The organism is Paraburkholderia sp. SIMBA_030, assembly GCF_046535245.1.
In the GTDB taxonomy this organism is placed as follows: Bacteria; Pseudomonadota; Gammaproteobacteria; order Burkholderiales; family Burkholderiaceae; genus Paraburkholderia.
On the sequence record NZ_JAWRXB010000015.1, the window covers coordinates 115,344 to 170,718 of the forward strand.

Annotated in this window: 56 protein-coding genes and 3 pseudogenes; 31 read left to right on the forward strand and 28 right to left on the reverse strand. The window is 61.8% G+C overall.

Annotated features, from left to right (window positions below; translation table 11 throughout):
* Nucleotides 1-113: 113 nt before the first annotated feature.
* From SB772_RS25150 to SB772_RS25170, 5 genes are all read right to left on the reverse strand, one after another.
* Entirely contained in the window at nt 114-686 is a 573-nt protein-coding gene (locus SB772_RS25150) for a carboxymuconolactone decarboxylase family protein (protein WP_410835903.1), read from the reverse strand.
* A 411-nt stretch (nt 687-1,097) separates the two neighbouring features.
* On the reverse strand, nt 1,098-2,054 hold the full coding sequence (locus tag SB772_RS25155) for an AEC family transporter (RefSeq protein WP_410835904.1): 957 nt from the start codon (nt 2,052-2,054) through the stop codon (nt 1,098-1,100).
* A 26-nt stretch (nt 2,055-2,080) separates the two neighbouring features.
* On the reverse strand, nt 2,081-2,995 hold the full coding sequence (locus SB772_RS25160; RefSeq protein WP_410835905.1) for an alpha/beta fold hydrolase: 915 nt from the start codon (nt 2,993-2,995) through the stop codon (nt 2,081-2,083).
* A gap of 2 nt (nt 2,996-2,997) precedes the next feature.
* Complete coding sequence (locus tag SB772_RS25165; RefSeq protein ID WP_410835906.1) at nt 2,998-3,327, reverse strand: DUF4148 domain-containing protein; 330 nt, start codon at nt 3,325-3,327, stop codon at nt 2,998-3,000.
* Between the two features lie 255 nt (nt 3,328-3,582).
* Nucleotides 3,583-4,539, reverse strand: coding sequence for a LysR family transcriptional regulator (locus SB772_RS25170; protein WP_410835907.1), 957 nt, complete (start codon nt 4,537-4,539; stop codon nt 3,583-3,585).
* Nucleotides 4,540-4,766: 227 nt separating this feature from the next.
* Here SB772_RS25170 and SB772_RS25175 point away from each other — a divergent pair, with 227 nt between their 5' ends.
* From SB772_RS25175 to SB772_RS25195, 5 genes are all read left to right on the forward strand, one after another.
* Entirely contained in the window at nt 4,767-5,333 is a 567-nt protein-coding gene (locus tag SB772_RS25175; protein ID WP_410835908.1) for a carboxymuconolactone decarboxylase family protein, read from the forward strand.
* Nucleotides 5,334-5,376: 43 nt separating this feature from the next.
* A complete protein-coding gene (locus tag SB772_RS25180) occupies nt 5,377-5,919 on the forward strand; it encodes a 2,4'-dihydroxyacetophenone dioxygenase family protein (protein WP_410835909.1) in 543 nt (180 codons plus the stop codon).
* Between the two features lie 124 nt (nt 5,920-6,043).
* Nucleotides 6,044-6,859 carry an alpha/beta fold hydrolase gene (locus SB772_RS25185; protein WP_410835910.1) on the forward strand — a complete coding sequence of 272 codons (816 nt, stop codon included), beginning with the start codon at nt 6,044-6,046 and terminating at the stop codon, nt 6,857-6,859.
* Nucleotides 6,860-7,112: 253 nt separating this feature from the next.
* Nucleotides 7,113-7,889: an enoyl-CoA hydratase/isomerase family protein gene (locus tag SB772_RS25190; protein ID WP_410835911.1), complete on the forward strand. Its 777-nt coding sequence runs from the start codon at nt 7,113-7,115 to the stop codon at nt 7,887-7,889.
* Between the two features lie 882 nt (nt 7,890-8,771).
* Nucleotides 8,772-9,884 (forward strand): substrate-binding protein, encoded by a 1,113-nt coding sequence (locus tag SB772_RS25195; RefSeq protein ID WP_410835912.1) that lies wholly within the window; start codon nt 8,772-8,774, stop codon nt 9,882-9,884.
* Nucleotides 9,885-10,412: 528 nt separating this feature from the next.
* On the opposite strand, the gene SB772_RS25200 is transcribed toward SB772_RS25195, so the two are convergent.
* The 3 genes from SB772_RS25200 to SB772_RS25210 form a co-directional block, all read right to left on the reverse strand.
* Nucleotides 10,413-11,162 (reverse strand): SDR family NAD(P)-dependent oxidoreductase, encoded by a 750-nt coding sequence (locus SB772_RS25200; RefSeq protein ID WP_410835913.1) that lies wholly within the window; start codon nt 11,160-11,162, stop codon nt 10,413-10,415.
* 98 nt (nt 11,163-11,260) lie between these two features.
* Nucleotides 11,261-12,010, reverse strand: a complete 750-nt coding sequence (locus tag SB772_RS25205; protein WP_410835914.1) for an SDR family NAD(P)-dependent oxidoreductase — start codon at nt 12,008-12,010, stop codon at nt 11,261-11,263.
* Between the two features lie 371 nt (nt 12,011-12,381).
* The gene (locus SB772_RS25210) at nt 12,382-13,308 is read right to left on the reverse strand and encodes a LysR family transcriptional regulator (RefSeq protein WP_410835915.1); all 927 of its coding nucleotides are present in this window, start codon (nt 13,306-13,308) and stop codon (nt 12,382-12,384) included.
* 99 nt (nt 13,309-13,407) lie between these two features.
* Between SB772_RS25210 and SB772_RS25215 the strand changes: the two genes are divergently transcribed.
* The 3 genes from SB772_RS25215 to SB772_RS25225 all read left to right on the forward strand — a co-directional run bounded on the left by SB772_RS25215 (nt 13,408) and on the right by SB772_RS25225 (nt 16,407).
* Nucleotides 13,408-14,094, forward strand: coding sequence for a peroxiredoxin-like family protein (locus tag SB772_RS25215; RefSeq protein ID WP_410835916.1), 687 nt, complete (start codon nt 13,408-13,410; stop codon nt 14,092-14,094).
* An 862-nt stretch (nt 14,095-14,956) separates the two neighbouring features.
* Nucleotides 14,957-15,259 (forward strand): ArsR/SmtB family transcription factor, encoded by a 303-nt coding sequence (locus SB772_RS25220; protein ID WP_410835917.1) that lies wholly within the window; start codon nt 14,957-14,959, stop codon nt 15,257-15,259.
* Nucleotides 15,260-15,345: 86 nt separating this feature from the next.
* A complete protein-coding gene (locus tag SB772_RS25225; protein ID WP_410835918.1) occupies nt 15,346-16,407 on the forward strand; it encodes an alkene reductase in 1,062 nt (353 codons plus the stop codon).
* 192 nt (nt 16,408-16,599) lie between these two features.
* Here the strand turns inward: SB772_RS25225 and SB772_RS25230 are convergent, their stop codons facing one another.
* Nucleotides 16,600-17,127 carry a GNAT family N-acetyltransferase gene (locus SB772_RS25230; RefSeq protein WP_410835919.1) on the reverse strand — a complete coding sequence of 176 codons (528 nt, stop codon included), beginning with the start codon at nt 17,125-17,127 and terminating at the stop codon, nt 16,600-16,602.
* A gap of 126 nt (nt 17,128-17,253) precedes the next feature.
* Here SB772_RS25230 and SB772_RS25235 point away from each other — a divergent pair, with 126 nt between their 5' ends.
* Together SB772_RS25235 and SB772_RS25240 are read left to right on the forward strand one after the other, a co-directional pair.
* On the forward strand, nt 17,254-17,922 hold the full coding sequence (locus SB772_RS25235; protein WP_410835920.1) for a VTT domain-containing protein: 669 nt from the start codon (nt 17,254-17,256) through the stop codon (nt 17,920-17,922).
* Nucleotides 17,919-18,347 (forward strand): annotated as a pseudogene (locus SB772_RS25240) (LysE family translocator); the annotation flags it as partial. The gene SB772_RS25235 and the pseudogene SB772_RS25240, both read left to right, overlap by 4 nt.
* A 320-nt stretch (nt 18,348-18,667) precedes the next feature.
* Here the strand turns inward: SB772_RS25240 and SB772_RS25245 are convergent.
* Together SB772_RS25245 and SB772_RS25250 are read right to left on the reverse strand one after the other, a co-directional pair.
* Nucleotides 18,668-19,009 carry a type II toxin-antitoxin system RelE/ParE family toxin gene (locus SB772_RS25245; RefSeq protein WP_410835921.1) on the reverse strand — a complete coding sequence of 114 codons (342 nt, stop codon included), beginning with the start codon at nt 19,007-19,009 and terminating at the stop codon, nt 18,668-18,670.
* Nucleotides 19,009-19,293, reverse strand: a complete 285-nt coding sequence (locus SB772_RS25250) for a type II toxin-antitoxin system Phd/YefM family antitoxin (protein WP_408528561.1) — start codon at nt 19,291-19,293, stop codon at nt 19,009-19,011. The genes SB772_RS25245 and SB772_RS25250 overlap by 1 nt, the downstream gene beginning before the upstream one ends.
* Before the next feature lie 94 nt (nt 19,294-19,387).
* On the opposite strand from SB772_RS25250, the gene SB772_RS25255 reads away from it, so the two are divergent.
* A complete protein-coding gene (locus tag SB772_RS25255; RefSeq protein WP_410835922.1) occupies nt 19,388-19,843 on the forward strand; it encodes a hypothetical protein in 456 nt (151 codons plus the stop codon).
* 127 nt (nt 19,844-19,970) lie between these two features.
* On the opposite strand, the gene SB772_RS25260 is transcribed toward SB772_RS25255, so the two are convergent.
* The 4 genes from SB772_RS25260 to SB772_RS25275 all read right to left on the reverse strand — a co-directional run bounded on the left by SB772_RS25260 (nt 19,971) and on the right by SB772_RS25275 (nt 25,018).
* Nucleotides 19,971-20,180, reverse strand: coding sequence for a hypothetical protein (locus SB772_RS25260; RefSeq protein WP_410835923.1), 210 nt, complete (start codon nt 20,178-20,180; stop codon nt 19,971-19,973).
* Nucleotides 20,181-20,604: 424 nt separating this feature from the next.
* Nucleotides 20,605-21,237: a response regulator gene (locus tag SB772_RS25265; protein ID WP_410835924.1), complete on the reverse strand. Its 633-nt coding sequence runs from the start codon at nt 21,235-21,237 to the stop codon at nt 20,605-20,607.
* Entirely contained in the window at nt 21,234-22,865 is a 1,632-nt protein-coding gene (locus tag SB772_RS25270) for a response regulator (RefSeq protein WP_410835925.1), read from the reverse strand. Before SB772_RS25270 ends, SB772_RS25265 begins: the two co-directional genes overlap by 4 nt.
* Complete coding sequence (locus SB772_RS25275; protein WP_410835926.1) at nt 22,862-25,018, reverse strand: ATP-binding protein; 2,157 nt, start codon at nt 25,016-25,018, stop codon at nt 22,862-22,864. The genes SB772_RS25270 and SB772_RS25275 overlap by 4 nt, the downstream gene beginning before the upstream one ends.
* A 28-nt stretch (nt 25,019-25,046) precedes the next feature.
* Here SB772_RS25275 and SB772_RS25280 point away from each other — a divergent pair, with 28 nt between their 5' ends.
* Nucleotides 25,047-26,042, forward strand: coding sequence for a hypothetical protein (locus SB772_RS25280; protein WP_410835927.1), 996 nt, complete (start codon nt 25,047-25,049; stop codon nt 26,040-26,042).
* Here the strand turns inward: SB772_RS25280 and SB772_RS25285 are convergent.
* Nucleotides 26,039-26,347 (reverse strand): hypothetical protein, encoded by a 309-nt coding sequence (locus tag SB772_RS25285; RefSeq protein WP_410835928.1) that lies wholly within the window; start codon nt 26,345-26,347, stop codon nt 26,039-26,041. The two genes, SB772_RS25280 and SB772_RS25285, sit on opposite strands and share 4 nt — an antisense overlap.
* A gap of 313 nt (nt 26,348-26,660) precedes the next feature.
* Here SB772_RS25285 and SB772_RS25290 point away from each other — a divergent pair, with 313 nt between their 5' ends.
* The 4 genes from SB772_RS25290 to SB772_RS25305 are packed head-to-tail and all read left to right on the forward strand — an operon-like array spanning nt 26,661 to nt 29,916.
* The gene (locus SB772_RS25290; RefSeq protein ID WP_410835929.1) at nt 26,661-27,506 is read left to right on the forward strand and encodes a transporter substrate-binding domain-containing protein; all 846 of its coding nucleotides are present in this window, start codon (nt 26,661-26,663) and stop codon (nt 27,504-27,506) included.
* Nucleotides 27,503-28,264, forward strand: a complete 762-nt coding sequence (locus SB772_RS25295; protein ID WP_410835930.1) for an amino acid ABC transporter permease — start codon at nt 27,503-27,505, stop codon at nt 28,262-28,264. Before SB772_RS25290 ends, SB772_RS25295 begins: the two co-directional genes overlap by 4 nt.
* Nucleotides 28,254-29,057, forward strand: coding sequence for an amino acid ABC transporter permease (locus tag SB772_RS25300; RefSeq protein ID WP_410835931.1), 804 nt, complete (start codon nt 28,254-28,256; stop codon nt 29,055-29,057). Before SB772_RS25295 ends, SB772_RS25300 begins: the two co-directional genes overlap by 11 nt.
* The gene (locus tag SB772_RS25305; protein ID WP_410835932.1) at nt 29,044-29,916 is read left to right on the forward strand and encodes an amino acid ABC transporter ATP-binding protein; all 873 of its coding nucleotides are present in this window, start codon (nt 29,044-29,046) and stop codon (nt 29,914-29,916) included. The genes SB772_RS25300 and SB772_RS25305 overlap by 14 nt, the downstream gene beginning before the upstream one ends.
* A gap of 90 nt (nt 29,917-30,006) precedes the next feature.
* On the opposite strand, the gene SB772_RS25310 is transcribed toward SB772_RS25305, so the two are convergent.
* Nucleotides 30,007-31,338, reverse strand: a complete 1,332-nt coding sequence (locus tag SB772_RS25310) for an LLM class flavin-dependent oxidoreductase (protein WP_410835933.1) — start codon at nt 31,336-31,338, stop codon at nt 30,007-30,009.
* Complete coding sequence (locus tag SB772_RS25315) at nt 31,335-32,651, reverse strand: MmgE/PrpD family protein (RefSeq protein WP_410835934.1); 1,317 nt, start codon at nt 32,649-32,651, stop codon at nt 31,335-31,337. The genes SB772_RS25310 and SB772_RS25315 overlap by 4 nt, the downstream gene beginning before the upstream one ends.
* A gap of 380 nt (nt 32,652-33,031) precedes the next feature.
* Between SB772_RS25315 and SB772_RS25320 the strand changes: the two genes are divergently transcribed.
* The 3 genes from SB772_RS25320 (at nt 33,032) to SB772_RS25330 (ending at nt 37,500) form a co-directional block, all read left to right on the forward strand.
* Entirely contained in the window at nt 33,032-33,424 is a 393-nt protein-coding gene (locus SB772_RS25320) for a DUF2946 domain-containing protein (RefSeq protein ID WP_410835935.1), read from the forward strand.
* Between the two features lie 194 nt (nt 33,425-33,618).
* The gene (locus SB772_RS25325; RefSeq protein WP_410835987.1) at nt 33,619-35,886 is read left to right on the forward strand and encodes a TonB-dependent receptor; all 2,268 of its coding nucleotides are present in this window, start codon (nt 33,619-33,621) and stop codon (nt 35,884-35,886) included.
* Nucleotides 35,887-36,009: 123 nt separating this feature from the next.
* Nucleotides 36,010-37,500 (forward strand): PepSY-associated TM helix domain-containing protein, encoded by a 1,491-nt coding sequence (locus SB772_RS25330; protein WP_410835936.1) that lies wholly within the window; start codon nt 36,010-36,012, stop codon nt 37,498-37,500.
* Between the two features lie 317 nt (nt 37,501-37,817).
* On the opposite strand, the gene SB772_RS25335 is transcribed toward SB772_RS25330, so the two are convergent.
* The 5 genes and pseudogenes from SB772_RS25335 to SB772_RS25355 all read right to left on the reverse strand — a co-directional run.
* Entirely contained in the window at nt 37,818-38,015 is a 198-nt protein-coding gene (locus SB772_RS25335; RefSeq protein WP_410835988.1) for a ribbon-helix-helix protein, CopG family, read from the reverse strand.
* A gap of 147 nt (nt 38,016-38,162) precedes the next feature.
* Nucleotides 38,163-38,390, reverse strand: coding sequence for a hypothetical protein (locus tag SB772_RS25340; RefSeq protein WP_410835937.1), 228 nt, complete (start codon nt 38,388-38,390; stop codon nt 38,163-38,165).
* 91 nt (nt 38,391-38,481) lie between these two features.
* On the reverse strand, nt 38,482-38,685 hold the full coding sequence (locus SB772_RS25345) for a hypothetical protein (RefSeq protein WP_410835938.1): 204 nt from the start codon (nt 38,683-38,685) through the stop codon (nt 38,482-38,484).
* A 70-nt stretch (nt 38,686-38,755) separates the two neighbouring features.
* A complete protein-coding gene (locus tag SB772_RS25350) occupies nt 38,756-39,229 on the reverse strand; it encodes a hypothetical protein (protein ID WP_410835989.1) in 474 nt (157 codons plus the stop codon).
* 167 nt (nt 39,230-39,396) lie between these two features.
* Nucleotides 39,397-39,576, reverse strand: a pseudogene (locus SB772_RS25355) (DUF1275 domain-containing protein); the annotation flags it as partial.
* Between the two features lie 356 nt (nt 39,577-39,932).
* On the opposite strand from SB772_RS25355, the gene hyfB reads away from it, so the two are divergent.
* From hyfB to SB772_RS25410, 11 genes are all read left to right on the forward strand, one after another.
* On the forward strand, nt 39,933-41,942 hold the full coding sequence (gene hyfB, locus SB772_RS25360) for a hydrogenase 4 subunit B (protein ID WP_410835939.1): 2,010 nt from the start codon (nt 39,933-39,935) through the stop codon (nt 41,940-41,942).
* Complete coding sequence (locus SB772_RS25365; protein ID WP_410835940.1) at nt 41,939-42,889, forward strand: respiratory chain complex I subunit 1 family protein; 951 nt, start codon at nt 41,939-41,941, stop codon at nt 42,887-42,889. Before hyfB ends, SB772_RS25365 begins: the two co-directional genes overlap by 4 nt.
* Nucleotides 42,890-43,549, forward strand: a complete 660-nt coding sequence (locus SB772_RS25370) for a formate hydrogenlyase (RefSeq protein WP_410835941.1) — start codon at nt 42,890-42,892, stop codon at nt 43,547-43,549. It abuts the gene before it with no gap.
* The gene (locus SB772_RS25375) at nt 43,542-45,002 is read left to right on the forward strand and encodes a hydrogenase 4 subunit F (protein WP_410835942.1); all 1,461 of its coding nucleotides are present in this window, start codon (nt 43,542-43,544) and stop codon (nt 45,000-45,002) included. Before SB772_RS25370 ends, SB772_RS25375 begins: the two co-directional genes overlap by 8 nt.
* A 3-nt stretch (nt 45,003-45,005) precedes the next feature.
* Nucleotides 45,006-46,562: an NADH-quinone oxidoreductase subunit C gene (locus tag SB772_RS25380; RefSeq protein WP_410835943.1), complete on the forward strand. Its 1,557-nt coding sequence runs from the start codon at nt 45,006-45,008 to the stop codon at nt 46,560-46,562.
* Nucleotides 46,562-47,098, forward strand: a complete 537-nt coding sequence (locus SB772_RS25385) for an NADH-quinone oxidoreductase subunit B family protein (protein ID WP_410835944.1) — start codon at nt 46,562-46,564, stop codon at nt 47,096-47,098. The genes SB772_RS25380 and SB772_RS25385 overlap by 1 nt, the downstream gene beginning before the upstream one ends.
* A 94-nt stretch (nt 47,099-47,192) precedes the next feature.
* Complete coding sequence (locus SB772_RS25390; protein ID WP_410835945.1) at nt 47,193-47,525, forward strand: hypothetical protein; 333 nt, start codon at nt 47,193-47,195, stop codon at nt 47,523-47,525.
* A 66-nt stretch (nt 47,526-47,591) separates the two neighbouring features.
* Entirely contained in the window at nt 47,592-48,041 is a 450-nt protein-coding gene (locus SB772_RS25395) for a zinc-finger-containing protein (RefSeq protein ID WP_410835946.1), read from the forward strand.
* A 76-nt stretch (nt 48,042-48,117) separates the two neighbouring features.
* Nucleotides 48,118-48,570: a MarR family winged helix-turn-helix transcriptional regulator gene (locus SB772_RS25400; RefSeq protein ID WP_410835947.1), complete on the forward strand. Its 453-nt coding sequence runs from the start codon at nt 48,118-48,120 to the stop codon at nt 48,568-48,570.
* Between the two features lie 13 nt (nt 48,571-48,583).
* Nucleotides 48,584-49,147 (forward strand): isochorismatase family protein, encoded by a 564-nt coding sequence (locus SB772_RS25405; RefSeq protein WP_410835948.1) that lies wholly within the window; start codon nt 48,584-48,586, stop codon nt 49,145-49,147.
* A gap of 52 nt (nt 49,148-49,199) precedes the next feature.
* Nucleotides 49,200-50,495: an MFS transporter gene (locus SB772_RS25410; protein ID WP_410835949.1), complete on the forward strand. Its 1,296-nt coding sequence runs from the start codon at nt 49,200-49,202 to the stop codon at nt 50,493-50,495.
* Here the strand turns inward: SB772_RS25410 and SB772_RS25415 are convergent.
* The 4 genes and pseudogenes from SB772_RS25415 to SB772_RS25430 form a co-directional block, all read right to left on the reverse strand.
* Nucleotides 50,473-51,996, reverse strand: coding sequence for a CoA-acylating methylmalonate-semialdehyde dehydrogenase (locus tag SB772_RS25415; protein WP_410835950.1), 1,524 nt, complete (start codon nt 51,994-51,996; stop codon nt 50,473-50,475). The two genes, SB772_RS25410 and SB772_RS25415, sit on opposite strands and share 23 nt — an antisense overlap.
* A 249-nt stretch (nt 51,997-52,245) precedes the next feature.
* Nucleotides 52,246-53,325 carry a hypothetical protein gene (locus SB772_RS25420; protein ID WP_410835990.1) on the reverse strand — a complete coding sequence of 360 codons (1,080 nt, stop codon included), beginning with the start codon at nt 53,323-53,325 and terminating at the stop codon, nt 52,246-52,248.
* A gap of 338 nt (nt 53,326-53,663) precedes the next feature.
* Nucleotides 53,664-54,485, reverse strand: a complete 822-nt coding sequence (locus SB772_RS25425; protein WP_410835951.1) for an MFS transporter — start codon at nt 54,483-54,485, stop codon at nt 53,664-53,666.
* 103 nt (nt 54,486-54,588) lie between these two features.
* Nucleotides 54,589-54,720, reverse strand: a pseudogene (locus tag SB772_RS25430) (MFS transporter); the annotation flags it as partial.
* Here SB772_RS25430 and SB772_RS25435 point away from each other — a divergent pair.
* Nucleotides 54,692-54,958 (forward strand): hypothetical protein, encoded by a 267-nt coding sequence (locus SB772_RS25435; RefSeq protein WP_410835995.1) that lies wholly within the window; start codon nt 54,692-54,694, stop codon nt 54,956-54,958. The pseudogene SB772_RS25430 and the gene SB772_RS25435 overlap by 29 nt on opposite strands.
* A 1-nt stretch (nt 54,959) precedes the next feature.
* On the opposite strand, the gene hpaR is transcribed toward SB772_RS25435, so the two are convergent.
* Nucleotides 54,960-55,367 carry a homoprotocatechuate degradation operon regulator HpaR gene (hpaR, locus tag SB772_RS25440; protein ID WP_410835991.1) on the reverse strand — a complete coding sequence of 136 codons (408 nt, stop codon included), beginning with the start codon at nt 55,365-55,367 and terminating at the stop codon, nt 54,960-54,962.
* Between the last annotated feature and the right edge of the window lie 8 nt (nt 55,368-55,375).

Consider the following 55,375-nt stretch of genomic DNA (forward strand, 5'->3'; position numbering starts at 1 on the left):
GTCAAGGAAGCGACTCGCATTCGCAAGAGCGGTTCGCGTGGGAGAGACGCTCCCGGCTGATGTGGTGCGGGGAACGTCCAACATCGACCATTCCCCGGTTTCGTTCATGCAGATCAGGCCGCCGCGCCCGCGTCGACCGGTTTCGTCCATTCGTTGCCTTTCATGAACGGATCGTATTGGGTATGAACAATGTGATTCGTGTAGTTGCTCATGACCTTCGTTGCCACGCCGAGGATAACTTCGAGCACGTTTTGCCGCGTGTATCCGGCGGCAAGGAGCGCGTCGACATCGGCGTCGGACGCGAACCCGCGTTCGCGAACGACGGTCGTCGCGAAACGGTGCAGCGCTTCAAGCTTCGCGTCAGGCAAAGGATTGCCTTCGCGTAGCGCCGCGATGACGCCGGCGTCCATCTTGATCATCTTCGCGAGAGCAGAATGGCCGGCCATGCAGTAATGACAGTTGTTCTCGAAGTTCGATGTCAGATAGACGACCTGCTGCTCGTGCGGCGTCAGCGTGCTTTTCGAAAAGAGGTCCCACAGTGCCGAGTAGCCTGCAAGCAACTCCGGAGACTCGGCCATGTGCGACTGCAGATTCGGCACGAAGCCGAAGATCTTTTTTGCGTCTTCCAGGCCCGGTTTTGAGGCGGCCGAGGCTGTTTCGATCGTGTACGAGTTGAAGGTGCTCATCGTCTGCTGAATGAAGTGATGATGAGCAGATGCTACGCGAGGCACCAATGCCGCAGAAGACAGCGTCGCGGCATAACGTTCATTCCTGGCATGCATAGGTCGAACGCGCCCGGTGGCGTCCGATTCGTCCAAGGGTCCGATCTCCGGAGCACGGGGTGTTCCGCATGCGCGAGAGCGTCGCTGGCGGGCACCGGTAGAATTCGGACCGGAAGCAAAGCTTCGTTGCGAAAAGGCAAGGACATGGGCAAACTCTCCGCACTCAGGGCATTCGTGGAAGGCTCGGGCAATAGATTTCATTCCCCGGCGGAATATCTACGCGTTCGCCGAAGGGCGATTTTTCATGGGGAGCGTCATCGTTCGCGTTATCGCGTCACACAGACTTGCTTTTTCAAGCGCGACGACTGCGCCGCGCTACAGGTGTCCCAGCAAGACGATGGTGCCGCTCAGCGTCACGGCGGATAGCAGGCTTGAAGCGACAAGCGTCGTTCCCGCAGACGCATCGCTGACACCGTACGACAAGCCGAAAAGAATGCCGAAAGAACCGCACGGAATCGCCGCGAGCAGGATCGCCTGTCCGGCGATAGCTTTCGGCACGCCTAGCAGGCTGACGAGCACCAACGCAATCAGCGGTTGCACAACGTTACTCAACAAAACGCCGAAACCCGCCTGCGCGTCGAGCCTGAACGGCTGCGCCGCAAGCACAAGCCCGGTCGAGAACAACGCCAGACCAGCCGTCGTGCTACCAATGATATTGAGCGATTGGGATAGTAAATCCGGCAACGTCCACCCGCAGACCGACGCGAGCACACCTGCAATCGGAGCAAGTACGACCGGTTTGAAGAACGTGTTGCGCAATGCCTTGGCGAACAATTCATCGGTTCCCCGAGACTCGTCCGACGAAGCGGGCGCCGCAGGACACGCACGTTCGAGCAGAATGAGCGCGGCGGGCGACATGACGACCGCCGCCGCCGTTACGGCGATTGCAACCGTGAGGTCGCTTTCGGGGCCATACACCGCACGCAGTAACGGCAGGCCCACCGACGCGAAATTCGGCATGCCGATCGTGACGGCCCTCACGGCGGCGTGGGCAAGATCCGATTTGAACACCAGGCGCGAAACCAGCAACGAGGCGAAATAGGGCACCAGCATCACGCCGACCAGCACTGCGATCAGCACGGCATGTTGCGCAAGACTCGCCCGTTGCATCTTCGCGGTGTAAAGAAAAAGCGCGAATGGCAGCGCATAGTCGACGAGCATCGCATTGATCGACGACAGCGGCAGCGCGCCCTTTTTGATTCTCCCGGCGAAATATCCCGCTCCCATCGAGAACAGGAATGGGATCAACGCACTTGCGATTTCGGAAGTCATGATGGTTTCCCTGTGTGCAGGCCTGACTAAGCGTCGCGAACACGCCATGGCTGGCCGTGCTCGCGACGGATTGGCTTCAGCCTTTCCAGTCCTTGAGAAAGTCGAAGCTGATTGACGATTTCCGGCTGTTCTTCATGCGGCAAATGGCCGGCACGCGGAATGGCGTGCGTGACGACGTCGCGCGCCATGCCTTTCCACACGCCCGGCATGTCGAACATCTTGCCTACCGCATAGAACTCCGCGCCCCACAGGGCGAGCGTCGGGGCTTGGATCAGCACATCGGCGTCTACTTTGTCGTGAGCGACATCGACCGCGTTGGCACGGTAGTCCGCCATTGCACCCCGCACGGCACCCGGTGCTTCATATGCGCGAACGTAGGTCTCGAAAGCTTCGCCCGAGATCGTGTGCGGGTTGTAGGACCAGTCGGAGAACAAGTGTCGCAGCCATGCACGCTCGTTGCCCGCGATAAGCGTCTCCGGCAGATCGGGAACCTGATGGAACAGGAAGAACCAATATGCGCGCGCGATCTGTGCGTTGATTGACTGGGCGACGATGCGCGTCGGCACGTTGTCCATGACGACGAGGCGATCGACCGCCTCCGGATGGTCCTTCGCAAAGCGCGTCGCGACCCGCGCACCGCGATCGTGGCTCACGAGCGCAATACGCTCGATCGACAGTTCGCGCAAGAGGGCGCGCAGATCGTTCGCCATCGTGCGCTTATCGTAGCCGTCCGCGGGCTTTTCCGTTTCGCCATAGCCCCGCAGGTCCGGTGCGATCACGCGGTAATGTTGCGCGAGCACGGGGATCTGATGCCGCCATGCGTAATGCGTTTCCGGAAAGCCGTGCAGCAGGACGACAGGGGCGCCTTCGCCCGCCTCGACAAAGTGCTGGCGAATGCCGTTCGCTGTGATCGTGTGATGGGTGACTTCCAAATTGCTCATGATCAGCTCCCGAAATAGATCGAGTGAAAACCGGGGACCTCTTGTGGAGGTGCGGTGCGGCCGCCGGATGAAGACGAGCCGGACGTCGCCGGGCCAGAGCCGCTGTTGGCTGCACCACTCGCCTGCGACGCGTTGCGCGCTGCGACACGCTGTTCCGCCGCGAGCAGTTCAGACGGATACGTGGCGTCGGACGTCGTGCCGCGATATCCCGCCTGTTGCAGTTCGAGTTGCTCTGCCCGTACCTGCGCGCGCGTGACGCCGGATTGAGCGAAGACTGCGACAGGAAGAGCCGTCGTGGCCGTGAGCAGTGAAGCAATAAGGATGCGTTTCATGATCGATTCTCCAATAAGGGATCCGGTCAGCGCGTTCAATGGGGTGAACGTCTACCGGTTGGGAATCAGTCTATCGAGCGGCAGCCGCGCAATTAAGCCGGTGGCGCAGATAAAGATTTTTGATGGCGCTGCACGGAATCCGCATGCGCGCCTTTTTGAGTGGCGGCCGCGGGCAGTGTCAGGCGCCAGGGCCTCGGCAGCCGCAAACCGGGGTCGAGAAAGCCATCCGCGTTGCGTGGCCCGTGCGTGGAGGCTTCAGGTCTGCAGCGAATCCGCGCGGGCCAGCGCCTCGATGCGCTCGATTGCATTATTCAAGGACGACGAGAGCGTCGAGCGCAGGTGCTCGAGCAGCGTGCGGACCTTGGCATCGAGATAGCGGCGCGAGGGGTAGACCGCGAACACGGTGAACGGCCTGAGGCGATAGTGCGGGAGCACGCGCACGAGCTTTCCGTCGACAAGGTCGTCGACGGCGGTGTACGTCGCAAGTGTGCCAATGCCAGCCCCCTGCAGCAGGGCTGCCCGCATCACATCGGGGACATTGACTTGAAGCGGCGACTTCGGAATCTTCCAGATCTGAGCGTCCGCTTCGCTTTCGATATGCCATTCGTCGGGCGGCGACACGGGCGATTCGAGCATCAGCAACGTGTGGGCGCTTAGTTCGTCGCGCGTGCGTGGCGTGCCGTGCCGTTTCAAATAGTCCGGCGAGGCCACCATGACTGCGTACGCCGCGCCGAGCGGCTGCGCAACATACACGGAATCGGGAAGCTCCGTAGCGGAGATCAGCGAAAGGTCATACCCCTCCTCGACCAGATTGGGCATGCTTTGTTCGATCTTCAGTTCGATGAAGACATCGGGGTAGGCGTTCCGATAACTGGTCAGCGCCGCGGCCACCATGCTCTGCGCAAGGCCTGGCGCGCAATGCATCCGCAATCTGCCTGCTGGCGATACGCCTGCACTGCGAGCCTCGTCGGTTGCCGAGTCGATCGCTGCGAGAATCGCTTTGGCGCGCTCGTAGAAGCGTCCACCGGGTTCGGTGACAGAGAGGTGTCGCGTCGTGCGATGCAGCACGACGGTCTGCAACTGTTGCTCCAGCGCCGTGACTGCACGCGAAACCTGCGCAGCCGTCACGTTGTTCTCTTTCGCGACGGCGGTGAAGGAACCGGTTTCGACCACGCGGACGAATATCCGCATACTGCTGACGATATCTGCCATTCTGTTCCCGGACGGTGTGAGCACCCATTTTTCTCCGGAGCGCTGGCTCGGAGCCAACCTTTCTCAATGTGCTGCCGCATCCTGGCGCAGTCTGACATCAAGCGTGGCGGGGGCGTTAAACGTTTTATGCCTGCCTGGAATGGATGTTATGTGTATCGAGGGTCTTCTGCCAGCGTGACGTCGCGCGCATCATCTGGATACCACGAATTTCCCGTTTGGAGCAGATCATGAGCACGTTCCCGTCGTACACGATTGAGACCGCACCGGCCGCTTCGAAACCCGCCCTGGAAGACGCGAAAAAGACCTTTGGCTTTGTGCCGAATCTCCAGTCTCACATGGCCGAATCGCCTGAGCTCCTTGCCGGCTACTCCGCCCTCTGGGACCTCTTTGCCAAGAGTACGCTTACCCCGCATGAGCAGCAGGTCGTCTACCTGACCTCGAACTTCGAAAACAATTGCCATTACTGTATGGCCGGCCATTCGGCACTTGCCCGGATGATCAAGATGGATCCCGCTGTCATCGCCGCGCTACGCGATGGAGAGCCTCTGCCTGATCCGAAGCTTGAAGCCCTGCATCGCTTCACGACGATTGTCGTGCGCGAACGCGGCTTTGCTTCTGAGCCGGATGTCGAGGCATTTCTCGCCGCCGGCTTCACACGCCAGAACGTGCTTGAAGTGATACTCGGAGTTGCCACGAAGGTCATGAGCAACTATACGAACCACATCGTACATACGCAGTACGACCCGTTCATGAAGGGCAACGAGTGGACGAAGCCGGTAAAGTCCGCCGCCTGACCCGTGCGCTCGGCGCGCCGATATCTTCTGGAGGTCTCGTAACATGACCAGCACAACTGCAAGAAAGCCTGATGAGCGTGCTATCCCTTATCAGTTGCCTCAACCCCCTGACATGTCACCCGACATCGTGCATTTGGGCATACTCGACAAATGGCTGGAGGACGATAACCTTTGGGTGCCGATGACGCCGACTGTTTCGTTCAAGCCGCTGCTTCTCAGCGCCAGCCAAGGCTACTACGTCAATCTTCTCAGAGTGCGTCAGTCCGGCGTGCTCTCGCGCCACCGCCATACCGGGCCTGTACACGCGATCGTTCTGAGAGGCAGATGGTATTACCTCGAGCACGACTGGGTTGCGCAGCAGGGTGGCTACGCACACGAGCCAGCAGGCGAGACGCACACCTTGTACGTGCCCGAGGACGTAACAGAGATGATCACGTGGTTCCACGTCACGGGCGGGTACACCTACGTCGATCCTCAAGGCACAGCAGTGGGATACGAAGATGTGTTCACGAAAATCGAAGCGGCTCGCAGGCATTACGAAGAGATCCGCCTCGGCGCCGACTACGTAAAGCAGTTCATTCGCTAAGCGTATTCGTTATGTGCGAGTTTTCGGATGCCGCGAAAGCACGAACGAAGATGTGCCCCATGCGCGGCGGAGGCCGTGCACCTCGATCGCCCGACACTACGGGCTGCAACGGAGGATTTTCACCATGGAACGAAGAACTGTTGACGTGGCTGGCGTACCGGTCAGCTACCTGAGCGCCGGTGACCCGGCAGGATCCGTCCTGTTGTTGCTGCACGGCACCTATTGGAGCCGGGTATGGCAGCCCGTGCTAGACGACCTGGCCGCCGCCGGATTGCGCCCCATCGCGGTGGATTTCCCTGGCTCCGGCCGCTCGGGTGGCGAGCTGACCATTGCGGATGCCTCGATTCCCGCTTTGGCGGATTGGCTGCCGCGCTTCCTGGATGCGCTCGGTATCGTGGGACCGGTGGGCGTCGCAGGGCACGACATTGGCGGGGGCATTGCGCAGCAGGTGCTGGTCGACGGGAAGATAGAGGTCAGCAAGCTTGCGCTCGTGAATGCAGTGATGTTCGATTCGTGGCCGGTGCCCGGCGTTGCCCGGTTCCGCGATCCGGCGGTGGCCGCTGCGACGACGACGGAGGATATCCTTGCTGCCCGTCGCAAGTCAGTCCTCACGGCACTGGCGAGGCCAACAACGGAAAGCGAAGTAGCCGAGTATCTCGAACCCTGGACGGACCCGCGCGTTGCACGGTCGTGGCTCGCCTTGGCCGGTGCGGCGGACAATCGCTACACGATGGAGCTGTTACCGCGCCTTCGCGCGTCGCAGACACCAAAGCTGCTCGTCTGGGGCGAAGACGACGGCTTCCAGCGCGTCGAGCACGCGGAGCGCTTCGCCAAAGAGATCCCGAACACGCAGCTTGTCCGGATTCCGAAGGCGGGCCACATCCCCATGGAAAATGATGCAGTTGCAGTGGCTCGCGCGTTGGCAGGGTTCTTCGTCTGACGCAGAGCAGCAGGCAGGAGCGGTTGTCGCTCGTCAGTTCTTTCCCAGCTCGCGGACAGGACTCATGCAAGGTTCGGCGAGGTACTTGCCAGCCCGGCGTCCGCTCAATTGCATGCGTGTTTCGAAAGCGGGCCCGCGATCCCTCGTGTTACTGCAAGGGGCGCGGTGAGAAGCCCTTCCACAGTATCTAGTGAAGTCGGCCCGCTGCAGACTGGCAGAGCTAATTCAGTCCGTTCGGACATAGGAGAGCATCATGCAAGCGAATCAGGATAACTATTTCACTGCCTACCGCAACCTGAAGTTGACGCGGGATGAGGACGGCGTGCTGGTCGTGCAATTCCATAGCGATGGAGGTCCGCTCACTTTCACGGCAGAGGCCCACACGGAGGTTGTCGATGCGTTCTACCGGATTTCACAGGATCGGGCGAACAAGATCGTCATCCTCACAGGTGCAGGCGGTGACTTCATGACCGGGGTTGACTGGGCGTCTTTCAAAGACGTCTCCGATCCCGACGTTTGGAGCCAGATCCATGACGAAGGCGTTCAGGTCCTGGAGAACATTGCCAATATACGCGTGCCAGTCATCGCGGCCATCGAGGGGCGTGCCCATATTCACTCGGAGTATATTCTGCTGGCCAACGTTATTGTGGCGGCAGAGGGCGCAACCTTTCACGACATGGGCCATTATGCTGCGGGTGTCGTGCCTGGCGACGGTATCTTCACCACCTGGAGCTATCGCGCGGGCGCGGGACGGGCGGAAACTTTCCTGCTCAACGCGCAGCCGATTACGTCGGCGGTCGCCCGCGAGTGGGGAGTGGTTGCCGAGGTCGTGCCAGACGGCAAGGCGCTTGGCCGCGCACAGGAATTGGCGAGGCAGTATTTGAAAGCGCCCGAAGTAGCACGTCGCAACACGCGCATCCACTTTATTTGGCCCCTGAAGCAACGCATCCTGCAGGAAGTCGGCTACGGATTGTCGCTCGAAGGTGCCTCCGCAGCCGCCCTTGTGAAATCAATGCAGGCGAAGAACTGACCGCTACGAGTCGCTCCTCTCAGACGCTCGTCGCTGCCCTACGTGAAGGCAAGCCACTCGCGGATCCAAAGCTTGAAGCGTTGCGTCGCTTCACGGCTCACGTAGTACGGGAACGTGGTTTCGTTGCTGAAGCGGACATTAACGCCTTTCTGGCGGCGGGTTACTTTCGCCGAAACGTGCTAGAAGTGTTGCTCGGTGTAGCGGCGAAGATCTTGGGCAATTACACAAACCATATTGTCCGTACGGAATATGATGATTTCATGCGGGGGTACGAATGGCGCAAGCCGTCTGCCTTCGACGCGAACGCCATTCCTGCGAGGAACGACTGATAGTCACGGGCTCCGTCTTCCGGGATCTCTGGCTTGGTCGCAGCATCCGAACACCACCCAACCAACAAGATGGCCGAATCGCCTGAGCTTTTGGCGAGGTACCCGGCACTCTGATAAGACATAGGGTAACCGGTGCGTGGTGGTGAATTTGAGGCAACGCAGCGAAATTTGCGGCGTTCCCGGGTGGATCGCCTGCGCGTCATGAAGCATGATACGGCGGTGTTTGAGCAGCGCGTGGGGCTAGACCCGAAGGGAAATAGCGGACCTCAGGTGAAATTTACGCGTGTTGACGGTTCGCGTGGATTGAACCCCGTCCGCTGGAGAGGAAGCCAACCCTGAATTGACCTATGCTGGTTGGGTGCGAGAGCGAGTACGTATGGTTACAGAACGCCGTCACTGCCGACATCCCAAGGAACTGAAGCTCAGGCTGGTATGGGTGAGCATGCTTCCCAAAGACGAGAGATATGTCAGGCCACGCCAACACATGTGCGAGTACACCGTTCGAAAGCCAGCGCTCATTCACCAATAGCCAGTTCCGAGAGGAGAGAACGCCATGAACGAATCATCCATCAAGGTGGGAGTAGTCACGGACGAGACGGGTGCACTCTCGTTCATGGGTATCGCCAATGCAAATGTGGCCAAGATGGTAATTAATGACATCAATGCAAAGGGTGGCTTGTTGGGGCGGCAGATAGATCTGTACCTTGAGGACAGCGCAACTACAGATAGCGTAGCGGAAGCCAAAGCTGCCAAGCTCGTCCTGCAAGATCAAGTCGATGTGATCTTCGGTGGCATTTATAGCTCCACGAGGCAGGCTATCAAGCGGTCCGCTGTAGTGAATGGCAAGAAGCTTTACATTTACCCAGAGCAATACGAGGGACAGGAATGTGACCCGCTCATCTTCTGTACCGGCCCGGTGCCAGCGCAGCAGGTTGAATCTTTCATGCCATGGTTGATGCAAGAAACGGGTGCGAAGAAATTCTACTTGCCGTCAGCTGACTATATTTGGCCACACACGATGAATAAGAAGGTTCGTCAAGTTGTCACGGCCAACGGTGGCGCGATAGTCGGGGAGGAGTACTTCCCCCTCGATCATACTGATTACAGCAAGACTATTGACAAGATCACGTCCAGCGGTGCGCAGGTGGTATTCAATACGATCGTGCCTCCTGGGCTCACGCCATTCCTCGAGCAGCTTTACGACTCTGGCTTTACGAAGCGAGGTGGATACATAGTCTGCACGTATTTCGACGAGAACTTCCTGAACCTGGTGCCAGCCGCACACGTGGAGGGTCTGTACAGTTGCCTCGATTACTACCAAAACGTCAGCGATTCCTTCAGTAGGACATTGATCGATCAGTACGACAAGCTCTATCCAGGCAATGCCAGGTTCACTGCTGGCAGTGCGTGTTCAGGCATGTACCGAGGCCTGAGGCTCTGGGAGGCTGCTGTGAATGAGGCAGGCTCGCTAAGGCAGGAAGATGTCCTTAAGGCACTAGACCACGCAAAGATCGCTGAGGGCCCGGGCGGTCCAGCTGAAATGGTTCCCGGCCAGCATCACGTTCGAATGAATATGTACATTGCCCAGGCAAAAAATGGTAGTTTCAGGATCGTCAAGAGCCTTGGTGTCATTGATCCGAAGGAGTGCATGCAAGGCATAGATTAGGCAATTCAAAAGGATTACTGAGAATTGATCCGGTGACTGGAAGGCGTGGCGTCCATTTTGGGAAATGATTCACGCGGCGACCGCAGGATCAGACCGGGCAAAACGCCCGCGCCACCGGTATAGGGCGCGAGGAACTTTAGCGCGACGGGAACGTTCGCTGTCTAAGTGCACCGGACGTTTGGATGTCCGTCTGAGCACCTAGGCGAATGGCAGGAGATGGCCATGGCCGGTGCACCCGCTGAGCCACGACGCCGCAAAGCTGCAACTGGTGCAGGACGAAAGGTTTCCACCGGCGGCTTACGGACAAGCGCGCCGAACGCGTACAGTCGGCCATGTCCGGTCTTTCGATCGAGCTCCCGGACGGACATTCGAGCGCCGGCTCCGCCCAGACATCGGACCCTCACTCGAAGGCCATGCTCGTCAAGTAATCGATCATCAAGAGACGTTCGTCGAAACCCTCTTTCGGACATTCGAACGTCAACTTCGTCGCAGGTAGCGGCCGTTCGAGCATTGCGGCAGCCGCCAACCTCAAATCGCGCTCATGCCGCCATCGACCGGGAGGTCTACGCCTGCGATGAAACTTGCTTCGTCAGACGCAAGGAACAAGGCGGCGGATGCGATCTCCTCAGGGCGGCCGAGTCGCCCGAACGGGACCGCCGCGGCGAACTGGGCGCGGGCCTGGTCAGCCCCCTCCTTGGTCGGCGCCTGCTGGTCGAAGATCGGCGTGTCGATCGGGCCCGGGCAGATCGCATTGACCCGGATGCGGCGGTCCTTCAGCTCGGCCGTCCACGTGCGAACGAAGGAGCGTACTGCCGCCTTGGTAGCGCTGTAGGCGGTGAAGCCGGGGATGCCCTTGTTCTCCGCGATCGATGTGATCACGATGATCGCCCCGCGGTCATTCAGAAGCGGCAGTGCCTTCTTGACAGTGAAGACCAGACCCCGGGTGTTGATCGCGAAGGCTTTGTCGAAACTTTCCTCCGTCGTTTCGGCGAGCGGCTGAGGATCGACGACGCCTGCCCCGGCGAAGAGGACATCGATCGTGCCCTTCTCGCTGGCGACCTTGGCGTAGAGCCGGTCGAGATCGGCGAGGTTGGACACGTCACCCTGCACTGCGGCGACGTTGCGTCCGATCAGGGATACCGCCTTGTCGAGTTCCGTCTGGCGGCGGCCGGTGATGTAGACGAACGCACCTTCATCGACGAAGCGCTTGGCGGTGGCGAGACCTATACCGCTACTACCGCCCGTGACGACAGCAACTTTTCCTTTGAGCTTCTGCATAGGAATCCTCATTCAAAATAGACCATGACGCACACGGGCCATCAATTGGACGGCGTCAGACGATTGCTGTGGAACTGGAGGTGATCGCCTGGACGGGCTCAGACGGAGCACATGCCGCCATCGACCAGCAGCTCGCTGCCGGCGACGAAGCTGCTGTCGTCGGACGCCAGGAACAGCATCGCGGCTGCGATCTCTTCCGGCCGCGCCATCCGGCCGAGCGGGATATTGGCAGCGTGCTTCGCGCGCACTGCCTCAGCCTCCTCCGGCGATTTCGTCTCAGCGTCGATCAGCGGCGTGTCGCACGGACCCGGCGTGATAGTGTTGACCCGGATCCCCCGGTCCTTCAACTCCATCGTCCACGTACGCGCGTACGAGCGCAATGCCGTCTTAGACGCTGCATAGGCGCTTCGGCCCGGGAAACCGCGCAGCGACGCGATCGTGCTCGTCAGGATGATCGACGCACCGTTATTCAGCAGCGGGAGCGCCTTTTGCACGGTGAACAGCACGCCCCGCGCATTGACCTCGAAGTTGTGGTTGAAGCTGTCGATCGTGACGTCGCCGAGCTTCACGCTGTTGACAGCCCCAACGTTTGCGACAACGATATCCAGCTTCCGGCCGTCCGCCGCGATCTTTCCATATAGCCGGTCCAGATCGCCGAGGTTGCGCACGTCTCCGCACACCGTCGCGGCGTTCGAGCCGAGCATGGCTGCGGTCTTTTCAAGTTCTTCCTTGCGGCGCGCAAAAATATAGACAAAGGCACCTTCGGCAACAAACCGTTGCGCAGTCGCGAGGCCAATGCCGCTGGTACCGCCTGTCACAACCGCCACCTTGTTTTTCAATCTCGACACTGTCTGCTCCTCAAGTTGAAATACATGCCGGAGCTGATTGCTCCCATCGGCCAAATTAAACAACCGGCGGACGCGCAGAGATAGTGCTGCGGGGAGAATAGCCGTTATTCCGCAATGGAATGGCTGTTTTTTGGTTAGGAACGCCGGTTCGAGGCCGCTTTACGTACCTGAGGAAAAGCGCCTGCCCGGTTACTTCGCGCTGCCGGTGCTTGCAGGCGGTTGTCGCCGCGATCGACTTGAAGGCGGAGCGTCGGCAACGCAGGCTCGCGGCACAGAAATGGACGTGGGTGACACAGCGGCGGGTAGGCACAAGACCCGGATTGAGGAAGCGCTTGCGCGCTTCGAACGGTTTCCAATGCCCTTAGAGCATGTCATCGAGCGGGTGCATCGGTCGCCCTGGTAGCCGCCTCTTCGTTACCGAAGAAACGGGGCTCCATAAACGAAATAAACGTTCTTGCTTTTGCGCTCGCCCGCCGCCCCGTCGGGGACACTGCCCACAGGTCAATGGGCGGCAACGACCAGTCCTCAAGCACCGCACGCACTTGGCCCGATTTCAGTTCCGGCGTGAACATCCATTCAGAGGAAATGGTCAGTCCGAGGCCGGACAGTACCGCTTCACGAACGCCTTCTGCGGCGGTCGCCCTGACCCTGCCGCGCACGATTACTGAGGTCTCAGCCGAGCCTTGGCGGAAGACCCAGGTGTCGCCACCTCCGCGCTGGTCGTAGATGACGGCCTGATGCCCGACCAGATCCATCGGCGTAGCCGGCACACCGGCCCTGCCGAAATATTCAGGAGTTCCAATAACGAGACGGCGACTCTGCGCGATACGCCTCGCAGTGAGGGAGGAGTCTGCCAGTGCGCCCATACGCAGCGCCACGTCGATGCCTGTCTCGATGAGGTCTATGTTGCGGTCGTCGAGAAAGAGGTCGATATCGAGGGACGGATGTGCCTCGAGAAACGCAGGCAAAATCGGCATGACGTGCAGTCGGGCAAACGTGACGGCCGCACTCACGCGCAGACGCCCTGAAAGCGCCGCGCCGGCGCCTCTCGCCGCGAGCACGGCCTCTTCGGCCGACTCGATGGCGCGCTTTGCGTGTTCGTAAAAGTTCTGGCCCGATTCCGTCGGCGCCAGACCGTGCGTCGTACGCAGCAGTAGGTGCACGCCGAGAAACTCCTCGAGCTGGGCGATAGCCTTTGAGACAGCCGGCTGGCCGACCCGTAGCTGACGGGCGGCTCCCGAGAACGATCCCGAATCGACGACAAGAACGAAGGCCTCCATGGCCGACAGGCGGTTCATCGTTATTCTCTCCTGGAATGACCGTTATCACCGCGCCATATCTACCACATCCCGTGGGAAAGGGACAAAGTATCGTCCGGAACCGTCAACAGAATTAACATGACCCTGAACGCTCAATTGAAGGCATTCCAACGGGCATTCGCGGAAAACGCTGACTGCAGCGTCATACGCGCAATCAGCCGGGCAGACGCGGCCTTGCGCTCGTCCGGCATACTGGACCGCTGCAAGAAGGCTGGCGATCGCATGCCCGATTTCACGCTGCCGGACGCAAATGGACGCCCCATTACGCTTTCTCGTCTGCTCTTGCGTGGACCGGTCGTGGTCAGTTTTTACCGCGGCGACTGGTGTGACTACTGCGCGCTGGAGCTATCGGCGCTTGCCGGGATTCACCAGGATATCTGCAAGTTGGGCGCCTCGCTTGTCGCGATTTCATCTCAGTCCCCGGACACCCGGATGCGGACCGATCTGCTGGATCTCCCTTTTTCTATGCTTTGGGACGCCAAGGCGAAGGTGGCCCGTCGCTGTGGCATTACCTATACGGTACCTGCCGCCTTGCGTCCGATCTACAGCGATGCCGGCCTTCGGCCTCACGGACACGGAGAAGAAGGATGGCGTATGCCTCTCCCCGCGACCTATATCGCCGACTGGACGGGCAGGATTGTCCTGTCCTGGCTGAACACCGATTACACCAGCCGCCTCGAGCCGGGCGACATCGTCACGACGCTGTCGCACCTGCGGCGACAGGCAGCACGCTTTCACCAGCAGGCGGCCGGTCAGGAATGCTGATTTGAATGACAGAGATGGGTTGAAAGTACGCATCCGCTTGCGGTGGGTTCTGACATTCGCGGCAGCCGAGGCGCGAATGTCGGGAACGCAACCTGTAACCGCCTCATAAACGCCGATACCCGAATGTCGGCAAAGGCCGATGACCTGCCAAGCGACTCGAAGGAATGAATGACCGGGGCACTCTGAAAGCTGCCGATTAGATGGCGCCTCGTCCAGCATCCGGAGTGGGTCGGGAGTGTGAGTTCGCCGATTTAGGAAGCTGCCGTCCGGCTGCTTGATGCCGCCACCGTCAGCAATCAAACACATTGCCGACGTAGTACCCAAGCCGCCTTAATGGCGGCAATGGCCGAGTTTCAGCCGCTTGGAAATGCAGATATATGCGCCCCGCAAACCCACTCCCGACAATGGAAGTCGTCATAAGCCGCTCCACGACCTCCATCCCGCTCACAACACGCCGCCGACAATCCGAAAGCGAACTGAAATACTTTGTCGGTGCCGCGCCAACAGAGGGAAGTACGTCCTTCCATTTAGTTTTCCGAACTATATATTCTGGACCCCAGCAACCATTTCCGCCGTCCCGCCAGAACTTAAGCGCTGCACGCGGTCACAACATGCATAACAAAATCAATCACTTATACCGGTTTTTCACAATGTAAAAGTAGAAATACAGTCCTTTTTGAATATCTCAGCGGGTTTCTGGGAAGTACGGCCTTTTTGTCTCTCGACACCGATCGACCCCATAGCCGGTAATGTCTTCATGCATATCGTTAAATTCCGATATACAATTCGTCCTGTAGCGATGCAGATGCGTGAGCCGACCGGCGCCACATCCGCTTGTTGTTCATGATTTGAAAGCACCCAGATGACGCTCGACATCGACGCGATCCACAAAGCGCTTGCCAACCCCGTGCGCCGGGAGATTCTCGGCTGGCTGCGGGAGCCGTACGCGCATTTCGCCGACCAGGAACTGCCGCTCGATCACGGCGTGTGCGCCGGCAAGATCGACGCGCGCTGCGGCCTGTCGCAGTCGACCGTGTCGGCGCACCTCGCCGCTTTACAGCGCGCGGGCCTCGTCACGTCGAAGCGAGTCGGTCAATGGGTGTTTTTCAAACGCAACGAGCCCGTCATTCAGGCGTTTCTCGAGCATATGAACACCGAGCTCTGACCAGCCCATCCGCGTCGCCGCGCTTCTTTCTTCACGTTGTCTTTTTAACGCTCGGGCCACGCGCCCGCCAGCAAAGGTGAACTCATATGCCGACTCTTTTTGACCCGCTCCAGATTGGCGACATCACGTTGCCGAACCGCATCATCATGGCGCCGCTCACGCGTCAACGCGCCGGCGAAGTCCGCGTACCGAACGAATTGATGGCGAAGTACTACGCCGAGCGCGCAACGGCCGGGCTGATCATCAGCGAAGCCACCTCGGTGACGCCGCAGGGCGTGGGCTACGCCGAAACGCCCGGCATCTGGTCGCAGGAACAGGTCGAAGGCTGGAAAATCGTCACGAACGCCGTGCACGCCGCCGGCGGCAAGATCTTCCTGCAACTGTGGCACGTCGGCCGTATTTCGGACCCGTTGTTCCTGAATGGCGAACTGCCGGTCGCGCCGAGCGCGATCCCCGCCCAGGGCCACGTGAGCCTCGTGCGTCCGGAGCGCGCCTATGTGACGCCGCGCGCGCTGGAACTCGATGAAATCGCCGACGTGGTCGAAGCGTTCCGTAAGGGCGCCGAGAACGCGAAGCAAGCCGGTTTCGACGGCGTCGAAATCCACGGCGCGAACGGTTATCTGCTCGACCAGTTTCTGCAGGACAGCACCAACACGCGCACCGACGCCTATGGCGGCCCGATCGAAAACCGCGCCCGCCTGCTGCTCGACATCACCGACGCATGTATCGACGTGTGGGGCGCCAACCGTGTCGGCGTGCACCTCGCACCGCGCCGCGACGTGCATACGATGGGCGATTCCGATCCGGCCGGCACCTTCGGCTACGTGGCTCGCGAACTCGGCAAGCGCAAGATCGCGTTCATCGCCGCACGCGAAGCGCTCGGCGAAGACCGCCTCGGCCCGCAACTGAAGAAGGCGTTCGGCGGCCCGTACATCGCCAACGAAAAGTTCACCAGGGAAACCGCGCAGCAAGTGCTCGACGCAGGTGAAGCAGACGCGGTGGCGTGGGGTCAACTGTTCATCGCGAATCCGGATCTGGTGCGCCGCTTCGCCACGAATGCGCCGTTGAACAAGCCGGATCCGGCAACGTACTATGCGCGCGGCGAAACCGGCTACGTCGATTATCCGGCGCTGGAAACGGTGGAGTAACAGCGGTAGCGTAAAGCGGTCGAATAAGCTGCGGCGTCAGCGGAAGCATAGGCCGCTGTCGCTGTATTAACGCGGCTGGTTAGCAAAAGTACGCTGCAAAAACGCGCGGCGGGCGTGACCGGAGTGAAATCCGGTGACGCCCGCCGCATTTTTTTATGTGCTACCCAATGCAAATTCCGCGCGCCCCCTGCTTCATGCAAGATCGCGCCGCATGAACACGCGTTTCGATTCGTCGAGTCCGCGAGCGATATGCGCGTCGCGCCGCTCGATCAACGCCGCGTCGAGTTCGGCTTCTTCGATATCGCGAAAGCCGAGCCGCCGATAGTACGGCGCGTTCCACGGCACCTCGCGAAACGTCGACAACGTGAGTTGCGTCAGCTGTTGCGCGCGCGCCAGTTGCGCGACCTGCTCGATCAGCGCCGCACCGATGCGCTGCCCGGCATACGCGGTGAGTACATCGAGTTCCTGGACGTAGAACCGCGTGGCCTGCGGCTCGAACATCACGAACCCGACGCATGTCTCGCCGCCCGCCACGGCGACGACGATCTGCTGCGCGGCGATCTTGCGGTTGACGATGTCCACCGCCATCGGCGGCGCATCGGCGATACCGGCCATGCCGACGCTGACGAAGCGCTGGCCGGCCTCGAACTCGATCGTGCGGATAGCGTGCGCATCGTGCGGTGCGGCAAACCGGAAGGTGACGCTGGAAGCCTGTTGCATGGGCGTTTCGTGCGAATTTCCCTGAAGGACACGCCGCGATATTGACATCATCGCGGCGAAATAAACAAGTGCCCGCGCCGCCACGGGACTACACTGCTGAACACCTGAATTCCCGTTCGACTCAAGATGGATCTGATGCATCTGCTGCAGGTCGCCCTGCACTTCGACCAGCACCTCAGCGGCTTGATCGTGCAATACGGCGGCGCCGTCTACGCGATGCTGTTTCTCGTAGTGTTCGTCGAGATCGGCTTCCTGCCGCTATTCTTTTTGCCTGGCGATCCGCTGATTTTCATCTGCGGCGGCCTCGCCGCGACTGGCGCGCTGAATGTCTGGATCGTGATGCCGGTGCTGTTCGCCGCGACCGTGGCCGGCAGCATCGTCGATTATGGGTTCGGCCGCGCGATCGGCGAGAAAGTCTATACCGCCGACTATCGCTGGGTCGACAAGAATGCGCTGCGTAAAGCGCACGCATTCTACGAAGCACGCGGCGGCCTGACCTTCCTTCTGTCACCGTTCATTGCCGTGGTGCGCACGTTCGCGCCGTTCGTCGCCGGCGTCTCGCGCATGACGTTCGCACGTTTCGTGTCGTTCGTCACGGCTGGGGCGGCGCTATGGATCGTGTCGCTGGTGGCGGCAGGTTATCTGTTCGGCAACGTGCCGCTGGTGCGCGATCATATGAGTTCGATCGTGCTGCTGGGCGTGGGGCTCGGTGTCGGGTCGTTGCTGGTGAGCGCACTGTGGCGCGTCGTCAACCGGCGGCTGCGCGCCGGCTCAAAATCACGAAGATATCCATGACGCTGTCCGCTTTGCTCGTGTTTGCGCTGGCGCTGATCATCGCCGCCGGCACGCCCGGTCCCAGCATCGCCGCGCTGGTCGCGCGCGTGCTGACCAACGGCTTTCGCGACGTGTTGCCGTTTCTTGCCGCGATGTGGCTAGGCGAAGCACTGTGGCTGAGCTGCGCGGTGGCCGGCCTCGCGGTGATCGCGCGCGGCTTCGGCACGATGTTCGTCGTGCTGAAATTCATCGGCGTCGGCTATCTGCTGTTCCTTGCGTGGAAGATGTGGCGCGCGCCGACCGACGTGAAAGGCGGCGAATTGCCGAGCGGTCAGTCGCCGTGGCGCATGTTCGTCGCCGGCATGCTCGTGACGCTCGGCAATGCGAAGATCATGATGTTCTACCTCGCCTTGCTGCCCACCATCATCGATTTGTCGAGCATCGGCACCTGCCAGGCGCGCACCTCCTCCGGGCCCAGCAGGTCCGGGGACGCCGCCGCCGGCCGGCCACCTGCTACCGCGTCAGCGGTTTCGTTCAACCCGCGTTATCAATAATCGCCAGGCGACTGACGTGCTCATTATTTTTCAGATGGCCGTTGTTTGTAGACGAGTTTGTGTTTTGTGGTGTACGTAGTCGGGATAGGCGGTTAGTTGCGTATTGAGAATCAACGCCCTCCGTTATGGGTGAGCATTCTCGGGAGCGAGCGTGCGCCACCATCTGGCGAGTGGTCCGGCACTACAGCGTGAAAACACCAATAAGGCTGAATTTACCAGCGAGAACGCAATAGTCGTTTCTGAAGAAGCGTTCGTAGATCACGGCGCGTATCGGTGATGACGTGAATGTAAATCGTGTCGTCGCGCATCTCATAGATAACCCGATTCTGGCCGCTCAACGCTTCCCGGAAATTCAGACCGCCGAAATCTGAAAGCTCCACCGGGACATAACCGCTCTGCGGGAACTGCCTGATATTGCCAAACGTGACGGCCAATTCCGCGGACGTTTGTTTCCACGTCTGGGCACCGAAGCTTTTGAGGATGTAGCGACGCAAATCCTTCGTATCCTCCTGCGCCTCGTCGAGAACCAGAAGCTTGAACTTCGCCTGCCCCATCAGCGGATTTGCTCCTTCCGATCAAGGTCGTCGAGTTCGGCGAGAAACTCGTCGGCATCCTTGAATTTCCCCTGCTCGATGTCCTTCTGGCCCAAGGCCAGAATTTTGAGCAGCGCCAGCGTTTGCTGGGTGTCCTCATAGCTTTGCACGTCCTGAACGACGAGCTTCGCTTCGCCATTCTGCGTGATAAGCAGCGGCTCGCCAGAAGCCGTCAAATCCTTGACGATCTGCGCTGCGTCGCTTTTCAGGTAGCTGATTGGCTTTACGTGGTCTGCCAGGCGCATGTTGATCCTCCGTTTACCGTTTAGACCGAATATAGACTAAATTCAGTTTTACGCAAAGTCCTGAATTAGGCTCGACCGCTGTGCTCTGTCATCGGTGGCTCGATTTGCCCTGGCGATTCTTCGACAGTCGAGGCCTGAATGTGAAGCCAAGAAAGTCAAAGCTCGTGTCAGGGTAGCCGAGCAGATCAACGCGCTCCAAGCAGTGTCACCGGGCGACGAGGCGCATCCCGCCAGTGACTGGAAACGCCGGAGCCGCATCTTCGGCGTGACATTCGGTGGCAAGGAATATTTCGCGGGCTACCAGTTCGACGCAATGTGCCAACCGCTGCCCGTCGTCCGGGACATCCTGGCGGCGCTCGGTCCTCTGGACGATAGCTGGAAGATCGCGGCCTGGTTTCATTTCCCGAACGGGTGGATAGCCAGTCGCTCTGATCATCAGGGAGAACCCGTCGCACCTAACGTTAGTGTGCAACGTCATCGAACTCGTTTATTTTCGTTTTTGACTTTATTGTGGAAGAACACAATCGTCATCCTGGCAAACAGGAACTAGCTCATCGATGACTGTGCGGCGATAGCCCATCAGATAATCACGGAACTCAGCAGCGGAGAATGAACGCGCCCGCCTCTGCCCAAAGCCAGCGCACTTCTTCTACCGTTCGCGGCGTGCGCCGCGACACTCAATGCGTGACGCCAAAAAACGCTTCAGCGGCTTCGACCGGTGTGAGTCCTACCTTGAAATAACCCTCGAGCCGTTCCGCCGTCGCGTCGCTCAGCGTGAACGGCGGGCGGACGAAGCCGACCGAAACGGCGTGGTCGTACCATGCCAGCATCCACGCACGCAGCGCCAGATCATTCTGCGAAAGGCTTGTTGGCGTGTCTTCAGCCATGCGTCGTCTCCTTCGCCGTCATCGCATCGTCTAACGGCAAGCCGGCGACGCTCATCGAAGGACGAACGGCGCCGGGTGGAAAAACATGCCAGGTTCCATCGTTGTGGCGGAAGAAAAACAGGGCGAGCGGGCCGCCCGGCCGTTGCACTTCGACACACACACAGCGTGTCCGGCCAGATTGCGAACGATGCGTCAACAGTATCCGGACTGGCTGGGTGCCCGCCGCACCGAGCAATTTTTCGACCAGTCCGCGTAACGACTTTTCTCCCACGATCTGCCGCCCTCCATGATGCCCATCAAAGCCATCGTAAGGCGTCCTCGTTGGCGGCTCAGTCGGGAGCGGCGGATAGTTCCTTCAGGAAAATCTGATTCGAACGTCAGGATTTCCCTAGTGCAGCGACTGCGATGATTCATCAGACAAGCGTCACTCGGCGGCCAGACCGTGCCTGATCGCATAGCGGATCAGTTCCGCGTTGTTGCTGAGACCGAGCTTCTGCATCAGGCGCATCTTGTGGGTGCTGATGGTCTTCGCGCTGAGCGAGAACGTGTCCGCGATGTCGTTGATGCTTTTGCCGAGCGCCAGCATCTGCAGGACCTGGAATTCACGGTCGGAGAGTATGTTGTGAGGCGGCGCATCGCCCGAGTGAGTCTCGAAGATGATCGCGTCGACGAGCTTCGGATCGATAAACCGGCCGCCGGCGGCGAGCTTGCGAATGGCGGCAAGCAGCACCTCCGGGTCGCTGTCCTTCGTCACATAACCAGTGGCGCCGGCGCGCAACGCGCGCGACACGACCTGCGCCTCGTTGTGAATGCTCAACACCAGCACCGGCAAGGCCGGCTGTTCCGCGCGCACGCGGCGGATCAGATCGACCCCGCTGATGCCCGGCATCGTCATGTCCAGCAACAGCAGATCGACGTGACTCACGCGCAGCTTGTCGACGACCTCGGAGCCTTGAGCGGCCTCACCGGCGACGACGATATCCGTCGTCGTCGCGATAATCTGTTTCAGGCCGCCACGCACGATCGCATGGTCATCCGCAATCAGGATCTTGATCATTTCTCTGCTTTGTCGTCTAACGGAATGTGAATCGAAACCGCCGTGCCCGCGCCGGGCGCGCTGTCGATCAGCAGCGATCCGCCGATCGACCTCGCGCGCTCGCTCATGCCGAGCAGGCCATAGGAATAACTCTTGCGCGCCGCGTCCTGATCGAAGCCGCAGCCGTCGTCGCTGACATGCAGATCGAGCGCCGTCGCGGAGCGCGTCAGCGTCACGTCCGCTCGCGTCGCGCCGGCATGGCGCGCGACGTTGGTAAGCGACGCCTGCACGATGCGGAACACGGCAGTCGCGAACGCATCGGGAAGAACGGGCTCGCTGCCGTTGATCCGGAACTGGCAGGGCACGCCGGTCCGCCGGCCGAAATCCTCGACCAGCCACTCCAGTGCCGACACGAGCCCGAAGTTCAGCGCGGCAGGCCGTAAATGGCTCGCCACGTTGCGCACCATCCAGATCGTCTTTTCCACCAGTTCGCGCATGCTGTCGGCTTTTTTCAACGCCTCCTGGTCGCTGCCGAGACGCATCCTGAGCAGCGACACGTCCATCTTCAGCGCGGTCAGCAACTGGCCCAGTTCGTCGTGTATTTCCATGGCGATGCGCTTTCTTTCCTCTTCGCGGATCGCTTCCATATAGGCCGACAGTTCGCGCAGCTGTTCGCGCGACTCGAACAGCGCCTGCTCGATACGCTTGCGTTCCGTGATGTCGTTCAGACCGACATAGATAGCCGGCGCATCGTCATAGGTCGCGACCCGGGCCGTCGCGATTGCCCAGAACGCCGTGCCGTCCGGTCGCCGGAACTGGACTTCCGTATCGCGGAAACTGCCTTCCTCACGCAGATGCTGCACCAGCCTGTTGCGCTCCACGGGATCCGCATACAGGTCCACGATGCTGGAGACCGCGCGCTCACGCGCGTCGATACCAAATAGCTCCCGCAATGGCTCATTCGTATAGAGAATTTTTCCGGCCGGCATCGACGTGATGCACAGCGGCACCGGACTCGTCTCGACGATGGTGCGAAAACGCCCTTCGCTCGACAGCAGTTTCGCCTCGGCCCGCCTGCGCTCGTCGATCTGCGAATGGAGGCGGGCATTCGCCCGCGCCAGTTCGTCGGTGCGTTGCGCGACCCGCTCCTCCAGACCGTCGCGCACGCGGGACAGCGCCGCCTCGGCCTGCTCGCGCACAGCCACTTCGCTCTGTAGCTGCCGGTTGCGGGCAACGAGTTGCCGGTGCATGGCGCGCAGCGCCAGATGTGTGTCGATGCGCGCCATCATCTCGTTGATCCGCACCGGCTTCGTCACATAATCGACGCCGCCCGCCGCGAATCCCTCGACCATGTCCTCGCTGCCGGTGAGCGACGTCATGAAGATCACGGCGATATCGCGCGTCGCTTCGTTCATCTTGAGCCGGCGGCAGGTTTCGAAACCGTCGATGCCCGGCATTTTCACGTCGAGCAGGATCAGGTCCGGCTGCGAAAATTGCGCGCGCTCGAGCGTTTCCATGCCGTCGAGCGCGACCAGCACGCGAAACCCCCGGTCCGCCAGACTGTCGACGACCACGCCCAGATTCGCGGGTGTGTCGTCGGCGATAAGGATGGTGGGTGGCCCACTCGAGTGGGCGGATGAGTCGTTCATGGTGCCGGCCTGCGTTCGAGATGCTGCTCGACCAGTTGGAGAATCGCTTTCGACTGGTAACCTTTCGCCAGTTGACGAAGCTGCGCCGTGAACGACGCGTAGAGCGGGTTGAGCGCGGCGACACGCTCGGCCCACAGCACGATCTCCCGCATGTTGCCGTCGCGGGCGAGGCGATGCAGTTCGCTCATTTCCGCTGCCGGCACGGCGAGCTGCGGCGCCTGCGATGCACCGGGCACCGCGGATGGCGTCTGCGGCGCGTAAGTCCACGTCAGCGCCAGCAGGGCGGTCATCTGCGCGAGCAGCTTGTCGAAATCGAGCGGCTTGGAGAGGAACGCATCGACGCCGGCGGCAAGACTGTTTTTCTCATCGGTGCCGGACGAACTCGCCGACACGGCGATGACCGGCACGTCAGCCAGACCGGACAGCTGCCGCAGGCGGCGGGTGGTCTCGAGGCCGTCCATTTCGGGCATGACGATGTCGGTCAGGATCAGCGAGGGTCCCTCGCTTTGCGCCTTCGCGAGTCCTTCAAGGCCGGTCGCGGCCTCGACGGTTTCGAAGCCGAGCCTCGTCAGAAACTCGACGACGACCGCGCGATTGACCGGCACGTCGTCGATCACCAGAATCTTCCGCCGAGGGCCCAGGTAGCCCGTTTCGACCCGGGTGGCGGGTGCGGCGGGCATAGCGGCCGGTTCGGCAAGCGCAGGGGCCAGTTCGAACCAGAAGGCGCTGCCGTGCCCCACCCGGCTCTCGACGTGGATCTCGCTACCCATGGCGCGAACGAATTGCCGGCTGATCGCGAGACCGAGTCCGGTGCCCTCGACTCGCCGCTCGGCGCCGCCGACCTGTTCGAATGGCTCGAAAATCGCCTCCAACTGGTCGGCGCTCACGCCAATGCCGGTGTCTCGCACGTCGAAACGAACCTTCCCCGACGCGGCCCGCACGATATGCAGGCTCACCTCGCCGTGGTCCGTGAACTTGACCGCGTTCGCGAGCAGGTTGAGCAGGACCTGGCGTAGCCGGCGTTCGTCGGCGCGCACGCCGGACGGCACGCCAGGGGCGATCTCGCAGATGAATTCAAGCTGCTTCTGCTCCACCTTCACGCCGATGATCTCGCGAATCACGTCCACCATGGCGGCCAGCGGCACGTCGCCGATCTCGATGCGCAGTTTGCCCGCTTCGAGCTTGGTGAAATCGAGCGTGTCGTCGATCAACGTCAGCAGATGTTCGCCGCTGCGCTGGATCACCGCCACGCCTTCACGCTGCCGCTCGTTCAGCGCGGGGTCGCGCCGCAGGATCTGTGCGTAGCCCAGAATCCCGTTGAGCGGCGTGCGCAGTTCGTGACTCATGCTGGCGAGGAATTCGCCCTTGGCCCGGTTCGCCGCTTCGGCCGCGCGCCGCGCTTCGCGCTCGGCGGCGGCATCGCGCTCCTCGAGGTACCAGCGGTGGAGTCGCGCGCCCATATCGTTGAACGCGGCCACCACCCGGTCGAGCTCGTCCGGTTGGCCCGGAGGCCGGCGATGCAGGCTGAACGGCCGCGGCGTCTGATGGAAATCGTAGCCGCCGACGGTCCGCGCGATAGCGCCGAGGTGCCGCGTCACAAGCCGCGACAGAATGTAGATCGTGAACAGCGAAACCAGAAACGTATTGGCCGCCTGACTCACCAGAATCACGAGCGCGGTCTGCGCCAGCTCATGGTAGAGATTGGTCAGCGTGGCCTCGACGTAGAGCGTGCCGATGCGCTGCTCCTTGCCCTGCACCCGGTAGAGCAGCGGAAATTCGCGTGTCACGGACGCTTCCGCCACGCGCCGCCCCGCCGTCACGGCCATCGGAGACGACGCCGTGCCGGCCTCGCGAACCTCGGCGGCGCGAATGTCGGCCAGTCGCAGAATGCCGTCGAGTTCAAGTTGAAGCTGCGCCCGATCGAGGCGCCACAGCGCCTCGCCAAGACTGTCGCGATAGCTCCTGTCGATATCGGCAAGGCGCGTTTCGACACTTTCGATGCCGCTTGCATAATCGCGGTAGAGTTGGAATGCAGTCAAAACCAGCGTGACCACGCAACTGAACAGCAACACCGTCGCCAGAAGCCGCAGCACGACGCTACGGCGAAAGCGATTGATCGAACTCCACAAGGCGCCAAACGTGTTGAGAGCCATATTCCCCCGCGAGTGCTCTGGATCTCTTTTGCCCTATTCTGCGCCCGTCGCCGATTCGCGGTCTACCGGTGCCGCTGCCCGCTGCACCTCGCCTGGCTGCGCGAAATCCCGCGTCGGCGCCCTTTCCGCGCGCAGCTGGGGCGTCGCGGCCATCCATGGCCTGCTCGCCGGATTGTCGATCTGGGCCGTGCTGATGCCGGTGGCATTCGCGCTGGATATCGTCAAACCGCTCAAGTCGGAAGAATTCCTTGTCCGCTACGCCTACCCGTTCGAATTGTTGACGCAAGTGCTCAACCGTACCATCGCCGCGTATGGCCCCTACGCCGAACAGCCCTACACCGACACCATTTCGGTCGCCCGTTCGCATATGGAGGCGCTCAAGGGTGAACGCATCAACGTGATGATCAGCGACGCGGGCCACCGGGAATTCGACGAAGACATGATCCCGATTCCGTTTCCGATCGACAAAGGGCTGCTCGGCTACCGCGTCGCGCTGATCGCCGCCGACAACCAGCCGAAGATCGACGCGGTCCGCACACTCGACCAGTTTCGCACGCTGTCCATCGGACAAGGCAGCGATTGGGGCGACGTGCGCGTGTATGAGTACAACCATGTGCCCGTCAGGACGGCGGAAACGTACGATTCGCTTTTTCTCATGCTTCTGCATCGGCGTTTCGACCTGTTCCCGCGTGGTGTGACCGAAGCGCCGCAGGAATTACGTGCTTACGGGGCACGCTACCCGAACCTCGCGATCGATCGCCATCTGCTGATCAGGTACCCGTTTGCCCAGTTTTTCTACGTCAGTAAATCGGAGCCGCGCCTCGCCGCGCGCATTCGCGACGGGCTTGAGCAGATGGAGCGGGACGGCAGCTTCGATACGTTCTTCAACCTGCACTTCAGCCAGCAGTTGAGCGCCCTGAAACTGAAAGAGCGGACACTCATCGAGCTACAGAATCCGTTCCTGCCGGCGTGGGTCCCGCTGTCGCGCAAGGAGCTCTGGTTCGATCCCGCAAGCTTGCGCTAGCCGTTTGCCGTTATCCGCACGGGCACCGTTCCGTGCGCGAGTATCTCGTCCACACAATCGGCCAGTTCGCGCAATGCCAGCGACACGTCCCGGTCGAGTGCTTCGGGATGCGATTTTCTGAGCTCGCGCAACGTATCGCCCAACCGCCTCAACGCACGGGGCTCGCTACCCAGCAGCGGCCAACAATGCAGCAGATAACCCAGCGGTGTCACACTCCTGTTCTCGCACCATGTATCGAACAGGTGCAGGCAGAGCGAGTTGATGTGGTCCACCTCGTTTTCGCGTCCGGACAGATAGGGAATCATGGAGAGCCAACCGCATGAGACGATTTCGATATTCCATCGTATGCGGGCAAATGGCGCTACACAGTCAGGAAGCGTGGAAATTCGGAGCGACGTATCCTGAATCGCGTGTAAGGAAATCCCTGGGCCATTGCGCGTCGTATATGTTTTTGACGAAGCAATCCCGCAATAAGACGTCGTTACATTCAATGCGCTGTTCAAACAGCGGCACCGTCTGCACAAATGCGCGAACCAGATAACGGTATGAAAATTGATTGGTTCTGTCCGGAGCCAGGCATGCCGAGAATAGGCGATCCAGAATTCCGCCGATCCTTTCATGTTCAACGCACCGCACCGTATCACCTTCAACCGCGCTCTGCGCGCCTTCACTGTGCTCGCAGCATTCGCCGCCGGCGCCGCGCACGCGGACAGCACGCTCGACCGTATCCATCAGCGCCACAAGATCGTGATTGGCGTGATCCTGTCCGGGCCGCCGTTCGGTTCGCTCGACCCCGCCACGCAAAAGCCGGTCGGATTCAACGTCGATCTCGCCGAGGACGTCGCGAAGCGGCTTGGCGTCGAAGTGGAATTGACGCCGGTGCAGCCGTCGAATCGTGTGCAGTTCCTTCAGCAAGGCAAGGTCGACGCGTTGATCGCCAACATGGAAGTCACGAAAGAACGCGCGGAGATTTTCTCCTATCCGCCCACACCGTTCGAGGAAATCGGCGGCGCGCTCATCACGCGCAAAGACAGCGGCATCAAGACGTGGAACGACGTGCGCGGCAAACCTGTATGCGTCTCGCAGGGCAGCAACTACACGAAGCCGCTTGCCGAGCAATACGGCGCACAGGTGAAGGCCTTCCGCGGCCAGCCGGAATCGCTGCTCGCGCTGCGCGGCAATAACTGCGTCGCCGCGGTGCATGTCGCGCCCACCTTGCGCCTGCTCGTCGCACGCAATCCGGACTGGAAGGACTACACCATTCCTGTCTCAAACGATCTGATTCCGTCGCCGGCCGTGATCTGGGTACGCAAGGGCGAAATCGACACGCAGAACGCGCTCGATAAAATCGTGCAGGACTGGCATCGCAGCGGCTGGCTGATCGATGTCGAGCGCAAGAACGCGATGCAGCCCTCGCAGGCCGTGCTCGATCTGCACGAGAAGTACAAGGCGCAACGTACATGAGTTCGCCGCTTGCAGGCTTCTCCCAAGCCGCCGCGGCGCTCATCGATACCATCGGCAAGACCGGCCTGAACTACAGCTTCGTGCTCGACGCCGACGAACTCGCATCGTTCGTGCACGGCATGCTGGTCACGCTCGAGTTGTCGCTTGCCACGGCGCTGGCCAGTCTGTTTGCCGGCGTCGTACTGGCGGCGATGCTGACTTCACCGTGCGCCGCGCTGGCGCGCCCGGCCCGCGTGTTCGTCGAAATCACCCGCAATACCCCGACGCTCGTGCAGCTGTTCTGCGCGTTTCTGGTGATCAACATGCTGATCAGCGAGGCGCTGCGCAATCTTGGCGGCAATCCGTTGACGCCGTTCATCTGGAGCGCGATCGTGATTTCGCTTCACAAGGGGGCGTTTCACGCGGAAGCCTTGCGTGCAGGAATCGAAGCCGTGCCGCGCGCGACCCTCGAAGCGGCGCAGTCGCTCGGCTACAGCCGCCGCCAGCGTCTGTGGGGCGTGCAAGTGCCGCTCGCGGTGCGGTTCGCGCTGCCGGCGCTCGTCAACAATATGGTCGATCTCGTCAAGATCACCACCGTCGCGTCGGCGATCGCCGTCGGCGACATCACCTATGCGTCGATCATGATCTGGACGCAGCGCGACAACGTGCTCGAATTGATGATCCTGATTCTGCTGTTTTTCGGCGCGCTGACCTTCGCGATCAACCGCGCGGGGCGCTGGCTCGAAGCGCGCTTGAGGATGCCCGGCTATGGCCACTGAAACCCTCTCTACGCCCGCACGGAGCGAACGGCGCCGCCCTGCCGCACTGCTTGCCGTGGTTGGCGCCGCAGCCCTGCTTGCGGTGTTCGAGCATGAGATCGCCCATGCCCGCCACTACCCGACGCTCGCCGCGCTCGTCACGTGGGCGCCCGCGCTCGGCAAATCGCTGTGGGTCAACATCGAGATCAGCCTGCTCGCGATCGCGCTCGGCACGCTGGCCGGTCTCGTGCTCGGACCGCTGCTGCTGTCGCCGGTCCGGATCGTGCGCGTCGCGACGCGCGCCTACGTGCAGGTGTTCCGCAACGCGCCGCTGCTCGTGCTGATCTATTTTTCGACCTACGTCTTCCCGTTCGAGATCTCGATCGGCCATCAGACGCTGCCGTTCCCCGACTGGTTCAAGGTCACGCTCGGCCTCGCGCTGCCCGCGAGCGCAAACTTCGCGGAGATATTCCGCGGCGCGATCCAGTCGATCCCGCATGCGCAATGGGACGCCGCGCGTTCGCTCGCGTTCAGCCGCGCGCAGGTATTGCGCTGGATCATTCTGCCGCAGTGCGTGAAGCGGATGTTGCCGCCATGGATGAACCTCTACGCCAGCATCACGATGGCGACAGCGCTCGCGTCGCTAGTCGGCGTGCACGATCTGCTCGACACGGCACAGGTCGCGAGCAATACCGTGGCGCGTGCGGATTTCACGGTCGTCGTCTATGTCACCGTGCTCGGACTGTTCTTCGCGTACTGCTATCCGATTGCACGCCTCACCCGTTTCATTGAAAAACGCTATGTCTTCAGCTGACGCCACATTCGCAGCCTCGTTCGCCGCCGCCCCTTCCGCCTCTACCGCGCACCCGCTGGTACGGCTGCGCGACGTGCATCTTTCGTTCGGCGCCAATCCGGTGCTCAAGGGCATCGACCTCGACGTGTTTCGCGGTCAGGCCGTGTCGATCATCGGTCCATCCGGTTCGGGCAAATCGACGATCCTGCGTTGCATTACCGGACTGCTGCGCCCCCAGCACGGCGAGATCGAAGTCGACGGCACGCGCGTCGATCAACTTGCGTCCGAACGCGACGAGATCGAATTGCGCAAGCGGGTCGGCTTCGTGTTTCAGCAGTACAACCTGTTTCCGCATCTGAGCGTGCTCGACAATCTGGTCGTCGCGCCGGTGCGCATTCTCGGCCGCGACAAAGCCGCAGCGACCCGCACCGCTTACGATCTGCTGAAGAAAGTGCGCCTCGCCGATAAAGCGCATGCCTATCCGGGCGAGTTGTCGGGCGGACAGCAACAGCGCGTGGCGATCGCTCGCGCGCTCGCCATGCAGCCGGATCTGATCCTGTTCGACGAGGTGACCTCCGCACTCGATCCCGAGACCGTGGGTGAAGTGCTGACCGTGATACGCGATCTGGTCAGGGACGGCATGACCTGCTTGCTCGTCACGCACGAGATGCGCTTTGCCGAAGAAGTCAGCGACGCGGTTTATTTCACCGAGGCCGGGGTGATCGTCGAGCACGGTCCAGCAGAGCGTCTGTTTCGTGCGCCGACGAGTCCGCGCACGCGGGCGTTTCTGGCACACACGCCGGGTGCACTACCGGACAGCGTACCCGCAACGCAACCGCGCGTACCGCTGCAACTGGATCTGAGCCGCTTCGCGATCTGAGCATATCCGGCTCGCGCGCAACCGGCTCTTTGGAACTGGCCCAACGACGCGGCGCCTGTCCCACAGGCGCCGCGTTTTTCCTTGCCCGACTCAACGAGCCGCGTAACGGCTAACGGGCCGCTGCAAGCCGAGGTGATCGCGCAGCGTGGTGCCGCTGTACTCGGTACGGAACAGACCGCGCCGTTGCAGCTCGGGCACGACAAGTTCCACGAAGTCGTCGAGGCCGCCAGGGAAATACGGCGGCATGATATTGAAGCCGTCTGCGGCCTCGCCGGTGAACCACTCCTCGAGCGCATCCGCGACCTGCACCGGTGTGCCCCACACGATGCGATGCCCGCGTGCGCCCGCCACGAGGTAGTACAGTTCGCGCAAAGTCAGATTCTCGCGGCGCGCGAGATCGGTCAGCAGTTTGGCGCGGCTTTTCAACTGATCCGATTCGGGCAGTTCAGGCAGCGGACCGTCGAGCGGATACTTCGACACGTCATGGCCGAGCCGGTCGGACAACAGCGACAATGCACCGGACGTGTCGGTCCATTGCTGCAATTGCGCGTACTTGTCCTTCGCTTCCTGTTCCGTTCGGCCGATAACCGGAAACACGCCGGGCATCACGTGCAGTTGTTCGCCCTCGCGGCCGAACTTCGGCAGACGGCTCTTGAGGTCGCGGTAGAACGTCCGCGCTTCTTCGGTCGTTTGCTGCGCCGTGAACACCACTTCCGCAGTACGCGCGGCGAGATCCTGCCCCGGCCCGGAGGAGCCGGCCTGAATCACCACCGGATGTCCCTGCGGCGGGCGCGACGCATTCAGCGGCCCTTTCACGCTGAAGAACGGCCCTTCATGGTCCAGCGCATGGACCTTGGCGGGATCGAAGTAGACGCCGCGTGCCTTGTCTTTTACGACAGCGTCGTCGTCCCAGCTGTCCCACAGTCCTTTGACGACATCGACGAATTCGCCCGCCATTTCATAGCGCAATGCATGGTCCGGGTGATTGCCGCGCGTGAAATTCGCGGCCGTGCGGTCGTACGAAGTCGTCACCACGTTCCAGGCCGCGCGGCCGTTGCTCAGATGATCGAGCGATGCAAATGCACGCGCGACGTGATACGGCTCGCTATAGGTCGTCGACGCGGTGGCGGCGAGACCGATATGGCGCGTGCCCATCGCCAGCGCCGACAGCAGGCACAGCGGCTCGAACCGCATCGCCATCGACGGATGCGCATCGGGTCCGCTCGTCAGGCCGTCGGCGAGAAAGACCATGTCGAACTTCGCGCGCTCGGCGGTCTGCGCGATGCGTTGCATCAGCGCCAGATTCTCGCTGCCGGCCTGCGCATCGGGATGACGCCATCCGGCGACGTGGTGCCCCGCGCCCTGAATGAAGAGCCCGAGGTGCATCTGCCTGCGGGCGGCGTTACTGTTGGTCGTGGTCATACGCTGATCTGTGCGAAGGCTTTGAAAAGAGAAGCGAGATCGGCAGTGCTGTGCATCGTGTCGATCAGTGAAGGAACAAATGCGAGCACGCGGCTGTGACCGGTGGCATCCGCAAACTTCGCGTGTAAATCGTCAGCGCTATGGAGACGGCCCGTCTTGTGGCTCAGCACCGTACCGTTGCGCAGTTCGATCTCGACAGTCGAGAAGCGCGTGGCCGGATCGGTCGATGCACGCGCGGCAGTTTCATCATGACGGCGCGCCACGCGCGCGGCGAGCGCAATCAGGTCGTCACGCGCGGGTACGTCGGCGAAGGTCGCCACGCCCGGAGAACCGTCCGTCAGCGCGGCAGCCACCGCGTATTCGACGCTGAAACGCGCTTCGAGACCCGTTGCCGGCAGACGGTTCGCCAGCGGTGTGTCGCCGCCCGGCGGAAACGTCACCGTCACGCGCTCGACGTCGCGCGGCGTTAGCCGGTGCAGGTCGCGCAACGTCAGCGCGGCATGCACGGCGTAGTGCGTCGCCGTGCAGCACGCCCACGGTTTGAAATACAGTCCCGGCGTGACGATCTGCCAGGGCGCGCCCCATCCTTCGAGCACCCGCTCCGGTTGCGCAGCGCCACCGCTGAACACGGCGAAAAAGCCAGCCGGTCCATCGAGCGCGCCCGCAGATCCCTGCAAGCCAGCCGCCGCCAGTTCGGCCGCGAACACGCCCGCGCGCGCGGCGAGGCCGGCATGCAGCGGTTTTGCCTCGCTGCCGAATTGCAGGCGCAGTCCGGCCGACTGCGTGCCCGCCAGACCGAGCGCATTCTCGACGACTGCCACGTCGAGCTTCAGAAGAAACGACGCGGCCGCCGCGGCGCCGAGGGTGCCAAGCGTCGCGGTGTTGTGAAACCCCTGCTCGTAATGACGGCTGCCCAATGCCAGACCGAGGCGCGCCATCGTTTCGACACCGACAACGTACGCGTCGAGCAATTCGAGCGCACTGCTGCCGCGCGCCTGCGCGAGCGCGAACAGTGCAGGCAGCAGCACGGTCGCCGGATGGCCGCGCACGCTGCTATGCACGTCGTCGTAGTCGAGCGCATGTCCGGCGTAGCCGTTGAGCAAGGCGGCCTGTTGCGCCGACGCGCCGAACGCGCTGCCGATCACCGACGCTTCGCCGCGTGAATCCCGGCCGTTCACCGACAATAGCTTTCGATAGCCGGCGTCGCCGGCGCCGGCAAAGGCGGCTGCGAGGAAGTCGAGAACGCCGCGCCGCGCTGCGGCGATCGCGGCCGTGTCATCGGCAGGGACGGCGTTTGCGATTGCGGCTGCCAATTGTCGCGTGATGCCGGTAGCCGGTTCCGCTGGAATGGATGCGCTAAGGCGTGACATGTCGAAAGGGTGAAGTCGTAGAAGATCGCGTAGGGAGCGCTGCGTGCTACCGGCTCGACGTAAGTCTTGCCGCAGCCTTGCCGCCCGCACCCGGACGCGTCCAGGCGGCAACGCTCCAAACGCAGAATGCTAACGAAGCACCCGCTCGCCAACAAACAAGATTTCCCGCTTTCGATATCGCGGATTCAGCGTTGCTCCAGCAGACGGTGCTGCCCGCACCACATCCGGCGCGCGGGCAATAGCGGGCGCACACACCGCGCGACGACGCTGGAGACGATTGCACCAGGATGCTAGAATCCGGCGCGTGTTTACGTTCGCCCATCATGACACTACGCTCCCGCAACCGCATGACCGCATGGCTTGGCCTGATCGCCATGTGGCTCATCGTGTTCGCGCCGGTCGTCAGTCAGATGCTGGTGTCGGGGCGCACGCACGAGCCGCTCGCCGCGCTCTGCTCGGCGCTCCAGCCGCAGGATTCCCTACAGGCGAGCAAGGCCGGTCAGCCGCCGGTCCACCTGAGTCACGACGATGCATTCGGTGCGTGCGGCTACTGTCATCTGCTCGAGCATCACGTCGCGATGACAAACGTCGCGCCCGCCGAACCGTCGGTTGAGTTCGCGATCGCAAGCGCCGCGCCGCCCGCCCTCTCCACTCACTTCACGCCGCTCGGCGCGTTCCCCTCCGGACGCCCAAGAGATCCCCCAGCCGTTTCCTGAACGCTGTTGTTCCTGATCGCGCGTCTCATCGCGCCCGTCGAGGGCGCGCGCGATCGCCTGTTCAATGCATCCAGGAAACACCCATGCTTAACTTCGCTTTGCGAAAGCTGCCCTCGTTCGTGCGTCAGGGCGGCCGTCACGGCGCGCGTCGTGTCACATTCGGCCTGTCGCCGCTGTCAATCATTCCGGTATGCATGCCGGCGTTTGTCCCGGCCGCCATCCCATCACTCGCTCACGCGGAAAGCGCAACAGCCGACGCCATCCTGCCCTCGGTCACGATCAGCGCCAAAGCGCCCGCTGCTCCGCGGGCCGTCGATCCGAACATGCCGGCCTCGGTCGAAGCCGCGACACCCGAACAGTTCGACAACTGGAACGTCGTCAACACCGAGGACGTGCTGAAGTACATGCCGAATCTCGCGGTACGCAAGCGCTTTATCGGCGACCTGAACTCGATCATCGCCGTGCGCGGCACCAGCAATACGCAAAGCGCACGCGGCCTCGTCTACGCCGACGGGCTGCTGCTCAGCAATCTGCTCGGCAACAGCTATTCATTTCCGCCGCGCTGGTCGATGGTCTTTCCCGACGACATTCAACAGGTCGACGTGCTCTACGGGCCGTTCTCCGCGCTTTATCCGGGCAACTCGCTCGGCGCCACCGTGCTCATCAGCACGCGCATGCCCAAGCGCTTCGAAGCCAGCGCCGACGTCAAAGCCTTCACGCAGCATTTCAGCCTGTTCGGCGTGAATCAGAACTTCAACGGCAGCGAAGCGAGCGCGTCGATCGGTGACCGGATCGGCAAATTCTCCTGGCTGCTCGGCGTGAACCATCTCGATAATACGAGCCAGCCACTGCAATTCGCGACACTCGCGAAGTCGGGCATACCGGCCAAAGCCGGCGATACACCGGTCAGCGGCGCCTACCTCTACAACAACCAGACCAACACGCCGACCGCCGTACTCGGGGTCAACGGCGAAGGCATCGAGCACACGGTGCAGGACCAGTTCAAGCTGAAGATGCAGTACGACTTCACGCCCACGCTGCAAGCCGGCTTTACGCTCGGCTACTGGCATCAGACCTACAACAGCCAGACCTCGACGTTTCTGCGCGACGCCAACGGCAATCCGGTCTACAGCGGTAAGGTCGCGATCGGCGGCTACGAATACACGATTCCCGCCGCCGCGATGGCGCCGGGTCTGGGCCACAGCGAGAACTGGCTATACGGCGTTTCACTGAAAACGCGCAACGCCACCGGCTGGAACGGCGAAGCGCTCGCGTCGTACTACGACATCGGCAACAGCGTGGCGCGCACCGCCAATTCGGGTGCGCCGGGCAACGGTCCCGGCACCGTGATATTCGGCGACGGCACCGGCTGGAAGACGCTCGATCTCAGAACCACCTATACGCCGGCCACACCCGAGGCAGGGTTGGCGAGTCACTGGTTGAGCTTCGGCTATCACTACGACAACTACTTTCTCGAGAACGAAAGCTACAACACGCTGAACTGGCGGGACGGTGCGGCCACCACGTTTGCCAACGCGTTCTCCGGCAAGACGCAGACACAGGCGCTGTACGCGCAGGACGCGTGGCGCTTCCTGCCGCGCTGGAAATTCGTCTACGGCGTGCGCTATGAGGACTGGCAGGCCTATGACGGCTCGCAGGCGCGGGCCGGCACGAGTCTTCCCTATGGCAACGCGAGCGAGCACCACTTCTCGCCGAAGGCGTCGCTGTCGTTCGACGTCACCGACGATCTGACCTTGCGCGCATCGATCGGCCGCGCGTATCGCTTCCCGACAGTCAGCGAACTGTTCCAGGGGCAAATCAACGGCTCGTCGATCGTCAATAACAATCCGAACCTGAAGCCCGAAGACGATCTCTCGAAAGAGCTGACCGCCGAATGGACGCACTGGAGCGGACTATTCCGTTTCTCGCTGTTCCAGGACGACGTGAAGAACACGATCTTCACTCAGACCGATACGACCGTCATCCCTAACGTGATGAACTTCCAGAACATCGGCAAGGTGCGCTCGCGCGGCGCGGAGACCAGTTACCAAGGGCAGGATGTGTTTGTGCGCGGCCTCGATCTATTGGCGAGCGTCGCTTATACGCAATCGAAGATCATCGCGAATGCGCAGAACCCGGCGACGGTCGGCAAGTATTTCTACCGCATTCCGCTGTGGCGCGCCAATATCGCCGCGACGTATCACATCGACGAACGCTCGGCCGTCACGCTCGCCGCGCGCTACTCGGGACGCCAGTACAACACGCTGACCAACACCGATACGAACCCGGATGTATTCGGCGGCACCAGTACGTACACCGTCGCGGATGCCAAATTGACCTTCAGGCCCACGAAGCTGAGTGAACTCGGCGTCGGCGTCGACAACCTGTTCGACGCGCGTTACTTCGTCTACCACCCGTATCCGGGCCGCACCTTTTACGTCGAAGCGAAGTTGCGGATGTGAGCGCGGCGGCGCGCGTATATCCGTGCCTCCGTCCGTTCACGAAGCCCTGCGTGGCCCTGCGTGCAAACACGCGCGCCGCGCAGGGTGATTCGAAAGATCAATGACTGCCCACAGGGGGATCGAATGTCCACCACCACTGTTCAACGCACAGCTGCGCCGGCCAGCAGCGCCAACGCCGGCTATCGCACGCTATGGCGCTGGCACTTTTACGCGGCTCTGTTCGTCATGCCGTTCCTGGTGATACTCGCGATTACCGGAACGCTGTACTGCTTCCAGCCGCAAATCGAGCCGCTGCTTTATCCGCACCGGTTGATCGTCGAACCGCAGGCGACCCCAATGCTGACCCGAGATACGCTGCTGGCGAAGGCACGCGCGGCGATGCCCGCCGACGCAGCGGCGGTTACCGCGGTGATCGCACAAGTGCCAGACCGCAGCGCTGAATTCATCTTCCGCCTCGCCGACGGTGACAAGCAAAGCGTCTACGTGAACCCGTATAGCGGCAAAGTATTGGGCACGCTGAGCGTCGAGCACCGCTTCATGCAGGTGGACCGCATGCTTCACCGCAAGCTGCTGCTCGGCAAGCCCGGCGAACTGCTGATGGAGTTGGCGGCGTGCTGGACGCTCGTGATGATCGGCACCGGCGTCGCGTTGTGGTGGCCGCGCGAAAAGACGACCGCGAGAGACGCGCTGGTGCCGCGTTTCGCACTCAAAGGCCGCGCGCTGTGGAAGAACCTTCACGCGGTGATGGGCATCTGGCTCGCGCTCGGCGCGCTGGCGTTCGTGCTGACCGGCCTGCCCTGGTCGGGTTCGTGGGGCAAGCAATTCAAAGCGCTCGCGACCAGCGCGAATCCAGGTGCGCCCGCGGGCTCATGGGGTGGCTTGCCGCTACGCTCCACGCTGCCCCGCATGCACGCTGATAACGTCGGCGACACGCAGGCATCGACCCAAGGCCAACCCATCCACCACAGGGACAGCGCGCATGAATCGAAAATGGAGTCGATGCCGGGCATGGTGATGGACGACCTGCCTCTGCCTATCACGCCATGGGCCGTCGGCAACGCACCCGTACCGGCATCCGCCGATACGGGTGTGTTGCAAGCGCTGCCGCTCGGGCGGGTCGTCGCGCGGGTCGCGTCGCTCGGCGTGACCCGCGGCTATAACCTCGCGCTGCCCACGTCACTTTCCGGCGTCTATACCGTCTCGTACTTTCCGGACGACCCAAAACAGGAGCGCACGCTGTACATCGACCAATATAGCGGCGCGGTGCTGAAGGATATTCGTTACGGCGACTACGGCGCCGTGTCGAAAGCAGTGTCGTACGGCACGTCGTTGCATATGGGGCGCTATTTCGGCGTCGCCAATCAGATTCTCTGCGCGGCGATTTCGCTCGGACTCGCCGGGATGGCTGCGACCGGCTGCGTGATGTGGTGGAAACGGCGGCCGCAGCGTTCGCTCGGCGCACCGGCACGTGAGCGCTCAGCACCGCCGATGCGCGGCTGGAAGAGTGGCCTCGTGCTGCTCGGCATCGTATTCCCGTTGATGGGCGCCACGCTGCTGGCGGTATGGCTGGCCGACCGGACAATTTTCGGCCGCGCGTCGCGGCAAGCCGCATAACGCGCAGTTTTTCACTGTGAAATCGCGGAGAAAACCCAGCGACGGCCAGAAAGTCGTCGCAGCCTGTACCGTGAAAAGCGCGGGAACGATCGGTCATTGAGATGCGCACGGCGCGGACGGGAAGGACGAGGACGTCGTCGAGCGCCGTGGCGTTTTTTGAGGCTACCTTGATAACACCCTCGACCCGGGTTGCATGAAGTCTTTAAAGGCAGGCCGCAGAAAAGTCAGCCTGAAAGAATACCGGCAAGGCGCCGGCAGTGCGATCGGACGGCGTCGCCTCAACGACGATTGCGTCAAGGACTTGAAACGGGCGTCGCTCAGGCTGTTTTTCGACGCGGACGCGCACCAATGACGTTCTTCGTCTTGTAGGTGACACCGTGCTGCTCAAGGTATTCGCGAATCAGTTGCCGCACCACCTGCGAGGGCGTCAGGTCCTGCGCTGCGCACAGGTTTTCGAACGCCTCCTTCTTCACAGGATCGATCAGAATTGTGAATCGAGCGCTTTTCGTTTCCATGACGGGGGTGAAGTCCAAGTATGATAATCGAATTGTAATACACCGGACGACCCGAGTCATCTTCGTGGCGCCGAACGCCACCGTAAAAACCCATACCAGTGCCCAGCCATTGACCCGCTTGAGCGCATAGCGCACAGAGGCGGCGCCCTAAAGCTCCGCCCTGCTACGCAGAAAATGCTGCCCGGCCGCGGTGATCGACACCCCGCCTCGCCCGTTCGCGGGGACCGATACGAACCCGGCGTTACGCAGTTCCTGCGCGACCGACCAGTTCAGCGCCGGCGCACCGCGGCCATATCGCTGCTGCGCGAGACGCCCGAGAGCGCAGATGGCCGCGTGGGTCAAGCCGCTGCTTTCGTTATCGCTGCCTGCTGTCATCTTCCTTCCTCGATAATTCGTCTGCTTAAAAAGACCGGAAATGCGTGCGCGTCGCCGCCTGAACAAGGCAAATCAAGGCAATTGAATGTGCTTAAGACACCTGCCCATATCGGTTCCAGTTGAATTTCTTGCCGTACTCGATGCGCGTGACTGTCGCATGAAGATTCACCATGTGCCTCGCCGCAAGCACGCGCGCCCGATCGAGCATCGCCGCAAAGGATGGAAGTTCATCCGTTCCTTTCCAGGCAAAAACCGTCACGTTGTGTTCGCTGCCTTCCGACGGCGCCAGAGCCACCGCATTCGCGAAAACGTCCCTAAGCGATCGCAGATAGCGATGAAAATCCGACGTTCCTGCGCGACCGCGCTCAGTGCGTGGAACCTGCGACAACCCGGGCAAAGAAAGCACGTAGCAGTGGATCCCACGTTTCATCCCGCAACGCAATTTCGACCGTATCGAGTCGCCTCATGTCCCGATCCAGATACACCGCGCGAAGCGATTTTGGACGTGGCGGGCCGACAAAGAACTGACCGTCATCGTCCAGAAACAGACACGGCCTTTGCCTGTATCGCGCGCCGGATCGCGAGATCGCGTCCTGGACGTGGCGCGCCGACTCCTTCTGATAGACGAAGATGACATTGACCCCGCATGCTTCCAGGCGGTCGCAGATATCGGCAAACCGGTACAGCATCTGGAATCCGCGTTCGCCCGCCCTGCCCACACCGACGACGATCAATCCGCGACGTCCCATCACGTCCCGCAAAAACAGGTGCGTGTAGTCATGCGACAGCAGCGGCACGCTCGTGTCAATCACGGCGACCTCCCTGCCGAGCGCCGGCATAACCTGTGTATTTGCGCAGACTTGGCGCGACGTGACCAACATGCTTCTTACCCATGGGCGCAATATTATTACCATTTCAGCATAAGTCAATGATAGTTTCATTATCATACTATGCGATACCTCGTCGAAAACGGCCCCTCTCTCACGCCGCTTTCCGCACTTCCCGCCTATCGGTCGAGGCGATAGACCCGCGCACGCAGATCGTCGACGAGAGGTACGATGGCCAGCACGATCAGAACGGCCGCGAGCGGCACCGTCGACGTGTATCCGATGCGCTTGAAGCCCATCGCTCCCGTGATGCCGCCGACAAAGAACATGGCCAGCATCGTCCCGTGTACTTTCAGCTTGCAGCAAGCTGGCCTCGGGGACTCCACGCGCAGGATGAGCCCTGCATTGCCGATGTCCCGAACGAACAAGGCACGCTCTGCGCGCCTGCCGACAGATCATCGCGTGTGGAACCGTATCAATAAAGCTGCTAGGATGATAACTTCATTATCATCAATTGGTAACCGGATGTTGCTTGGCAAAGCGGCTCCATCGTGGAGGAGAACGACGCGCGGGAACGCATTGTTCGAAAGCGCGACCTGTGCCGACATATCGAAGAAATGGCAGGCCACTTCCGGGCGGAGCCGGTTTCGGGATACCCTTCATCCGACGTACTAGCGGTTGAACAAGACATTTGACGGTACCGGAGACAATACCGATGGAACATTTGCTGGTCGTCCATTACGTGCTGCTGGTGGTCGCCGGCTGGTTGGCCGTCGGGGTTCTGGGGCTCGCGAACCTGCACCGCACACGCGTGGTGGCGCATGTTCTGTTTCCACTCGGCGCCGTATTCGGCCTGCTTCTGTGCGGACTGGGCCTCGCGGGCGTTTTCTCGAATCCACAGCAAGCGGTCCTGCCGCTCGGCTTGCCGGACCTGCCGTTTCATCTGCGGCTCGACGGCCTGTCGGCGTATTTCCTCATGGTGCTCGGCGTGGTGAGCACGGGTGTGAGCGCGTTCTCCTCCGGCTATTTCCGCAAGGGCGAGGGCACGCCGCCCGGATTGCTCTGCTTCGAATATCACGTGTGCCTCGCGAGCATGGCGGTGCTGTTGCTGGCAGACGACGCATATTGCTTCATGGTTGCGTGGGAAACGATGACCGTATCGGCCACCTTCCTCGTGATGACCAATCACCGCTTCGCCGAGATCCGCCGGGCAGCCTGGCTCTACTTCCTGATCTCCCACGTCGGGGCGCTGGCGCTCCTGCTGTGCTTCGGCCTGTTGCAGGCCAATACCGGCAACTACACGTTCGCCAACATGCGTCTGCAGCATCTGGACGTGTTCTGGGCATCCGTCGCGTTTGTGCTGGCGCTGTTCGGTTTCGGCACCAAGGCGGGCATTTTCCCGCTGCATGTCTGGCTGCCCGAGGCTCATCCGGCCGCGCCGTCGCCGGTGTCGGCCCTCATGAGCGGGTTCGTCCTGAAGGCCGGCCTCTACGGCGTGCTGCGCACGGTGTTCGATCTGCTGCACGTGCAGATTGCGTGGTGGGGCGTGCTCATGCTGATACTCGGACTCTTCACCGCGCTGTTCGGCGTCGTGTTCAGCGCCATCCAGACGGACATGAAGCGGCTGCTCGCGTACTCGTCGATCGACAACATCGGCCTGATGTTCGTCAGCATGGGGCTGACGATCCTGTTTCGCGCGTACGGGATGAGCGCGCTGGCCGCCTTGTCGCTGACGGCTCTGCTCTACCAGATCGCCAGCCATGCGGCATTCAAGAGCCTGCTGTTTCTCGGCACGGGTTCCGTCCTCCATGCGACCGGCGAGCGCAATCTCGGGCATCTGGGCGGCCTGATCCGTTTCATGCCGTGGACCGCATGGGCCGCCCTCGTCGGCGTGCTTTCCAGTGCGGGGCTGCCGCCGTTGAGCGGCTTCGTCTCCGAGTGGCTGTTGCTGCAAAGCTTTCTGTTTACGCCGGGCTTGCCCGACCCGTTTCTGAACATGGTGGTGCCGGTCGTCGCCGCGCTGATCGCGCTCGTGGCCGCGCTCGCGGGCTACACGATGGTCAAGTTCTTCGGCATCGTCTTTCTCGGCCAGCCCCGCGAGGCGAAGCTACGCGATGCACGGGACGCAAGTCCGTGGGAGCGGGCCGGTTTCGCGTGGCTGGCAGCGATATGCGTGCTGCTTGGACTGTTGCCGGTGCAGTTCGTGGCCATTCTGGATCGCGTCACGCAGATGCTGGTAGGCGCCGGCATCGGCCAGGCGGTCGCGAAAAATGGCTGGCTGCTGCTCGCCCCGACGAGCGCAGACCGGGCCAGCTACATGCCGGCGGTTTTCCTGCTGTTCTTCTTCGCCTGTTGCGGGCTCGCGTGGCTGCTGGTACGCCGTCTTTATCATGGGCGCCTGCGGCGGGCGGCCCCTTGGGCCTGCGGCTTTCCTTTCGTGAATGCGCGCATGCAGGATACGGCAGAAGGGTTCGGGCAGCCGATCCGCGAAATCTTCGCGCCTCTGTTCAGGATCGATCGGCGGCTGCCCTCTCCGTTCGACGAACACCCCGCGTACAGCGTCACCGTGACGGATCGCGCGTGGACCCTGATTTACGAGCCGCTCGAACGGCTGACGAGGCGACTCGCGGCATTGGCCGGACTGCTCCAGACAGGCCGCATCGCAGTCTATCTGATGCACAGCTTTCTCGTGCTGATCGTGCTGCTGATGCTGGTGAGACGATGATCACACTCTCCGGACTGCTCTCCCAGGGGCTGGAGATCCTGCTCGCACTGGCGGCAGCGCCCTTGTTGACGGGCTGGGTCAACATGTGCCGCGCCAGGTTGCAGAACCGCCGGGCGCCGAGCATCTGGCAGCCCTACCGGATACTGCACAAGCTGTTCAACAAGGAGTCGGTCGTCGCCGACCACGCCAGTCCGATATTGCGCGGCGCGCCGTATGTCGTCTGGGCATGCATGACGCTCGCCTGCGCGATCGTACCTACGCTTTCAACCGAGCTTCCCCTGTCGCCGGCCGCGGACGCGATCGCCCTGGTGGGCCTTTTCGCGCTGGCTCGGGTGGCCATCTCACTGGCCGCGATGGACGTCGGCACCGCGTTCGGCACGCTCGGCGCGCGCCGCGAGATGCTGGTCGGCTTCCTCGCGGAGCCTGCCTTGCTGATGGTCCTGTTTTCGGCGTCGCTGATCACGAAGTCGACCTTGCTGACCACCATCGTCGCCACGCTCAGCCATCGCGAACTGGCGATCTACCCGAGCCTCGCGTTCGCGGGGATCGCATTCACGATGGTGTCGCTCGCCGAAAATGCGCGCCTGCCGGTCGACAACCCGACCACGCACCTCGAACTGACGATGATCCACGAGGCGCTGATCCTCGAGTATTCCGGCCGGCATCTCGCGCTGATGGAATGGGCCGCGAGCCTCAAACTGTTCGCGTACTCCTGCATCGGCGTTGCCCTGTTCGTTCCGTGGGGCATCGCGGAGGCCGGCAATCCTGCGGCGCTGCTGCTCGCCATCCCGGCGCTCTTCGTCAAGTTGCTGATGGGCGGCGCGGCGCTCGCGGTCGTCGAGACGACCAACGCGAAGATGCGCATTTTCCGCGTGCCGGAGTTTCTCGCGACAGCGTTCCTGCTGGCCGTCATCGGGATGCTCGTTCACTTCCTGCTGGGGGCGTGAATGCACGGCTTCGCGACACAGATCATCAACTTCCTGGCCGCCATCCTGCTGCTGCTGTCGTTTGCAATGCTCAGCCAGCGCCGGATCCTGTCGTTGATTCACCTCTATACGCTGCAGGGCCTGACACTCGTGTCAGCCAATCTGATTCTGGGATTCGTCACAGCCGACACGCACATCTATATCTCCGCGTTGCTGACGCTGGTGCTCAAGGTCGGCCTGATTCCCTGGATACTTTACAGACTCGTGCGGCGGCTCAACGTCAAAACGGACGTGGAGTCCCTCCTCAATATTCCCGCTACCCTTCTGATCGGCATCGTGCTCGTGATCGTCGCGTTCAATGTCGCGTCGCCGATCAGCCAGCTCGCCTCGTCGGTCGCGCGCGGCACGCTCGGCATCGCCCTCGCCTGCGTGCTTTTGTCGTTCATGATGATGATTACGCGCGCGAAGGCGATCCCTCAGGTGATCGGCTTTCTGTCGATGGAAAATGGTCTGTTTTTTGCCGCCGCCGCGGCAACGAACGGTATGCCGATGATCGTCGAACTCGGCATCGGACTCGATGTGCTGGTAGGCATCCTGATCCTTGGCGTGTTCATGTTCCAGATCCGCGAGCAGTTCGACAGTCTGGACATTCATCACCTTGAAAAACTCAAAGATGACTGAAGCCTGGGTACTGCTGCTGGTTTTCGGAATTCCGCTCTTCGCGGGCATGTGTCTGGCGCTGGTGGGACAGCATCATGTCGCGGCAGAGCTCAACGTCGGCTTCAGTTTCCTGACCTTTGCCGCCGCCATGCTGCTCGCCGTGAAAACCGTGGCGCATGGGCCCGCGTTTGCGCTGGGCAAGCTGTTCTTCGTCGATCCGCTCAACGTGTTTCTGGTCGCGCTGACGGCCTTCGTCGGCTGGACCACGTCGATCTTTTCGAGGCCGTACATGCGCATCGAGCGCGACCGCGGCAAGATGACCGGCCCACGCATGCGCCTCTACCACAGCATGTACCAGCTGTTCATCTTCGCGATGCTGCTCGCGCTGCTCACCAACAACATGGGCATCCTGTGGGTCGCCATGGAAGCCGCCACGCTCGCGACGGTGCTGCTGGTCAGCGTCTATCGCACGGCGGCAAGTCTGGAAGCCGCATGGAAGTATTTCATCCTGTGCGGCGTCGGCATCGCGCAGGCGCTGTTCGGCACGATCCTTCTCTATCTCGCCGCGAGCCGGCAGCTCGGCGGCGGCGAGGCGCTGCTCTGGACCAGTCTGAACGCGGTCAAGGGGAGTCTCGACCCGACCATCATTTCGCTCGCGTTCGTGTTTCTGCTGATCGGCTACGGCACCAAGGTCGGCCTCGTGCCCATGCACAACTGGCTGCCCGATGCCCATGCCGAGGGTCCTACACCGATTTCGGCTGTGCTGTCCGGTCTGCTGCTCAACGTCGCGCTCTATGCGGTACTGCGCTGCAAGGTGCTGGCCGACGGCGCACTCCAGAACGGCCTGCCGGGACACCTGCTGGTCGGCTTCGGATTGGTCTCGGTACTGATCGCCACCTTTTCGCTGTTCCGGCAGAAAGACGTCAAGCGGCTCTTTTCGTATTCGTCGATCGAACACATGGGCCTGATGACGTTCGCCTTCGGGATCGGCGGCCCGATTGCGACCTTTGCGGGTCTGCTCCACATGACGGTGCATTCGCTGGTGAAGTCGGCGATCTTCTTCACCGTCGGGCATGCGGCCCAAAAGGCCGGCACCCAGGCGATCGACGACATCCGCGGCTTGTTACGCGTGAGCCCAACCGTGGGATGGGGCATGATGCTCGGCGCGCTCGCGATTCTGGGCATACCGCCATTCGGCGTCTTCGCGAGCGAGTTCCTGATTCTGACGACCGCGATGAGCAAACTCCCGTGGGCCACGCCCTTCCTGTTGCTCGCGCTTGCCGTGGCGTTCGCGGCCATCTTCGTGCGCGTGCAGGGCATGGTGTTCGGCGACACGACGGCCAAAGTGCTCGAACACCCGCCGGCGTTGCTGCCCGTGTTCGTCCATCTCGGCGTCGGGTTGATGCTGGGACTCTACATTCCGCCTTATCTTGCGACGTGGTATCGGCAGGCGGCGGCCATGATCGCGGGGTGACACATGCGTATCGAGGCATTCGGGTTTCCCAGGCTGGTTCGCCTGTCCGTGTTTGCGGGCAGGTCTTCGGCGTTTCTCGCACAGGTCGATCATGACACGTGGACCCGCACCGCCGGCACGGTGCGCGAAGCGGGTGGCCGCCTGATCTCCGTGTGGGGTGCCGAAGAGGCGCCAGGCACATTCGCGATCTCCGCCGCATATGCACTGGAAGACGGCATCTTGTGGCTACAGTCGCCCGCAGGCGATATGCATGCGAACGGATACCCGGACCTGTCGACCGTTTTTCCATGTGCGACGCGCATGCAACGCGCCGTCTACGATCTGCTGGGACTGCGTGCAATCGGCGCCGAAGATACGAGGCCGTGGCTGAACCACGGTAACTGGCCTGCCGACTACTATCCGCTGCAGAAGCTGTCTTCCGGGGCCGAGCGGTTCGAATCGCAGGAAGCGGACTATCCGTTCGTGCCGGTCGCCGGGGACGGCGTCCACGAGATCGCCGTGGGTCCGATCCATGCCGGCGTGATCGAGCCGGGACACTTCCGCTTTTCGGTCGTCGGTGAAAAAGTGCTGCGGCTCGAGGAGCGGCTCGGTTACGCGCATCGCGGCATCGAAAAGCTGTTTCAGCAAACGCCTCTGTTGCTCGGGCATCGTCTGGCAGGACGAATCGCCGGGGATTCCACTGTCGCGTTCTCGTGGGCGTACTGCATGGCGGTCGAACGGGCACTCGATGTCCAGATTCCGCCACGCGCGCAGTGGCTGCGCGCGCTGCTGCTCGAGCGTGAGCGCATTGCCAACCACCTCGGCGATCTGGGTGCGCTCGGCAACGATGCCGGGTTCGCCTACGGGCTGGCCGCGTTTTCTCGCCTGAAGGAAGACTGGCTGCGCCTGAACGACCGTGTCTTCGGACACCGCTATCTGATGGATCAGATCGCTCCAGGTGGCGTGGCAACGGAGATCGATCCACATTTCGTCGCTGCAATAGAGTCGCAGTGCGAGCAGATCGACGCGCAGGTCCGCGTGATGCAGCGTATCTACGACGATCAATCGGGACTGCAGGATCGCTTCGCGGGCTCAGGGATACTCTCCGCCAGCGTGGCGGAGCACTTCGATGTGTGCGGGCTGGCCGCGCGTGCCAGCGGGCGGAAAATCGACGTGCGGGTCGATCATCCTTACGCGCCCTACCATGAGGTTCAGGTGCAGATGGTCAGCGACGAACGGGGTGACGTGGCGGCCCGCGTCGCGGTCCGTTTCGGCGAGGTTTACGAGTCCATCCGGCTGATCCGCGCCCTGCTCACGGATCTGCCGGACGGCGCGATTGCCGCCGGGATTGAACGCGGAAATTCGCCGTCCTATGGCGTGGGCTGGATCGAGGGCTGGCGGGGCGACGTGTTCGTCGCGATCGAGAGCGGCGCCGACGGGACTATTGCGCGCTGCCACTGCCATGACCCGTCGTGGCAGAACTGGCCAGCCCTGGAGCACGCGATCATCGGCAATATCGTTCCCGATTTTCCGCTGATCAATAAGTCGTTCAACCTGAACTACGCGGGACACGACCTGTAATGTGGCAACTTCTCAAACAGATCGCGACGACCGGCACGCCGACTCTGCGCGTGCCCGAGGGCGATGACGCATGGCGGGCCGAAGGCCACCGGATCCAGCAGGACATACTCGACGTGCTCGGCCGGGCGCTGTGCATTCGCGAGGTCGATGCGGGCTCCTGCAACGGCTGCGAACTGGAAATCCATGCGCTCAACAATCCGTACTACAACATCGAGGGTCTGGGTATCCGGTTCGTCGCGAGCCCCCGCCATGCCGACATGCTGCTGGTCACCGGCCCGCTCACGCTGAACATGCAGGAAGCGGTATTGCAGGCCTACGAGGCAACGCCGCATCCGAAGCTGGTGGTCGCCGCCGGCGAGTGCGCCTGCACGGGCGGTATTTTCAAGGACAGTTACGCCGTGCGCGGGCCGCTATCGAATCTGCTGCCGGTCGACGTGACGATCCCGGGCTGCCCGCCGCCTCCCATCGATATCCTGAGGGGCATTCTTGCAGCGCTTCGTACGAAGCACACACCGGACCGACAACCGCCCACCTGATTCTGGCGTCATGGGTTGCTGAACCTCGATCACCGTCAACTCATGCTTTACTCAATACGCGTTCGTTCACCGAGCGTCCTCACGAAAATCTGAAATGACGCCCGTCAAGTTCATTCTCCGCTACACCGCAGTGCCGTTGATGGCGATCATCGCCGTTGTCTTCTGGACCACTCAACACTCATCCGTTGAAATCGACGCGCGACAGTACGCTGCGCTGTCGGCAGCCTATGCGAGCTTTCCCGCGGAGCTCAGGCGCGATGTTGCGCAAGCCATGAAATCGGGGAAATTGAGCAAATGGGATTATTCGTCGCTGGTACGGGAATCGCTCGACGACGGCATTACGCTCGACTGGCCTGCTGACGAAGGCATAAACGTCACGACAGAACGTGCCAGGCTCGCCACGCTGGTCAGAACAGACGGGCTCTGATGCTTGCTGTCCTCGCCGGCGGCTGTTTTGATATATTGATCGTTCCACTCTCGATTTCCCCTCCAGATGCGCGTTGGCCGTCCTGTCAAAGCCCTTCCCCAACCGATCTGCAACTATTGCGGCGCGAAGGCCGTGCTCGTCAGACCAGATGAGGACGCCTATCCATACCGCGAAGACCACGGGCCGCTCTGGATTTGCGCGCCATGCGAAGCGTGGATCGGCATTTTCGCGCGCAGCACACGCAATCTGCCGCTCGGGCGGCTCGCGAATGCCGAGCTACGCGAATGGAAAGCCAGACTGCACGCGGCGCTCGAACCGATGGTCGAAGCGAAGGTGCGCCGCGACGGCTGCAACACGTTCGAGGCGCGTTCCAAAGGCTACAAGTGGCTCGCGGACAGACTGAAAATCGACGAAAAGAAGTGCCACATCCATCTGCTCGACGTCGACCAATGCAAGGCGGCCATCGAGATCATCGAAAGCTTCGAGCGCGAACGGCGCTCCGGTGAACGCCGGTAAGGACGATCGCCGCCAGCTTGACCATCTCCATTTATGAAGGTAACCTTCGCAGGTCACCTTCATATTTCGAGACGGCATGACCAGCAACAAGCTACCGCCCGACCCCCAAGCCGCGCACGCAATGGCGGAAGACCTTCGCGTTCTCGTCGGCAAACTGCGCCGCCGGCTGCGTGAGGAAGCGCATGTAGGCGATTTCACGCCGTCGCAGGTGCAGGCTCTCGGTCTGCTGGAGCGCGACGGCCCGGCAACGGTCACCGCGCTCGCGCGAGCCCAGGGCATGCGCCCGCAGTCAATGGGCGAGACGCTGTCGGTTCTGAAAGCGGCCGGCCTCGTCAGCGGCGCGCCCGACCCGAACGACGGGCGGCAAACCGTTCTCTCGCTCACTCCCGCTTTTCGCAAGAAGGTCAAGGCAAGCCGCGCGGCCCGCGAAGACTGGCTATTCCGCACAATCCAGACCCGCTTTACGCCAGCCGAGCAGCAACAACTCGCAACCGGCGTCGAATTGCTCAAACGCCTCGCCGATTCATAACCAGGAGCATTCCATGGCACTGACAACACTCGACGCAACCACCGCACTGGTCGTCATCGATTTGCAGCAAGGCATTGTTGCGCTGCCCACCGCCCATCCCACCGGCGAAATCGTGAAGCGTGCCGCCGTCCTGGCCGATGCCTTTCGCCGCCACGGCATGCCGGTGGTGCTCGTCAACGTCGCGGGCGGTGCGCCGGGCCGCGCGGAACAGGCGCGCAACCGCGGCGAGTTTCCCGCCGGCTTTGCGGATCTGGTGCCCGAACTGAACCAGCAGCCTTCGGATCATCTGGTGACCAAGCGGACCTGGGGCGCGTTCACGAACACGGACCTCGAAGCCTGGCTGCGCGAGCAAGGCGTCACGCAAGTGGTGCTCGCCGGCGTATCGACCAGCATCGGAGTCGAATCGACCGCGCGTTACGCACACGAACTCGGCTTCAACGTCACGTTCGCGCTCGACGCAATGACCGATCTGCACCTCGACGCTCACACCAACAGCATCGCGCGAATCTTCCCGCGGCTCGGCGAAACCGGCACGACGCAGGAAATCCTCGACCTGCTCGACAGCACGCGCGTATGAGCGTTCGTTCGTACAACTGCGCGACACGGCGCGCTCGTACGGGAATGACGCGGTGAGCGGCACGTTCCGTTCGCTGCGCAATTTCAATTACCGGGTCTGGGCGAGCGGCGCGATCGTCTCCAACATCGGTACGTGGATGCAGCGCACGGCGCAGGACTGGCTCGTGCTCACGGAACTCACGCATCACAATGCGACGTCCGTGGGTATCGTCATGTCGCTGCAGTTCGGGCCGCAAATGCTGTTGCTGCCGCTGACCGGCTATGCGGCCGATCACTTCGACCGCCGCAAGCTGCTGTTCGCCACCCAGGCTGCAATGGGCACGCTGGCTCTGGGCCTCGGGATGCTCACCGTCACCGGTATCGTGCAGTTGTGGCAGGTTTATGTGTTCGCGTTGCTGCTCGGCTGCGTCACCGCATTCGATTCACCGGCGCGTCAGACCTTTGTCTCCGATCTGGTCGGAGAAAGCGATCTGTCGAATGCGGTTGCGCTGAACTCCACGTCGTTTAACGCCGCGCGCATGATCGGGCCGGCCGTCGCGGGCCTGCTCATTGCCTCGGTGGGCAGCGGCTGGGTGTTCCTGATCAATGCGATCTCGTTCGTCGCCGTGCTCGGTTCGCTGCGCATGCTGCGCACCAGCGAACTGCAACTGAAGCCTCGCGCGATACGCACGCGCGGCAGCTTCATGGAAGGTTTCAAGTATGTGTGGAAGCGTCCCGATCTGAAGGCTGCGTTGCTGATGCTGTTTCTGATCGGCACGTTCGGGCTGAACTTTCCGATCTTCATCTCGACGATGTCCGTCACCGCATTTCATGCGGGCGCGAGTCAATACGGGGTGCTGAGCTCGGCCATGGCGATCGGCTCCGTCACCGGTGCGCTGCTCGCCGCGCGCCGAGCAAAACCCCGCATGGCGATTCTGCTCGGCGCTGCGGCGGTATTCGGGGCCGGCTGTACGGTTGCCGCGGTCATGCCGAACTACGTGCTCTTCGGCATCGCGCTAGTCGCGATCGGCGTGTCTACGCAAACGTTCACCACCTCGACGAACAGTCTCGTGCAACTCTCCACGGAGCCCGCGATGCGTGGCCGGGTGATCGCGATTCTGCTGGCCATCGCGTTAGGCGGGACGCCGCTCGGCGCGCCGATCGTCGGCTGGGTCGCCGACCGGTTCGGCCCGCGTTGGGCACTCGGCGTCGGCGCCGCGTCGGGGTTTGCGGCGGCAGTCGTCGGCGTGGTCTACCTGATCAGGTATCGCCAGTTGCGCGTGTATGTCGAGAGTGGCCGTCTGCGCTACAGCATCGACGAGCCACATCAGGCAACGCCTTATGCGGTTACTTCGCCACCGGCATCGTAAATTCAGCGCCCTTGGCGATGCTGTCCGGCCAGCGCTGCATGATGCTCTTGTAGCGCGTGTAAAAACGCACGCCTTCTTCGCCGTAAGCGTGGTGATCGCCGAACAGCGAACGCTTCCAGCCGCCGAACGAGTGCCATGCCATCGGCACCGGAATCGGCACGTTGATGCCGACCATGCCCACCTGAATCTGCCGCCCGAATGCGCGCGCCACGCCGCCATCCGACGTGAACAGCGATACGCCATTGCCGAACTCATGCGCGTTGATCAACTCGACCGCGCTCGCGAAATCGGGCACACGTACCACTGCCAGCACCGGTCCGAAGATCTCTTCCTTGTAGATCTTCATGTCCGTGCCGACCTGGTCGAACAGCGTGCCGCCGATAAAGAAGCCGTCTTCACCCGCCACCGGATGCGCGCGGCCATCGACGATCAGCTTCGCGCCTTGCGCCTCGCCCGACGCGATATAACCCGCCACCTTGGCCTTATGTTCGGCGGTAACCAACGGCCCCATTTCGGCGTCGAGGTTCTCGCCGTTCTTGATCACCAGCGACTTCACGCGCGGCACCAGACGCTCGATCAGTTCATCGGCGACATGGCCCACCGCCACCGCCACCGAAATCGCCATGCAACGCTCGCCGGCCGAGCCGTAAGCAGCGCCGATCAATGCATCGACTGCCTGGTCGAGATCGGCGTCCGGCATCACCACCAGGTGATTCTTCGCGCCGCCCAGAGCCTGCACGCGCTTGCCGCGCTTCGATGCTTCCGTATAGATGTATTCGGCGATCGGCGTGGAGCCGACAAACGACAGCGCCGCGACGTCCGGATGCTCGATCAGCGCATCCACCGCCACCTTGTCGCCGTTCACGACGTTGAACACGCCATCGGGCAGACCGGCCTCCTTCAGCAGTTCGGCGAGCCGCAGCGACGCCGACGGATCGCGCTCCGACGGCTTCAGCACGAACGTGTTGCCGCAAGCAAGCGCGACCGGGAACATCCACATCGGCACCATCACCGGGAAGTTGAACGGCGTAATGCCGGCGACCACGCCGAGCGGTTGGCGCAGATTCCAGTTGTCGATGCCGCCGCCGATCTGGTCGGTGAAATCGGTCTTCAGCAGATTCGGAATGCCGCACGCAAACTCGACGACTTCGATGCCGCGCACCACTTCGCCTTGCGCGTCCGTGAACACCTTGCCGTGTTCGCGCGTAATCAGCAGCGCGAGTTCGTCGTGATGCTTGTTCAACAGTTCCTTGAACTTGAACAGAATGCGGGCGCGCTTGATCGGCGCCGTTTCGCTCCACGCGGGAAAGGCAGCCTTCGCGGCCTTGACCGCGGCGTCCACTTCTTCGACCGAAGCGAGCGCGACCGAGCCGGTCACCTTGCCGGTGGCAGGATTGAACACGTCCTTGAAGCGGCCGCTAGTGGCCGCAGCCGGCGCGCCGCCGATGAAATGGCCCAACTGCTGCACCGACAGATTCGCTTGTTCGTTCACTGCATTCATCTGGTTACCTCGGGTTCTGGATGGTCCGGTACGAATGACCACCGGGCCGTAAGCAAAAAATCAGGCTGCGTTGCGCAGCACATGGACGGAGGTCCGCTCATCGGCAGGCTCCATGAAGACCTCCCAACTGTATCGACGGCGCCGGTTATATTCCCGATACAGCACAATAAAACCGCACCTCACTGTATTGTTTTTTGCGTTACAACTGTATTGGAAAATGCGGCGCGGCGCCCAGTTCTTTGCCAACGCTCAGCGCCATTGCCCGGTCAATTCGTTGGCAAGCACCATCTTCTCGCGAGCCAGTTCGATGTGGTTCGGCGACGCCCCGCCTTGCGATGCCATGAACTTCAGCGCGGCGGAATGAACGGCCCGCATCGACCGGCCGTCGACCCCGGCCATGCGCCCCGCACTTCGCGCGGTCTCTTCGACAAGGTCGCGTGCGCCGCTGAAATCCGGCGACAATCCGCTCTGCGCCTGGAACGCGGCGCGCATTTCGGCCGCGTATTCGCGAGAGTGCCCAAGCCGGTCAACGTCGATCACCAGATCGACGCCATCAGACAAACGCGACGCGCAGAGAATCCACAGCGCAATGAACGCCCGATACGCGTTGTTGCCTTCAGCCGTGCGCGCATACTGCTCGCACGCCATTGCGTAGGCGTCGTCCGAAGTGGGTTGCGCAGGCGGCAAGCTCACACCGCATGCTTCGATCGCCTGCCTGACCACGGGCTCCGATTGATTGAGGCCCAGGACGCGAAATGGCGCGGCGACAAAGAACGGATTGCTCCACTGCTGATTGAGCAGCCACCCCGATGCAAACTGCGATGCGGGATTTCGCAGCACGGCCGCGTGCATGGCTTGCGGAAACGCGCGCCTGAGCCAGGGCAAGCGGCCGGACGAGCGGCAAAACTTGAAACCCGGCACCTTGCCTTGCGCGACCGACAGCTCGCACAGACGCCGCAAATAAGCCTGCAATGCGGGGAATTCCGCGTCGGGTGCGCTTGCGAAACGATCGGTGCCGAAACGTTTCCCGTACCCAGGCACACCGCGAGCGCTCTCTTGCAGAAGTGGCCGGTACTCTTCGAAGTAAGGCGCGGTAAGCGGTGGATGTCCCGAAGTCAGTGTGGGACGGCAGGCCGAAACATCGGTGAGACCCAAATCGGCCAGTACATTGCTCAGCGGCTCATAGAATCCGCTTACGGAATCCAGCGCCCGCAGACGCGACCAGATCCAGGTTCCCGCGCTGCGCCAGCCCGTATGCAAGAAAATTCCCTGTTTCAAGCCATTTTGTAGCGTGGCGGCATGCGGCTGAGGAGCCGGATCATTCGACATATGAGTTTGGCCGTTAGCGACGCTCGACGAGCCGCTCGACGGACCGTGCGACACAGGCATGGGTCTTCTCTTCAAATGAAAGCAACAACGAAACGATGGACGGCAGGTGCTGCGCGCTCTACGCTGTTCAAGCGCACACTTTAGCGGGTTGAGCCGTAGACTTCGTTACGGAAGATTTCAACTGACCAGCGATGACGTTCATTCTGGAACAGCGCATGTAAACGCCTTAAGCTGACGACGGCTGATTGGCGATGCAAATGTCGAGCGGGAGCACGAATCGGCAACGCGGTGCAAAACTCTTGCTATAGGCGCCGCGTTTGCTCACACGGCAAGATCAGTCACATTTCCCTTCTGGGCTCAGGGTCTATACAGGCCAATCCCCTGATGCCTCTCGAAAGCAAAAGCAATGCCCCGGACGCAGTGAACCCGATCAGGCATAAAAGCAATGTGCCTCTCGCTCCGAGAACCGAGCTGGCAGCTAGTCCTCCGAGCAGTGCGCCTATTGGGTCGGCCCCCCAGCTAACAAACCTCACTGTCGCGGTCACGCGAGACAGGTGACGGTTTTCAATCATTGTTTGGCGCAGAGTCTGCTCGACGATGACGTGCACGACGATCGCGAAGTCCCATGCCGCGATGCTGGCCGCAATAACCGCGGCTCGATACGGGAAAGGAAGCTGTTCCGCCAACAGGATGGGAACACCCAGTGGTCCGATGATTAACAGAGAACCGACGAGCGTGGTGCGTGGACCAAGCGCTTCGACGAGCTTCGGTGCACACAGTGCACCGAGCAGGCCGAAGACCCCGACGACGGACACCATGGTCCCGAACATCGCGGCGCTGAATTCAAGTTGCTTTAGCGCAAAGAAAGTGAACACAGTGAAAAACGCCGTGTGGAAAAGATTGAATGCACCTGCAGCTATTGCGATGAACCGCTGAATTTCATTTTTCCAGAGAAGCCGAACGCCAACGCCGATGTCAGCAAAGTGCGATTGACCCACGTTAGCGGCGGGCAAAACGGGGGGACAGGAGGCACCCTTGAGACTTATCGTGCTGCACAGGTAGAGTGCTGCGGTGAGTACGAACACGGAGGCCGCCGATACCGCCTGTACAAGCCCGCCTGCAATTGCAGGGCCGAGGGCGGCCGCGGTCGAATTGATCACACAAAAGCGCAATGTTCAACTTTCCGATATAAAGCAGAATGGGCACAAGCCCAACTATCAGCAACCGTGCAAGCCCACACCAGAGCAATGTCCTTTTTCGGTCCCAGCGGTCCGCCAATGCACCCGCGGAAAGCCCGAAGAGTAAAGGGGCTGCGGTGCCTGATGCCGCGAGGATTCCAACGTCCGTTGCGTCGGCGTGGAGGGTTGTGATCGCAATCAGCGGCGTGGCGATCATCAGGATCGAACTGGCGGTCGTATTGAGCGTCTCTGAAGCCAGGATGCGAAAAAATGAACTTCTGCTTCCTGCGGATATGTTTTGCATTGCGCGAGCCCGGATTCAGAATGTCGAGTTGGTTATCGGTGTGCGCGGCCGTCAGGCTTCTTGCCGCAAGTTGTCCGCAGCAGCCTCGTTGCACCTGTCATCGGCCTCCACGATTCGCCATCGCGCCCACGCCGGGCGAATGAACCTCTAACTCACTCTTCTTCCTCTTCGAGCCCGGCAAGCAGATCGTCGACCGCGCGATACACGCGCTCGACGATTTCCGGCCCGACCTTGCGCTCCAGCTCGCGATAGTGTGCTTCGAGATCCTTCGAGATCACCCGCACCAGTTCCTCGCTCGTCGGCGTCAACGACACCAGTACGCGGCGCTGGTCTTCCGCAAAACGCGCCTTCGTCACCAGTTCCATGCTCTCCATGCGGGCGAGCACACCGGCCATGCTCGGGCTCGAAATCGTGCAGATATCGGAGATGTGGCGCGGCTCCATCGGGCCGTGCTCGTTGAGCGCGCGAATCACGCGCCACTGCTGTTCTGTCAAGCCGTGCGCGGTAATCAACGGGCGGAAGCGCTCCATCATTTTTTCTCTGGCGCGCAGCAACAGCATCGGCAGAT

What these genes read in the sequence shown, in the direction of transcription:
- SB772_RS25395 (WP_410835946.1), top strand. Translation starts at nt 47,592, where the DNA reads ATGCGCGTTGGCCGTCCTGTCAAAGCCCTTCCCCAACCGATCTGCAAC.
- SB772_RS25185 (WP_410835910.1), top strand. Translation starts at nt 6,044, where the DNA reads ATGGAACGAAGAACTGTTGACGTGGCTGGCGTACCGGTCAGCTACCTG.
- SB772_RS25300 (WP_410835931.1), top strand. Translation starts at nt 28,254, where the DNA reads ATGGCCACTGAAACCCTCTCTACGCCCGCACGGAGCGAACGGCGCCGC.
- SB772_RS25330 (WP_410835936.1), top strand. Translation starts at nt 36,010, where the DNA reads ATGTCCACCACCACTGTTCAACGCACAGCTGCGCCGGCCAGCAGCGCC.
- SB772_RS25190 (WP_410835911.1), top strand. Translation starts at nt 7,113, where the DNA reads ATGCAAGCGAATCAGGATAACTATTTCACTGCCTACCGCAACCTGAAG.
- SB772_RS25385 (WP_410835944.1), top strand. Translation starts at nt 46,562, where the DNA reads ATGTGGCAACTTCTCAAACAGATCGCGACGACCGGCACGCCGACTCTG.
- SB772_RS25320 (WP_410835935.1), top strand. Translation starts at nt 33,032, where the DNA reads ATGACACTACGCTCCCGCAACCGCATGACCGCATGGCTTGGCCTGATC.
- SB772_RS25390 (WP_410835945.1), top strand. Translation starts at nt 47,193, where the DNA reads ATGACGCCCGTCAAGTTCATTCTCCGCTACACCGCAGTGCCGTTGATG.
- SB772_RS25340 (WP_410835937.1), bottom strand. Translation starts at nt 38,390, where the DNA reads ATGACAGCAGGCAGCGATAACGAAAGCAGCGGCTTGACCCACGCGGCC.
- SB772_RS25400 (WP_410835947.1), top strand. Translation starts at nt 48,118, where the DNA reads ATGACCAGCAACAAGCTACCGCCCGACCCCCAAGCCGCGCACGCAATG.
- SB772_RS25260 (WP_410835923.1), bottom strand. Translation starts at nt 20,180, where the DNA reads ATGGCTGAAGACACGCCAACAAGCCTTTCGCAGAATGATCTGGCGCTG.
- SB772_RS25165 (WP_410835906.1), bottom strand. Translation starts at nt 3,327, where the DNA reads ATGAAACGCATCCTTATTGCTTCACTGCTCACGGCCACGACGGCTCTT.
- SB772_RS25370 (WP_410835941.1), top strand. Translation starts at nt 42,890, where the DNA reads ATGCACGGCTTCGCGACACAGATCATCAACTTCCTGGCCGCCATCCTG.
- SB772_RS25350 (WP_410835989.1), bottom strand. Translation starts at nt 39,229, where the DNA reads ATGCCGGCGCTCGGCAGGGAGGTCGCCGTGATTGACACGAGCGTGCCG.
- SB772_RS25230 (WP_410835919.1), bottom strand. Translation starts at nt 17,127, where the DNA reads ATGCAACAGGCTTCCAGCGTCACCTTCCGGTTTGCCGCACCGCACGAT.
- SB772_RS25195 (WP_410835912.1), top strand. Translation starts at nt 8,772, where the DNA reads ATGAACGAATCATCCATCAAGGTGGGAGTAGTCACGGACGAGACGGGT.
- SB772_RS25295 (WP_410835930.1), top strand. Translation starts at nt 27,503, where the DNA reads ATGAGTTCGCCGCTTGCAGGCTTCTCCCAAGCCGCCGCGGCGCTCATC.
- SB772_RS25305 (WP_410835932.1), top strand. Translation starts at nt 29,044, where the DNA reads ATGTCTTCAGCTGACGCCACATTCGCAGCCTCGTTCGCCGCCGCCCCT.
- SB772_RS25415 (WP_410835950.1), bottom strand. Translation starts at nt 51,996, where the DNA reads ATGAATGCAGTGAACGAACAAGCGAATCTGTCGGTGCAGCAGTTGGGC.
- SB772_RS25420 (WP_410835990.1), bottom strand. Translation starts at nt 53,325, where the DNA reads ATGTCGAATGATCCGGCTCCTCAGCCGCATGCCGCCACGCTACAAAAT.
- SB772_RS25250 (WP_408528561.1), bottom strand. Translation starts at nt 19,293, where the DNA reads ATGCGCCTGGCAGACCACGTAAAGCCAATCAGCTACCTGAAAAGCGAC.
- SB772_RS25365 (WP_410835940.1), top strand. Translation starts at nt 41,939, where the DNA reads ATGATCACACTCTCCGGACTGCTCTCCCAGGGGCTGGAGATCCTGCTC.
- SB772_RS25325 (WP_410835987.1), top strand. Translation starts at nt 33,619, where the DNA reads ATGCCGGCGTTTGTCCCGGCCGCCATCCCATCACTCGCTCACGCGGAA.
- SB772_RS25160 (WP_410835905.1), bottom strand. Translation starts at nt 2,995, where the DNA reads ATGAGCAATTTGGAAGTCACCCATCACACGATCACAGCGAACGGCATT.
- SB772_RS25150 (WP_410835903.1), bottom strand. Translation starts at nt 686, where the DNA reads ATGAGCACCTTCAACTCGTACACGATCGAAACAGCCTCGGCCGCCTCA.
- SB772_RS25285 (WP_410835928.1), bottom strand. Translation starts at nt 26,347, where the DNA reads ATGATTCCCTATCTGTCCGGACGCGAAAACGAGGTGGACCACATCAAC.
- SB772_RS25200 (WP_410835913.1), bottom strand. Translation starts at nt 11,162, where the DNA reads ATGCAGAAGCTCAAAGGAAAAGTTGCTGTCGTCACGGGCGGTAGTAGC.
- SB772_RS25290 (WP_410835929.1), top strand. Translation starts at nt 26,661, where the DNA reads ATGTTCAACGCACCGCACCGTATCACCTTCAACCGCGCTCTGCGCGCC.
- SB772_RS25245 (WP_410835921.1), bottom strand. Translation starts at nt 19,009, where the DNA reads ATGGGGCAGGCGAAGTTCAAGCTTCTGGTTCTCGACGAGGCGCAGGAG.
- SB772_RS25210 (WP_410835915.1), bottom strand. Translation starts at nt 13,308, where the DNA reads ATGAACCGCCTGTCGGCCATGGAGGCCTTCGTTCTTGTCGTCGATTCG.
- SB772_RS25270 (WP_410835925.1), bottom strand. Translation starts at nt 22,865, where the DNA reads ATGAACGACTCATCCGCCCACTCGAGTGGGCCACCCACCATCCTTATC.
- SB772_RS25335 (WP_410835988.1), bottom strand. Translation starts at nt 38,015, where the DNA reads ATGGAAACGAAAAGCGCTCGATTCACAATTCTGATCGATCCTGTGAAG.
- SB772_RS25375 (WP_410835942.1), top strand. Translation starts at nt 43,542, where the DNA reads ATGACTGAAGCCTGGGTACTGCTGCTGGTTTTCGGAATTCCGCTCTTC.
- SB772_RS25170 (WP_410835907.1), bottom strand. Translation starts at nt 4,539, where the DNA reads ATGGCAGATATCGTCAGCAGTATGCGGATATTCGTCCGCGTGGTCGAA.
- SB772_RS25405 (WP_410835948.1), top strand. Translation starts at nt 48,584, where the DNA reads ATGGCACTGACAACACTCGACGCAACCACCGCACTGGTCGTCATCGAT.
- hyfB (WP_410835939.1), top strand. Translation starts at nt 39,933, where the DNA reads ATGGAACATTTGCTGGTCGTCCATTACGTGCTGCTGGTGGTCGCCGGC.
- SB772_RS25155 (WP_410835904.1), bottom strand. Translation starts at nt 2,054, where the DNA reads ATGACTTCCGAAATCGCAAGTGCGTTGATCCCATTCCTGTTCTCGATG.
- SB772_RS25215 (WP_410835916.1), top strand. Translation starts at nt 13,408, where the DNA reads ATGACCCTGAACGCTCAATTGAAGGCATTCCAACGGGCATTCGCGGAA.
- SB772_RS25275 (WP_410835926.1), bottom strand. Translation starts at nt 25,018, where the DNA reads ATGGCTCTCAACACGTTTGGCGCCTTGTGGAGTTCGATCAATCGCTTT.
- SB772_RS25380 (WP_410835943.1), top strand. Translation starts at nt 45,006, where the DNA reads ATGCGTATCGAGGCATTCGGGTTTCCCAGGCTGGTTCGCCTGTCCGTG.
- SB772_RS25220 (WP_410835917.1), top strand. Translation starts at nt 14,957, where the DNA reads ATGACGCTCGACATCGACGCGATCCACAAAGCGCTTGCCAACCCCGTG.
- hpaR (WP_410835991.1), bottom strand. Translation starts at nt 55,367, where the DNA reads ATGCTGTTGCTGCGCGCCAGAGAAAAAATGATGGAGCGCTTCCGCCCG.
- SB772_RS25310 (WP_410835933.1), bottom strand. Translation starts at nt 31,338, where the DNA reads ATGACCACGACCAACAGTAACGCCGCCCGCAGGCAGATGCACCTCGGG.
- SB772_RS25265 (WP_410835924.1), bottom strand. Translation starts at nt 21,237, where the DNA reads ATGATCAAGATCCTGATTGCGGATGACCATGCGATCGTGCGTGGCGGC.
- SB772_RS25235 (WP_410835920.1), top strand. Translation starts at nt 17,254, where the DNA reads ATGGATCTGATGCATCTGCTGCAGGTCGCCCTGCACTTCGACCAGCAC.
- SB772_RS25180 (WP_410835909.1), top strand. Translation starts at nt 5,377, where the DNA reads ATGACCAGCACAACTGCAAGAAAGCCTGATGAGCGTGCTATCCCTTAT.
- SB772_RS25225 (WP_410835918.1), top strand. Translation starts at nt 15,346, where the DNA reads ATGCCGACTCTTTTTGACCCGCTCCAGATTGGCGACATCACGTTGCCG.
- SB772_RS25175 (WP_410835908.1), top strand. Translation starts at nt 4,767, where the DNA reads ATGAGCACGTTCCCGTCGTACACGATTGAGACCGCACCGGCCGCTTCG.